The 57,671-nt window shown below is 59.0% G+C and carries 47 protein-coding genes (1 of these 47 running past the window's edge); 29 read left to right on the top strand and 18 right to left on the bottom strand.

All coding sequences use genetic code 11. The features are described 5' to 3' along the window. Nucleotides 1–498: 498 nt before the first annotated feature. From RCO31_RS11470 to RCO31_RS11485, 4 genes are all read right to left on the bottom strand, one after another. Nucleotides 499–822 carry a hypothetical protein gene (locus RCO31_RS11470; protein WP_308968460.1) on the bottom strand — a complete coding sequence of 108 codons (324 nt, stop codon included), beginning with the start codon at nucleotides 820–822 and terminating at the stop codon, nucleotides 499–501. Between the two features lie 839 nt (nucleotides 823–1,661). Then, the gene (locus RCO31_RS11475) at nucleotides 1,662–2,753 is read right to left on the bottom strand and encodes a methyltransferase (protein WP_308968461.1); all 1,092 of its coding nucleotides are present in this window, start codon (nucleotides 2,751–2,753) and stop codon (nucleotides 1,662–1,664) included. Nucleotides 2,754–2,767: 14 nt separating this feature from the next. Continuing rightward, nucleotides 2,768–3,721 carry a tripartite tricarboxylate transporter substrate binding protein gene (locus RCO31_RS11480; RefSeq protein WP_308968462.1) on the bottom strand — a complete coding sequence of 318 codons (954 nt, stop codon included), beginning with the start codon at nucleotides 3,719–3,721 and terminating at the stop codon, nucleotides 2,768–2,770. A 34-nt stretch (nucleotides 3,722–3,755) separates the two neighbouring features. Next, entirely contained in the window at nucleotides 3,756–4,265 is a 510-nt protein-coding gene (locus RCO31_RS11485; RefSeq protein WP_308968463.1) for a MarR family transcriptional regulator, read from the bottom strand. A gap of 633 nt (nucleotides 4,266–4,898) precedes the next feature. Between RCO31_RS11485 and RCO31_RS11490 the strand changes: the two genes are divergently transcribed. The 3 genes from RCO31_RS11490 to RCO31_RS11500 all read left to right on the top strand — a co-directional run bounded on the left by RCO31_RS11490 (nucleotide 4,899) and on the right by RCO31_RS11500 (nucleotide 8,533). Beyond that, on the top strand, nucleotides 4,899–6,413 hold the full coding sequence (locus RCO31_RS11490) for an NAD(P)/FAD-dependent oxidoreductase (RefSeq protein ID WP_308968464.1): 1,515 nt from the start codon (nucleotides 4,899–4,901) through the stop codon (nucleotides 6,411–6,413). A gap of 2 nt (nucleotides 6,414–6,415) precedes the next feature. Then, on the top strand, nucleotides 6,416–7,054 hold the full coding sequence (locus RCO31_RS11495; protein ID WP_308968465.1) for a TetR/AcrR family transcriptional regulator: 639 nt from the start codon (nucleotides 6,416–6,418) through the stop codon (nucleotides 7,052–7,054). A 105-nt stretch (nucleotides 7,055–7,159) separates the two neighbouring features. Then, nucleotides 7,160–8,533 (top strand): M20 family metallopeptidase, encoded by a 1,374-nt coding sequence (locus RCO31_RS11500; protein ID WP_308968466.1) that lies wholly within the window; start codon nucleotides 7,160–7,162, stop codon nucleotides 8,531–8,533. A 3-nt stretch (nucleotides 8,534–8,536) separates the two neighbouring features. Here RCO31_RS11500 and RCO31_RS11505 read toward each other — a convergent pair whose 3' ends face one another. The 4 genes from RCO31_RS11505 to RCO31_RS11520 all read right to left on the bottom strand — a co-directional run bounded on the left by RCO31_RS11505 (nucleotide 8,537) and on the right by RCO31_RS11520 (nucleotide 14,208). Further along, complete coding sequence (locus tag RCO31_RS11505; RefSeq protein WP_308968467.1) at nucleotides 8,537–9,523, bottom strand: tripartite tricarboxylate transporter substrate-binding protein; 987 nt, start codon at nucleotides 9,521–9,523, stop codon at nucleotides 8,537–8,539. Then, nucleotides 9,520–10,014 carry an NUDIX domain-containing protein gene (locus tag RCO31_RS11510; RefSeq protein WP_308968468.1) on the bottom strand — a complete coding sequence of 165 codons (495 nt, stop codon included), beginning with the start codon at nucleotides 10,012–10,014 and terminating at the stop codon, nucleotides 9,520–9,522. The genes RCO31_RS11505 and RCO31_RS11510 overlap by 4 nt, the downstream gene beginning before the upstream one ends. A gap of 85 nt (nucleotides 10,015–10,099) precedes the next feature. Continuing rightward, nucleotides 10,100–11,077: a GDP-mannose 4,6-dehydratase gene (locus RCO31_RS11515; RefSeq protein ID WP_308968469.1), complete on the bottom strand. Its 978-nt coding sequence runs from the start codon at nucleotides 11,075–11,077 to the stop codon at nucleotides 10,100–10,102. Between the two features lie 956 nt (nucleotides 11,078–12,033). Beyond that, complete coding sequence (locus RCO31_RS11520) at nucleotides 12,034–14,208, bottom strand: hypothetical protein (RefSeq protein WP_308968470.1); 2,175 nt, start codon at nucleotides 14,206–14,208, stop codon at nucleotides 12,034–12,036. Nucleotides 14,209–14,524: 316 nt separating this feature from the next. Here RCO31_RS11520 and RCO31_RS11525 point away from each other — a divergent pair, with 316 nt between their 5' ends. The 4 genes from RCO31_RS11525 to RCO31_RS11540 all read left to right on the top strand — a co-directional run bounded on the left by RCO31_RS11525 (nucleotide 14,525) and on the right by RCO31_RS11540 (nucleotide 17,692). Further along, nucleotides 14,525–14,944, top strand: coding sequence for a hypothetical protein (locus RCO31_RS11525; RefSeq protein WP_308968471.1), 420 nt, complete (start codon nucleotides 14,525–14,527; stop codon nucleotides 14,942–14,944). A 93-nt stretch (nucleotides 14,945–15,037) separates the two neighbouring features. Beyond that, nucleotides 15,038–15,304, top strand: coding sequence for a hypothetical protein (locus tag RCO31_RS11530; protein WP_308968472.1), 267 nt, complete (start codon nucleotides 15,038–15,040; stop codon nucleotides 15,302–15,304). Between the two features lie 253 nt (nucleotides 15,305–15,557). Further along, the gene (locus tag RCO31_RS11535) at nucleotides 15,558–17,189 is read left to right on the top strand and encodes a hypothetical protein (protein ID WP_308968473.1); all 1,632 of its coding nucleotides are present in this window, start codon (nucleotides 15,558–15,560) and stop codon (nucleotides 17,187–17,189) included. A gap of 176 nt (nucleotides 17,190–17,365) precedes the next feature. Continuing rightward, the gene (locus tag RCO31_RS11540; RefSeq protein WP_308968474.1) at nucleotides 17,366–17,692 is read left to right on the top strand and encodes a hypothetical protein; all 327 of its coding nucleotides are present in this window, start codon (nucleotides 17,366–17,368) and stop codon (nucleotides 17,690–17,692) included. Between the two features lie 250 nt (nucleotides 17,693–17,942). Here the strand turns inward: RCO31_RS11540 and RCO31_RS11545 are convergent, their stop codons facing one another. Then, the gene (locus tag RCO31_RS11545; RefSeq protein WP_308968475.1) at nucleotides 17,943–18,779 is read right to left on the bottom strand and encodes a hypothetical protein; all 837 of its coding nucleotides are present in this window, start codon (nucleotides 18,777–18,779) and stop codon (nucleotides 17,943–17,945) included. Between the two features lie 152 nt (nucleotides 18,780–18,931). Beyond that, nucleotides 18,932–19,906 carry a GDP-L-fucose synthase gene (locus RCO31_RS11550; protein WP_308968476.1) on the bottom strand — a complete coding sequence of 325 codons (975 nt, stop codon included), beginning with the start codon at nucleotides 19,904–19,906 and terminating at the stop codon, nucleotides 18,932–18,934. A 234-nt stretch (nucleotides 19,907–20,140) separates the two neighbouring features. On the opposite strand from RCO31_RS11550, the gene RCO31_RS11555 reads away from it, so the two are divergent. Genes RCO31_RS11555 through RCO31_RS11565 form a run of 3 tightly spaced genes read left to right on the top strand, consistent with a single transcriptional unit; the run spans nucleotide 20,141 to nucleotide 23,432 of the window. Further along, on the top strand, nucleotides 20,141–20,986 hold the full coding sequence (locus RCO31_RS11555; protein ID WP_308968477.1) for an ABC transporter permease: 846 nt from the start codon (nucleotides 20,141–20,143) through the stop codon (nucleotides 20,984–20,986). Continuing rightward, complete coding sequence (locus RCO31_RS11560) at nucleotides 20,983–22,329, top strand: ABC transporter ATP-binding protein (protein ID WP_308968478.1); 1,347 nt, start codon at nucleotides 20,983–20,985, stop codon at nucleotides 22,327–22,329. Before RCO31_RS11555 ends, RCO31_RS11560 begins: the two co-directional genes overlap by 4 nt. Nucleotides 22,330–22,352: 23 nt before the next feature. Next, nucleotides 22,353–23,432 carry a hypothetical protein gene (locus tag RCO31_RS11565; RefSeq protein WP_308968479.1) on the top strand — a complete coding sequence of 360 codons (1,080 nt, stop codon included), beginning with the start codon at nucleotides 22,353–22,355 and terminating at the stop codon, nucleotides 23,430–23,432. Nucleotides 23,433–23,445: 13 nt separating this feature from the next. Here RCO31_RS11565 and RCO31_RS11570 read toward each other — a convergent pair whose 3' ends face one another. Continuing rightward, the gene (locus tag RCO31_RS11570) at nucleotides 23,446–24,417 is read right to left on the bottom strand and encodes a class I SAM-dependent methyltransferase (RefSeq protein WP_308968480.1); all 972 of its coding nucleotides are present in this window, start codon (nucleotides 24,415–24,417) and stop codon (nucleotides 23,446–23,448) included. Nucleotides 24,418–24,671: 254 nt separating this feature from the next. Between RCO31_RS11570 and RCO31_RS11575 the strand changes: the two genes are divergently transcribed. The 4 genes from RCO31_RS11575 to RCO31_RS11590 all read left to right on the top strand — a co-directional run bounded on the left by RCO31_RS11575 (nucleotide 24,672) and on the right by RCO31_RS11590 (nucleotide 28,889). After that, the gene (locus RCO31_RS11575; RefSeq protein WP_308968482.1) at nucleotides 24,672–25,352 is read left to right on the top strand and encodes a class I SAM-dependent methyltransferase; all 681 of its coding nucleotides are present in this window, start codon (nucleotides 24,672–24,674) and stop codon (nucleotides 25,350–25,352) included. 68 nt (nucleotides 25,353–25,420) lie between these two features. After that, nucleotides 25,421–26,593 carry a methyltransferase domain-containing protein gene (locus RCO31_RS11580; protein ID WP_308968483.1) on the top strand — a complete coding sequence of 391 codons (1,173 nt, stop codon included), beginning with the start codon at nucleotides 25,421–25,423 and terminating at the stop codon, nucleotides 26,591–26,593. 48 nt (nucleotides 26,594–26,641) lie between these two features. Next, complete coding sequence (locus RCO31_RS11585) at nucleotides 26,642–27,397, top strand: class I SAM-dependent methyltransferase (protein WP_308968484.1); 756 nt, start codon at nucleotides 26,642–26,644, stop codon at nucleotides 27,395–27,397. Nucleotides 27,398–27,461: 64 nt separating this feature from the next. Then, nucleotides 27,462–28,889: a class I SAM-dependent methyltransferase gene (locus RCO31_RS11590; RefSeq protein ID WP_308968485.1), complete on the top strand. Its 1,428-nt coding sequence runs from the start codon at nucleotides 27,462–27,464 to the stop codon at nucleotides 28,887–28,889. On the opposite strand, the gene asnB is transcribed toward RCO31_RS11590, so the two are convergent. Together asnB and RCO31_RS11600 are read right to left on the bottom strand one after the other, a co-directional pair. Then, nucleotides 28,886–32,773, bottom strand: coding sequence for an asparagine synthase (glutamine-hydrolyzing) (gene asnB, locus RCO31_RS11595; RefSeq protein WP_308968486.1), 3,888 nt, complete (start codon nucleotides 32,771–32,773; stop codon nucleotides 28,886–28,888). The two genes, RCO31_RS11590 and asnB, sit on opposite strands and share 4 nt — an antisense overlap. A gap of 137 nt (nucleotides 32,774–32,910) precedes the next feature. After that, nucleotides 32,911–33,693, bottom strand: a complete 783-nt coding sequence (locus RCO31_RS11600; RefSeq protein WP_308968487.1) for a methyltransferase domain-containing protein — start codon at nucleotides 33,691–33,693, stop codon at nucleotides 32,911–32,913. 405 nt (nucleotides 33,694–34,098) lie between these two features. Here RCO31_RS11600 and RCO31_RS11605 point away from each other — a divergent pair, with 405 nt between their 5' ends. After that, complete coding sequence (locus tag RCO31_RS11605; protein WP_308968488.1) at nucleotides 34,099–35,103, top strand: glycosyltransferase family A protein; 1,005 nt, start codon at nucleotides 34,099–34,101, stop codon at nucleotides 35,101–35,103. Nucleotides 35,104–35,291: 188 nt separating this feature from the next. Beyond that, the gene (locus RCO31_RS11610) at nucleotides 35,292–38,303 is read left to right on the top strand and encodes a glycosyltransferase (protein WP_308968490.1); all 3,012 of its coding nucleotides are present in this window, start codon (nucleotides 35,292–35,294) and stop codon (nucleotides 38,301–38,303) included. Nucleotides 38,304–38,335: 32 nt separating this feature from the next. On the opposite strand, the gene gmd is transcribed toward RCO31_RS11610, so the two are convergent. Together gmd and RCO31_RS11620 are read right to left on the bottom strand one after the other, a co-directional pair. Then, nucleotides 38,336–39,412 carry a GDP-mannose 4,6-dehydratase gene (gmd, locus tag RCO31_RS11615; protein ID WP_308968492.1) on the bottom strand — a complete coding sequence of 359 codons (1,077 nt, stop codon included), beginning with the start codon at nucleotides 39,410–39,412 and terminating at the stop codon, nucleotides 38,336–38,338. Nucleotides 39,413–39,499: 87 nt separating this feature from the next. After that, nucleotides 39,500–40,882 carry a hypothetical protein gene (locus RCO31_RS11620; RefSeq protein ID WP_308968493.1) on the bottom strand — a complete coding sequence of 461 codons (1,383 nt, stop codon included), beginning with the start codon at nucleotides 40,880–40,882 and terminating at the stop codon, nucleotides 39,500–39,502. 208 nt (nucleotides 40,883–41,090) lie between these two features. Here RCO31_RS11620 and RCO31_RS11625 point away from each other — a divergent pair, with 208 nt between their 5' ends. The 9 genes from RCO31_RS11625 to RCO31_RS11665 all read left to right on the top strand — a co-directional run bounded on the left by RCO31_RS11625 (nucleotide 41,091) and on the right by RCO31_RS11665 (nucleotide 49,563). Beyond that, the gene (locus RCO31_RS11625) at nucleotides 41,091–42,554 is read left to right on the top strand and encodes a glycosyltransferase (protein ID WP_308968494.1); all 1,464 of its coding nucleotides are present in this window, start codon (nucleotides 41,091–41,093) and stop codon (nucleotides 42,552–42,554) included. Beyond that, nucleotides 42,554–43,321, top strand: coding sequence for a class I SAM-dependent methyltransferase (locus RCO31_RS11630; RefSeq protein ID WP_308968495.1), 768 nt, complete (start codon nucleotides 42,554–42,556; stop codon nucleotides 43,319–43,321). The genes RCO31_RS11625 and RCO31_RS11630 overlap by 1 nt, the downstream gene beginning before the upstream one ends. Further along, complete coding sequence (locus RCO31_RS11635) at nucleotides 43,318–44,118, top strand: FkbM family methyltransferase (protein WP_308968496.1); 801 nt, start codon at nucleotides 43,318–43,320, stop codon at nucleotides 44,116–44,118. The genes RCO31_RS11630 and RCO31_RS11635 overlap by 4 nt, the downstream gene beginning before the upstream one ends. A 52-nt stretch (nucleotides 44,119–44,170) precedes the next feature. After that, nucleotides 44,171–45,070, top strand: coding sequence for a glycosyltransferase (locus RCO31_RS11640; RefSeq protein WP_308968687.1), 900 nt, complete (start codon nucleotides 44,171–44,173; stop codon nucleotides 45,068–45,070). A 105-nt stretch (nucleotides 45,071–45,175) separates the two neighbouring features. Further along, nucleotides 45,176–46,246, top strand: coding sequence for a dTDP-glucose 4,6-dehydratase (gene rfbB, locus RCO31_RS11645; RefSeq protein ID WP_308968497.1), 1,071 nt, complete (start codon nucleotides 45,176–45,178; stop codon nucleotides 46,244–46,246). A 27-nt stretch (nucleotides 46,247–46,273) separates the two neighbouring features. Beyond that, nucleotides 46,274–46,831, top strand: coding sequence for a dTDP-4-dehydrorhamnose 3,5-epimerase (rfbC, locus tag RCO31_RS11650; protein ID WP_308968498.1), 558 nt, complete (start codon nucleotides 46,274–46,276; stop codon nucleotides 46,829–46,831). Between the two features lie 4 nt (nucleotides 46,832–46,835). Continuing rightward, nucleotides 46,836–47,732, top strand: coding sequence for a dTDP-4-dehydrorhamnose reductase (rfbD, locus tag RCO31_RS11655; protein ID WP_308968499.1), 897 nt, complete (start codon nucleotides 46,836–46,838; stop codon nucleotides 47,730–47,732). Continuing rightward, a complete protein-coding gene (gene rfbA / locus RCO31_RS11660) occupies nucleotides 47,729–48,613 on the top strand; it encodes a glucose-1-phosphate thymidylyltransferase RfbA (RefSeq protein ID WP_308968501.1) in 885 nt (294 codons plus the stop codon). The genes rfbD and rfbA overlap by 4 nt, the downstream gene beginning before the upstream one ends. Then, the gene (locus tag RCO31_RS11665) at nucleotides 48,610–49,563 is read left to right on the top strand and encodes a glycosyltransferase family 2 protein (protein ID WP_308968502.1); all 954 of its coding nucleotides are present in this window, start codon (nucleotides 48,610–48,612) and stop codon (nucleotides 49,561–49,563) included. The genes rfbA and RCO31_RS11665 overlap by 4 nt, the downstream gene beginning before the upstream one ends. Here RCO31_RS11665 and RCO31_RS11670 read toward each other — a convergent pair. The 3 genes from RCO31_RS11670 to RCO31_RS11680 all read right to left on the bottom strand — a co-directional run bounded on the left by RCO31_RS11670 (nucleotide 49,560) and on the right by RCO31_RS11680 (nucleotide 52,704). Continuing rightward, the gene (locus RCO31_RS11670) at nucleotides 49,560–50,258 is read right to left on the bottom strand and encodes a class I SAM-dependent methyltransferase (protein ID WP_308968503.1); all 699 of its coding nucleotides are present in this window, start codon (nucleotides 50,256–50,258) and stop codon (nucleotides 49,560–49,562) included. The genes RCO31_RS11665 and RCO31_RS11670 overlap by 4 nt on opposite strands. 92 nt (nucleotides 50,259–50,350) lie before the next feature. Then, the gene (locus RCO31_RS11675) at nucleotides 50,351–51,493 is read right to left on the bottom strand and encodes an AGE family epimerase/isomerase (RefSeq protein WP_308968505.1); all 1,143 of its coding nucleotides are present in this window, start codon (nucleotides 51,491–51,493) and stop codon (nucleotides 50,351–50,353) included. Nucleotides 51,494–51,693: 200 nt separating this feature from the next. Continuing rightward, complete coding sequence (locus RCO31_RS11680) at nucleotides 51,694–52,704, bottom strand: glycosyltransferase family 4 protein (protein WP_308968506.1); 1,011 nt, start codon at nucleotides 52,702–52,704, stop codon at nucleotides 51,694–51,696. 277 nt (nucleotides 52,705–52,981) lie between these two features. On the opposite strand from RCO31_RS11680, the gene RCO31_RS11685 reads away from it, so the two are divergent. From RCO31_RS11685 to RCO31_RS11700, 4 genes are all read left to right on the top strand, one after another. Then, the gene (locus RCO31_RS11685; protein ID WP_308968507.1) at nucleotides 52,982–54,466 is read left to right on the top strand and encodes a hypothetical protein; all 1,485 of its coding nucleotides are present in this window, start codon (nucleotides 52,982–52,984) and stop codon (nucleotides 54,464–54,466) included. Between the two features lie 18 nt (nucleotides 54,467–54,484). Beyond that, a complete protein-coding gene (locus RCO31_RS11690; protein ID WP_308968509.1) occupies nucleotides 54,485–55,369 on the top strand; it encodes an NAD-dependent epimerase/dehydratase family protein in 885 nt (294 codons plus the stop codon). Nucleotides 55,370–55,532: 163 nt separating this feature from the next. Then, a complete protein-coding gene (locus RCO31_RS11695) occupies nucleotides 55,533–57,476 on the top strand; it encodes a nucleoside-diphosphate sugar epimerase/dehydratase (RefSeq protein WP_308968510.1) in 1,944 nt (647 codons plus the stop codon). 169 nt (nucleotides 57,477–57,645) lie between these two features. After that, nucleotides 57,646–57,671, top strand: the beginning of a protein-coding gene (locus RCO31_RS11700) for a DegT/DnrJ/EryC1/StrS family aminotransferase (RefSeq protein WP_308968511.1). The gene runs 1,165 nt beyond the window's last position; only the first 26 of its 1,191 coding nucleotides appear in the window; its start codon is at nucleotides 57,646–57,648; its stop codon lies off the right edge, out of view.

Consider the following 57,671-nt stretch of genomic DNA (forward strand, 5'->3'; position numbering starts at 1 on the left):
CGGGCACCTTCGCATAATCCGAAGGGTCTAATCGTTGGGCCACTTTTGTGACCAATTTTGTCGGATCCTCCACGTATTTTACGAATTTTCCTATCTTCTTCATCATGCATTCTCCTGGGTTAGTCGGCGCTGGGTCAACGGCACGGGTGGCGCCGCCCGGTCAGCATCTGTCGCAGGCCATCGCGATGCATCCACCATTCGAATGATATCGGCGGGACCTCAGGTCGACGCGAAGGAACCGGTCACCAATCCATAAGCAGGAGAATGCCGCCCAGCGCGATGAATGGACACTGAGCAATAGCGCGCTATCACCGGAGCCGGTTCGCGGATCGACGTGTTTTACCGACGTCGGCCGACAGCGGCGCTGGAGCGGCGCCGACAAGGCGCGGATTGCGATCGCTCAAGGGCTACCGGTGCTAATGTTGCCGGGGATGAGAACGAACCACGGGAGCGGTCACGCGCTTTCCGCGCGTCTTGGCACTGTCGGGCATCAGGGGCTCATTCTACCGGCGGCGCAGCGCAGGTGTAAAACTCCACAAAATCCGCGAGCGGAATGGCCAGCTCCCGGTGCTCACGATCGGCTCTGCGCCGAATCTCGGCTGCGAACTCTCGCGAGACATCGCGCGACCAGCCTTCGTCTGTGTTGAACGCCACGACGCGAACGGGATCATTGTACTGCCCGCCATAGAGATCGCTAAGCGTCATTTCCCGATCTGAATGGTCGGTATCCGTCTCCGCGAAGACGCGCCCGAGATTACCGAGCTCATCCTCAACCATATAAACGGTGCGGTTAGATGCGGGGATGATCGAGGGGGCGGACACACGCAACTCCGGAACTGATCTGACTCATGCGCCCGCAGGTTCTTGGTTCCTGCCTCAATCGGCTTCGACTCTACTCAAATGACTCGCGACTTTCTCGGACAATCCTTTGTCGTGTTGCCAGGGTGCATCGTCTCTACATGACGCTCGTCCTCGGATCCGGCGCAGGCCGGAGGCTGATCTGAATCTTAATATATCGCCTATCAGCGTTTAGCCGTGATGTCGGTCGGACGGATCCAACTGCCGCGCTAGCACGATGGGTTTCACTGCCTACCGAGCCGGTTGCAATGGATAGACCAGCGCGCGAACCGGGCGGCGGCCAGTCGGCCGACGGCTGCGATCGGCGCCTGCGGCATCCGTTTGAACAGCGTGATCAAATCGTCGTTCCAATCGCCGGCGCCAGACAGCGGAGCGATGAAGATTTCCCGCGCGTCGGTTTTCGGGCGCCCGTGTCGCAAGTAATTTTGATGAGCGCCTCGCCCACCGACTCCATCAGCGACAAGAGCGAGTGCGCGCCGGTTTTGAAATGGCGGACGCGCAAGGTCTCTGCGCGTCAGTCGACGTCGTCCAGCCGCAAGCGCGTGGTCTCAACGACGCGCAGCCCGTATGTCGACAGGAGCTGCAGGATGACATAGTCCCGCAGGCCCATTGGTGACTGGTGTTTCCGCGCAGATTTCAGGACGGTCTCGATTTGATCCAAACTCAACGCGGAGGGAATGCTCTCATAGGCGTAGAGCACCGGGCGATGATTTGCGGCGCCAGATCAACGGCGGTGCGGCCCGTCCTATGAAGATGTCGCATCAGAGAGCGGAGACGCTCAGCCACATCTTTGAAGGTGGGATTCAGCCGTTCCTGCGTCGCCCAGCGGGTGGCTCTTCTGCACCACTTGCATACACCGCTGTCTGGGGAATGCTCTGTGGTTCCGCGATGACGAGGTGATACCGTCCTGCTGGCATGACGCGCGCCACGCGAAGGCCTGCGTCGGTCATCAGCTTTCGGTAAGCTTGTTCGCTTCTTTCGCGACCACCGGGTCCGCGCAGCATGTTGAGGTCGTTCAGTGCCGTTGAAGCGTGGCTGGAGGAGGCATCCTGGAACTGTTCCAACAAGCGCTCGATGACGAGGACGCGGCCCGAACGACCCAACGCGCGCCGGCAGTTGGCGAGGAGCACGGCGCAGTGCGCGTCGTCCCAATTGTGGAGCACGCTCTTGAGCAGGAAGGTGTCGAACCCCGACGGTAAACCAACAAAGAAGTCTGCCGCTAGGAAGTCCGCCCTCGGCCCCAGGCGTGCGTCGGCTATCGCTTTCCAGGCGCCAGCCTCGCAGCGCTGAAGGTCCAGCACGCAGCCGATCGTAGCGGGATAGGCGCCGAGGATAGCGATGAGTAGCGTCCCAGTGCCGCCGCCTATGTCCAAGATCCTGCCGGCGTCGCCGAAATTGTATGCAGCCAGCACATCCCGCGCGACGAGGCGCGTCATGCTCACCATCGCTGCATCAAACAACGATGCCGCTTGCGGATCGCGGCGGATTTCCTCGTATCGTCCGCCTTCCGATCCTGCGATCTCGGCAGATGTTCGGCCGGTGCGCACGGAGTCACTTAAGCCAATCCACGGGCGCACCAGCATTTTTCCTTCGAATCGGGCCCAGTCACCCAAGGAAGACTCAGAGCGTTGAGCGAGATAGGCGCCCATTTCGGTCAGCTGGTATTGACCGCCCTCAACGCATCCGCATATGCCGAGCCCCACCAGAGCTGTGAGCAATCGCTTGATCGAGGCCTCGTGCGCCGGGCAGTCGGCTGCAATGTCTGACGCAGCCCGCGGTCCAGCAGCGAGTGCGTCGATCACGCCGACCTCTACCGCTGCACAGATAGTGGCAGTTACCCGGTGTCCTCCTATGAGATCGAGCAGACGGTCCGTGACGGCCGCGCACGCTGACATGGCACGCCTCCCAACTATCGGGCCGACTTCAAGTCGATCGACCTCGAGATTTCGAGCACTCGCGCTCTTTGCTGCTCGACGAGCTCCCTGAGCGCCTCAGGACCGCCGCCAATCACCTGCTGTCCAGCTGCTTTCAGCTTCTCGGTGACGGCAGGGTCAGACAACACCGCATTGACACTGGAGACGACGCGTTCACGGATTGCGTGTGGCATGTCCCTCCACCCGAAAAGCCCGGCGCCACCCACAAAGGTGAATTCGCCATATCCGGACTCCGCTGCACTGGGCACGTCAGGCAGGATCGTCGTGCGCCGAGGCTCGGTCGTCGCAATGAAGCGTGCCTTTCCGGCAGCGACCGATGCGGCGGAGGTCGGTATCGCCGCGATGAAAGCATGAATGCGGCCTTCGCCGAGATCCATTTGTGGCTGGGAGGCGTCGCGGTAGGCGACGTAGTTCATCTCCAGGCCGCGCTGCTTGAGAAAGGTGGCAAACACGTAGCGCGGCAGCGTCGGGCTGGAGGCCCATGCCAACTGGCCCTTCCTGGCTCGAATGACGGCCTCCAGCTCGGCGAGCGTTTGCACTGCCAGGCTGGTCGTCACCGAGATAGCGACGACCACCGAAACCGTTGGTACAAGAGGGACCAGGTCCGCCTCCGGATCGAAGGGTAGCTTCTCGACTGTAAGTGGCGCGACCGACAGGGTCCCGAATGTCGTGTAGAGTAGCGTGTGCCCGTCGCGGGTGGCAGCAAACGTGCCCGCGCCGATGGTCGTTTCACTGCCGGGCTTGTTCTCAATCACCACCGGCTGTTTCCAGCGCTTGGCCAAACTATCGCTGATGATCCGCGCTGCAGCGTCAATCCCGCTCCCGGCAGGGAACGGCACGACAATACGAACGGTTTGCTGTGGCCAGTCTTGCGCAAGGCTGGACTGGCCTGCCCCGCAAAGGGCAAATACGACGAGCAATGACGCCATGAGCTTTCGAGTACCACCGAGCATGGAAGCCTCCTCAGGCAACGACTGACGATCTCTTCTTTCGACCTGTGCCGGGACGTGCGAGTTCCTCGTTCGCGCCGATCACGCGGATCAGCATTTGCATGAATGCGTCGCGCTCGGCGGCGTGGAGCGTGGAGAGTAGTTGGTCCTGGCCGCGGCGCACCAATGGCGCGAGACGCTTGTGCAGGGCATCGCCACGCGGCGTCAGCCTGAGCTGACGAACCCGCCGGTCCGTCTCGCTCACGCGGCGGGCGATCAGCCCTTTCGCTTCAAGCCGGTCAACGAGCAGGCTCGCATTGGTGCGATCAACGCCGAGGCGCGCGGCAAGTCCAATCTGATCAACATCGGGCTCGCCCCAGACATATGCCAGCACACCATATTGCAGCGGTGTGAGCTCCTCGCCTTCGAGCGACTCCGCCATAGCAGTTGTGCAGATCTGCAGGAACCGGCGGGCCAACGGCATCGGCGCAAGCCGCAGGGGAATCTTTGTGCTCTTTTCCGTAGGCGTCGGTGCTGTGGGCATCGTGCATATATCATCAAATATATGATCATCAAATATATGATGAGTTATTCGCCGTCAAGCGATGACTTGGTACGGCATGCAAGGGGGGCGGCACCGCGCTCGCCAAGTCAGTTCGGTCGCTGTTGACGCCGCCGATGGGTCCGCTTGGGGGCGACAGCGGTCATAAGGCCGCATAGGCCGACGCCTGCCCTATTGAGCAGCTGTACACTCCTTCACATTATTTCCTTGGCTTTATGGCCCTATTTCCAAGATGGTCACTTTACCGATGGTTCGTGCGGATCGGTGTTGCTGCAGAGCCGATCAATCGTGTGGCCGATGTGCTTGAGGACGAGCAGGCCGAGCACACAGGCCTGTTCGTGCCGACAGAGATCCCCAGGTGCCGAAAACCGTCGCAAACCGTTGCGCTTCGGTTTTGCCGTGCAGCGCAAGGTGGCGCGAGCGCCCGAGCTTGGCGAGCATAACAATGAAATCCTTCGCGAATCCGGCTTCGAGGCGGTCGAGATCGAGGCGCTGCGGAAAAGTGGTGCAGTCGAATAATTCCGTGTGACGGACCGCTGCGTCCACGCCAATGTTTGACTTCCGGCCCGAAATTTGCTTGCTAGCGAGCAAATATTTTCGGGGCGAGGAATAGTTATGACGACTGAGCGGTTTGACGTCATCATTATCGGCGCGGGGCTTTCCGGCATCGGTGCAGCGCGCTACCTGACGACGCGACTGCCGCATAAGTCGTTCGCGATCCTCGAGACCAAGCCACGCATGGGCGGCACCTGGGAGCTGTTCCGCTATCCGGGCATCCGCTCCGACAGCGACATGCACACCATGGGATATGCGTTCAAGCCCTGGAAGCATCCAAAGGCGATCAGCGAAGGTCCCGCGATCATCGATTACATCAAAGAGACCGCTGCGGAGAACGATATCGAGCGCCGCATCCGCTACCAGCACAAGGTGATCACGGCGAAATGGTCGTCGCGCGATTCGTTGTGGACGCTCGACGTCGAACAGGCCGACGGCCGGCGGAGCCAGTTGCAGTGCTCGTTCATCTTTTCCTGCGCGGGCTACTACGACCACCATCAGGGCTATCTGCCCGAGTGGCCGGGCTATCGCGACTACAAAGGCACGCTGGTGCATCCGCAGTTTTGGCCTGAAGACCTCGACTATGCCGGCAAGCGCATCGTCATCGTCGGCTCCGGCGCCACGGCCGTGACGCTTGCGCCATCGCTGGCCGAGAAGGCAGCGCATGTCACCCAGCTGCAGCGCTCGCCGACCTATGTTGTGAGCCGCCCGTCCGAAGATGCCTTCAATACGTTTCTGAAGCGCTTCCTGCCGGCACAGCTTGCTTATTCCGCGACGCGGTGGCGCACGATCATTACGGGGCGCCTGCGGGCGAAGCGGTTCGCCAAGGACCCGAAGGGCATGAAGAAGATGCTCGTGGATCTCGCCGTGACCCAGGCCGGACCGGATTGCGATCCAAAGCACTTCACGCCGGATTACTGGCCGGGTCAGCAGCGCATTTGTCGTGTTCCTGACGGCGATATGTTCACGGCCATCCGTTCGAAAAAGGTGACCATGGTCACCGACCAAGTCGAGCGCTTCGACGCCGCCGGCATTCAGCTCAAAAGCGGCAGGCGCCTTGATGCCGACATCATCATCACCGCGACCGGCCTCGTGCTGCAGGCGCTCGGCGGTGTCAAATATATCGTCGACGACCAGGCAATCGTGCCGGGCAAGCTGATCATGTTCAAGGGCTTCATGTACTCGAACATGCCGAACCTGATCTACTTCACGGGTTACTTCAACGCGTCATGGACACTGAAGGTGGACCTGGTCGCGGACTACGCCTGCCGCTTGCTTAAGCACATGGATGAGACCGGCGCGAGGCAGGTGACGCCGCGCGCGGACAACGCGGTATTTGCTAAACCAGGCCGCCCGAACCGTTTCATCTCCGGCTATATCAAGCGCGCGGCCGGACGTGTGCCGAGGATGGGCGCCGACTTCCCGTGGTTTACGGAGCAGAATTATTTCTGGGACCGCAGGACACTGCTCCGCGGCAAGGTCGACGACGGCACTCTGGATTTTTCCGGACCGAAGTCGGTGGTGTTGCCGCCGCTCCAACGCGCGGAAGAGATTCAGCAGGAGGCTGCCGAATAGCCATGGCGTCGGCGACGACACAGCTGGCACGTTCACGCGAGCCCTCGACACATGTCGAGCGACGCGAGGAAGCTGAGCGCAAGCTGCTGGCGGCGGCAGCGAAGATCATCGCCGTCAAGGGGCTCGAACGCTTCACTCTTGCCGAAGTCGGTGAAACGGCGGGCTATAGTCGCGGACTGCCGAGGCATTACTTCGGGGACAAGGACGAATTGACGATCCGTGTTGCTCTCTATGTTGCCGAGCATCCGATCCTGCAGGAGCGGCTGAAGGAAAAGGTCGAGCCGGGGCTTGCAACGGTCGTCAGCATCATCCGTTTCTTCTTTTCGGTCGCGCCAAAGTACCGCACCAATGTCCGCGCGTTGTCGATCGTGCTCGCGGGGGTTTTGACCAATCATTCGCTGAAGGAGCCCATCGCGAGGATGTCGCGGGCGAAGCGGGCGGCGCTGGCCGAGCACATTGCGATCGGTATCCAGCGCGGCGAAATCCGGAAGGATGTGAACCCGCAGGCGCAGGCGATTCTGATCCTGGCCCAGATGCGCGGCGTCGTCATGCAGTGGCTCAGCGAGCAGGATGCGGTCGACCTCGAAGCGGTCGAGACAGAGTTCATTGAGACCCTCCGGCGCGGCCTCGCAACGCGTTAATCGCGCTTCTGGCGCACGATCCAGGTCGTCGACAGCGGCCCGCCACTCGACGAAGCGCGAACGGGGTGTCAAACTCGTTCCAAAGCGAACAACCTCGGACCGTCAATGACCAGGCAAGACGCGATCGCACGCGCAACGCGATATTTCGATTCCGGGACACTGACAGCTGACCTGGCACGGCGCGTGGCATTTCGGACCGAGAGCAAGAACAAGGAGCGCGCTGGCGAAATCGAAGCATATCTGAGGGACGAGATCGCGCCGTTCCTCGACGGCCTCGGATTTTCGGTCGATATCGAACGGCGGGAGGGGGCGCCGCCGTTCCTGTTCGCCCAGCGGCTGGAGAATGATGCGCTGCCGACTGTCCTCGGGTACGGCCATGGCGATGTTGTCGACGGGATGGACCAGGCCTGGGAACCGGGTTTGTCGCCGTGGACCATGACCGAAATGGACGGTCGATTCTACGGCCGCGGCACCGCCGATAACAAGGGCCAGCACACGATCAACCTGGCAGCTCTGCAGGCGGTGCTGGAGACGCGAGGACGGCTCGGCTTCAACGCGAAGTTCCTGTTCGAGATGGGCGAGGAGCGGGGATCGCCGGGTTTGCGCCAGATCTGCGCGGATGAACGCGCAAGACTCGCGGCAGACCTGCTTATCGCCTCCGACGGACCGCGCTTGAAGGAGTCTCTGCCGACCATCTTTCTGGGGTCGCGCGGAAGTCTGCCGTTCGACCTCGTGCTCAAGGCGCGCGAGAGGGAATATCACTCGGGCAACTGGGGCGGCGCGTTGGCAAATCCTGCGATCCAGCTGGCCCATGCGATCGGTTCTCTGGTCGGCCCGACAGGGCAGGTTCGCGTGGACGAACTTAAGCCTCCGCATATGCCGCAATCCGTGCGTCAGGCATTGGGGGATTGCGTCCTGGAAAGCGATGACGACGGCCCTGAAATCAATGCCTGGTGGGGGGAGCCCGGACTCACACCGGCTGAGCGGGTGTTTGGCTGGAGTTCGCTGGAAGTGCTGGCATTTGAAGCGGGCAATCCTGCATCGCCTGTGAACGCTATTCCCTCACGCGCCTGGGCCCGGATGCAGCTTCGCTTCGTCGACGGCGTCGAACCGGCTCAGGTCATCCCGGCCGTTCGCGCGCATCTTCTTAAGCACGGATTTGGAATGGTTGATGTTCGGCAGGTGCAGGAGGATGTGTACAGGGCGACGCGGCTTGCACCAGACAACCCTTGGGTCGACTGGGCGGTTACCTCGATCCTGGCGACGACCGGCAAGAAGCCGACCGTATTGCCCAATTTCGGCGGCACGCTGCCGAACGATTGCTTCGCTGATATTTTGAAGATGCCGACACTCTGGATCCCACACTCCTATCCAGCCTGTGCGCAGCATGCGCCGAACGAGCATCTTCCGCGCTCGATCGCGCGCGAGGGACTGGCGATCATGGCCGGGCTTTATTGGGACCTGGGAGAGCGCAGTTAAGTCTCACTCCACGCTGATGTTTGCATCCTTGATGACCTTGGTCCAAAGACCGACGTCCTTGGCGATGATATCGTCGAACGTCTTGAGCGGTGCCGGCTTTGGCTCGCAGCCGGCCACATCGAGTTTTTTCTGCACGTCTTCGTTTGCGAGCGCTGTGCTGAGCGCCTGCGCGATCTTCTCGACCACAGGCCGCGGCGTGTTGGCAGGAACGACGATGCCGAACCACGGCGTAACCTGCGCCTCTGCAAAACCTTGCTCGGCGAGAGTGGGTGCATCGGGGAAGTATTTCGAGCGGCCGCCGTCGTTGATGGCGCCGATAATGCGGATCGCGCCGGACTGAACCTGCGCCAAGGTCTGGTTGGCCGAGAGGAATGTCGAGGTGATCAGGCCGTTGGCGAGATCCGGCACCATCTGCGGAAAACCGCGATAGCCGATGCCGGTCACATCGATGCCTGCAAGGCGTTTGAATAATTCGAAACCGAGATGCGTCGTCGAGCCTTTGCCGGGGTGGGCGTAGTTCAGCGTGCCCGGCTTCTCCTTCGCCAGCTTGACGAATTCGGCGACGTTGGTCGCGGGCACAGAGGTTGGCACCACAAAGAAGTTCGGAGCCTTGCATATCTGTCCGACGCCAACGAAGTCCTTGGCCGGATGCCAACGAAGGTTCGGATAAAGGCCTGGGCTTGCGGTGAAGAACGTCGTCGCCAACAGCCACGTGTAACCGTCGGGTTCGGCGCGGGCCACTTCTTCTGCCGCGATGGTGCCGTTGGCGCCGGATTTCGATTCCACCACAATCGTTCCACCAAGCGCCGGCGCCATCTTGTCGCCGACGATGCGAGCGAAAACATCGGTGACGCTCCCCGGCGCATAAGGAATGACGATGCGAATGGGCCGCGTGGGAAAATCGGTCTGTGCAACGCTTGTGGAGACGCTGGCTGCAAGGCTAATTGCTGCGGCGGCGGCGTGAATGATCACTCTCTTGTTGAAAGTCACTGCTGCTTCTCGTTCTGAGTTTTTCTTGGCGTTCCGGTAGCCAGATACGCAAGTGAATAGGGATGAATTCGCAAACGGTCGAACTCGCTGGGGGATGCCCAGATGAGTTCCGAGTGTTGCGTGTCGGCGGTTACGTCAATCCTTTCCGGAAGGTAAAGCTCGTAGGCTAGGCATATATAGTGTGTGCCGAACCCCGGTGCGTTCTTCCAGTTTGTCTCATAGAAGTGTTCGTAGACACCGATCAGACGCGCTTCTTTGATAGTCGATGTGAGTGATGTTTCAGTTGCCAGGATTCTTTCGAAGGCATCGGAAAGCGTTTCACCTTTCCGTATTCTGCCTCCCGGAACGAAATAAAAACCGTGAGCCGGATTATTCTTGCGAAGACCCAGCATCACGGCGCCTGCCGGGTCCCGGATCACAACGTCAATCGAGCAAAGCGGCGCACTACGCACAATCCCTTCGAATTCGTGCTCGTGCAGCTTGTCACTCACTCAACGAAGCCCCAGCGCCAGTTTCTTGGTCGATATGCCGTCAAATCGGGCCGGTTTCAAGGGCAAACGATCAAAGCACAACGGGCTAGACGTCAACGGCATGCCTTCTTTTCACCTCGGCTTCGGCCAGGCGAAGCACGATGTCCTTCATTCGAACCTTCGCGCTCCAACCAAGTTCGCGTTTGGCCCGGCGAGGATTTCCGGCGCTCCAGTCAATGTCCGTTGGCCGGCGCAAGGCGGGGTCAACCTCGACATGCTTGCGCCAATCCAGACTGAAGTATGAGAAAACTTCGCGAACGAAGGTCTCAAGCGTGTTTGTTTCACCGGTCGCGATCACAAAATCCTTTGGCTCGTCATTGCGCAGCATCAAAGCCATTGCCTCCACATACTCGGGCGCCCATCCGAAATCTCGGGCCACTGCGAGGTTTCCGAGGACGAGCCGGTCAATCTTGCGGTCGGCGATATCGGCTGCCCCAGAGACGATCTTCTGCGTGACGAAGCGGCGCGGCCGCAGCGGAGATTCATGATTGAACAGGATGCCGGAGCAGGCGAACTGACCATAAGCCTCGCGGTAGTTTGCGACAGTCCAGAACGCCGTCGCCTTGCCGACTCCGTAGGGGCTTCTCGGCTCGAATGGCGTGGTTTCATCGGCGATGTCTTTGGTATTACCGAAGCATTCGCTCGAGCATGCATTGTAGAGCTTGGTGTCAAGCTTCAGGAGCCTCATGCATTCAAGAATGTTGAGCGGGCCGAAAATCGTCGAATCCAAAGTCTCGACGGGCTGTCCAAAGGACAATCCAACCGAGGACTGCCCTGCCAGGTTGTAAATTTCCGACGGACCGACATCCGAGATCACCTGAAGAATGCTGCGAAAGTCGGTCAGGCTGGCTGAATGGAGACCAACCTGCTCGATGATTCCAAGTCTGCGGAGGTTTGCGAAGCTCGTCAGTTCCTTATCCCGGGAGGTGCCGTGCACTTCATATCCTTGAGCAAGGAGGTGTTGGGAGAGGTACGCTCCATCCTGCCCGGATATGCCAAAAATGAGTGCCTTTTTCTTCGCCATCATACGCTCCGCGCTCCAGTGCGGCAGCGAGAGGCGCCGCAATCTCCACTTTGCAGCAACCGCCCCGACGGGATTCCGCATTGTTCGGCGCCGAACCTCCAATCCCGAATTGGCATTGTTAAGGCGAGAACCGATGCGTCATTAGTTTGCGTGCTCATTCAGTCGCTGCATTCCGCGTGACTTCGACGTTTGGGATTGTGCACGGAGCAACTCCGATGCGCATTTGGATGCGTCCGGCCGCCGCATTCTTGATTCAATTGTCAAACAGCAGACACACGGCATCGCCCCCTGTTCAGTCCGGCCTGGGATCGCCGGTCTTCTTTTGCTTCCTTCGCCTTAAGAGGGCGTGCGGAACGCTTGGGCGTTTAGCTGCACCCGCAGCCCCACGTGCAGTAAGAGAAAGCACGTGAGTGGTGGTCACCACGGACGCGAGCCTCAAGCCGGCGTTCCGCACACGATGGTTCTTGCACGGTTTGCTGCATGCCCCCAGGCCTCGCCACTTTCGCTGGCTTCGCCCGGTTCGTGCGAACTGTCGCCCGGGCATGCACTTGGACCGTCCGTCCGTCGTACCGGCGTCAACTGGCTTTGGGCATCACACGGATTTCTCCGGCGCTTTCCAAGGCCCGGCATCGTAACGGCCACCGCATCCCGCTCCGCATCTCAAAGACGATCGCGACGCGCCCTCTCATTGAAGCGGGACGAGATGCATCGTATTGCGGATAGGAATGAAGGCAACAATTATTTCGGAAAAAACGAACTCCTGTGAATATCCTGTGTGTAACGCGAGCGACGGTTGCTGCGAATTTACCTGCGTAGGTGGCTAGGTCAGCCGTCTGACACGCATTTCCATGGAGCGTCCTACCAACGTTGTGCCGCGCACGCGACCATTGTCAGCTGGCGAGATGACAGCAATGCAAACGCATACCTAACGGGGTGTCTCTTTGTCTAAAGTTGGCTCATCGGATCGGAATAGCCTTTCTGACAATATGAACGTGCCCATTGCCAGCTCCGTCGACAAGCTCGAATTTCCACACTCGTACGGCTGCTGCCTTCAGAACGTCTGCAGAAACGATGTACTGGTTGATGGAGTTGGGAGCGTCGATACGCACCCCATAGACCAGCGCAACCGGAAGTCGTTCTACGATGTCCGCAATGTATGGTCCAAGGTCTTTCTCAATGCCCGTTTGACGGAAGATTGCTTCCAGCGTGCTCACGTGCATCGATGGAATGTCCTGCCGCAAGTCCGTCTGCTCCGGTTGGACGACAAATCCTGTCAGAGCGGGTGTCGGCAGCACTAGGTGAACATTGCCTTGTGAGTGCTCGTTCTGGATTGCGATTTCCTTCTCTCCCGCTCCCAAGAGGAGGCGAGCGCCGAGGGGGACAACAAGCAAGAGTATGACGATGACAGAAAGGCCGAGGGCGGCGTTTTGCCAACGCACAACTGGGCGTGGAAGGTTGGCGGAGGGCATCATCGGTGTGGATAGTCCCAGCGCAAGCATCATCGCGATGAATACGTGCGTGACGGTCAAGACGCGCCCACCATCATCTCTGAAGACGAAGGCCGAGGACAACACTACGCTGGCAAGCAATGTCAGGAGGAATGTCGTCTCGGGCAAGCGATCGCGCCGACTGAAAAAATAGAGCCAACCTGGCAATAGCATCACAAGGATAGTCTGGATAACCGACGTGGGAGGCCAGAACAGGGTTGTGTACTGGACGACAAAAAAGCGCGGGATGTTCTCGAAATACGCGACCATCGTAGAGTAGAGCGTTCCGAGGAGGACAGCGGGTTGCGCGTGAATTGCCTTCAGCGCCTCGTTCCAGAGCAATGCGTTCTGAGCAACGCGATCTCCAGAAGCCGCGGCCAGCTGTGCAGAGAACGTATTAGCGCATTCCGCCCAGTTTGTTCCCCGACTCAATCCGCAGATCGTGTAGGAAAAATTACCTCCAGTGTCGCCGGCGTTCGGCGTAAAGCTAAAGGCGAGTAAGAAGTTTATGCCCAAAACCGCAATGCCTATGATCGCCGCGACCCCCAGCAGATAGAGACGCTGCCGATTCGAATGGCCAAATCTCATGGCGATCCAGGCTGGCACTGCAAGTATCGTGAACATGCTGCCCATACGCGTCAGCAAGCCGATGCAAAGCGCAGCATACCCGAGAAAGGCGAAGTGCAGCGACGCCAATCGGAAGCAGCGCACGAAAAGCGCGAGCGCGAGCAATCCCCACATCAAGCCCAACGACTCGGTCATCATTGTCGTAAGGAAGGGGCGAGCCAACCCGAGAGCAAGACCCGTGAATGCAAGCGTGATCCAGATGCCGTACCGTTTAGCGATCGAGCGAGCGCAGAACACGATTGCAACGGTAACCAGCAGCGCTTGAACAACGAGTGACCCCGTATAAGAATAAGCACCGAGAAACAGCACCACCGAGCGTGCTGCGGCTGCAAACGGACGCTGTGCTGCTATTGCATTCCATGCTCCCTCATAGATGCCTTCGAACGGCGCGGCATAGTAAACCCGAGCGTCGGAGTAGGGCACCAGACCGCCAAGGCTCATGTAGTGCATGTCGAGCGGCGTGTACCGGCCGCTCCATCCTCCTCCAGAAAGCAGAAACAGCAGCAGGAGCAAGAGCACGGGCCAGAACGCCCACGTCCAGAACAATGAAAAGCTTTTCAGATGGCAGCTATATCGCGTGCGCGCGGCCGTCGCAGCGGATACGATCCATTCAAGGACACAACCGGCCGCGGCAAGCACGAACATGGCGTGGCTTGAGAAGAGCGCCAAGTCCCAGGCATGTGCCAAAGTCGGCCACCTCCGAATAATGGTCGCGGTCGGGAGCGCGTCGCCGCTGGCCAGTCCCCAGATGATCGTGCCTGCGTAACCCACTGCTATGAGGCAGAATCCAAGGCTTGCGATCCAGAGCACAACAAATGCGAAATCGACCACGCGCACTGACATTCGTTCGAACCGCAACCGGTCTGCGCGGCGCTCGATGATCAAAACGCCTGTGCACGCTGCGGCCGCAAGGACGACAAGGCCAAGAACGATATAAGGGTGAGCGCGGACCGAATAGGAAATCGATATCGATGTTGTGCCGTCGTTAGCGAGGTCCGACGGAAGCCAGAAATACAAATGGGTATTCCAGTGACTGAAACCCCCGGTGAACCCGGCCCGCAGCCGGTCATGAGGGACATGGGCCTCATTCCATTCTTGGCCAGCGACTGAGAGTCTCAGATCTGATGCGCGCCCACGCTCCATGGAATCGCCCGGTGCCCCGAGCAATGAACGCGGTCTCACGCTAGTGGCGACGGAAAGAACGACGAGGCGACTTTCCTTCGTTTCAGTTTGGAACGGGCCTCGATACGTCTCGGTCTTCTTCCAGACACCAAATTCAAGGGACAGGGCAGCGAGGGCAAGACCTAGGAGAATAGCAGCGAGGATGCCCCACGTGCGGCGCGACGAGCATACTTGCAGCAGCTGCCGAACGACGGGAACGATTCCTAGTTCAACGATTGGCAAGATTGAAATCTGGCGCCCCTATCATGTGCTTTTCGTCCGCGACTGCCGGCTGACAACAATCTGTCCTGCGCAACATGATAATGATGGTAGCGGGATCGCCACTGCTGCGGCGCGCGGGGTTCGACAGAAGATAGCGGTTGCCTTTCGAATTTGCATCAGAGAAATCACGTTCTACGCTCTGCGGTTGGTGTGTGCTGGTTTGTTCGAAATGTTCGCGATTGTTGCTCACGTGTTGCCGGCCTCAAGCTTCGCCTTGTTGGCTCCGATCAGGGCTTTGATGACGGGCCGGGAGCGTTCGGGCGAACTCGTCCGAAGCCATTCGATTTCTCCAGTGATGTGGATGATTTGATCTGGGCGGGGATGCCGTAGTCGCGAGCGGTAATGCATCACGGTTGCTTGCCGCGCGTCCGTCGAGTTATCTTGCCGGCGGGCAGAGGAAAATATGAACAGTCATAATCTCGCGATCCGCTTTTTGCGGAGCGCCGTCTTTCTCGTATTGCTTGCAACAACCGCCGCCGCGATTTTAGAGCGAGATGTCGAATTCCTCGTTAATCGCGACTTCTCGGACTCGCTCGAACGAGTCGTTCGCGCCGGTGCGTGGCTTGGAGTCGTCTACTGTGCGGTGCTGTTCGCGCTCGAAAGGCAGCAAGCGCGGCACGCCGTCCTGCTGATCCTATCGATTGCCCTGCTCACAGCGCTGAAGGTCTAGTCGGCGCCCGGCGGTACCAATCCACAGGCCTTAGCCCTTGGACCTCATCAATTGTGGCGATTGCGTGTCGCGTTCCCTTCGGCTAAGTTCCCTCCCGGGCAGGGAGGAAATACCTACAATGTCTTACATATTGGTGGCCGTCGCCGGCATCACGGCGATGGCCCTGCTTTTGGCTGGTGCCCTACTGGCCGGCTTTCCGCTGTTTTGAGCACGAACAAGCTGCTTTTCGCATCACCTAAAGCAGGACATAGGAATGTTTATCAGCATCGACGCAGACGCGAGGGCGCCTGCGTTTAAAGCTTGGCAGCCTTGGGCCATAGCCCTGCTGCTCATTCTCCCCTGGGGGATCTACCCGTTCATCGACTTCAATCCCTACATCTTTGAAGGCGACGTCGGAAACCTCACGACTTGGGCCTCACAGTTCAAAGAGATGCTGCTGGCGCGGCATGCGAACTTCGTTCTTGTACCACCGAACGCAGGCTATCCTCCCTACTTCGACGGCTACAGCGTCCTCTACGCCATCCTCAGTTTTCCGCTGAACGGTTTTGCGACCGACGAAGGAAGTATGGTTTTCGCGTTCCGACTTATCAATGCAGCCGTGTGGACCTGCAGCGCCCTGACACTGTTCTTTTCCGCGTGGTTTCTCTCGCGCAACGCGCTTCTGGCTTTTTCACTCGCGATCATCTATGCCGCCAGCCCGGGCCTGCTCAGCGCAACCCTGCTTCGCATGGACCACCTCATCATGCTGATGCTGAACGCGATGATTCTGCTCAGCTTGGTCATCGCATCTCGCCCGACATCAACATATCTCGCTGCGACGCTTGCAGCCGTTATGGCAATACTGATCGCAACGAAGATATCGTCCATAGCTTTGTGCGTTACCGCAGCGCCCGCCGTGATTATTGCTCTGTACCGACGCTGGTGGAGCATTCGCCACGTTCTCGTGGCGCTCTCGGTTGGCGCCGCTGTAAGCGTCCTTCTATGGATACGATACCTATTCCATCTGCCAGATTTCTTCGACATCGTGTTTGCGAAATACCTGGACCTCAAGGCCTGGGACACGCTCGTTGGCACATCGGACTGGGCTTACTATTTCTGGACTTACCCAATCAAACAATGGGGGTCGACCTTTAACGTCGCTGTCGCTCTCGCCTCAGCGGTAGTTGTCGCAGTGTCTGCCCGCAAACCTTGGCTTTTGCCTATAGCTGTCCCGCTCATCGTTCTTTCGTTGATCGGCTTGTTTCAACAGAAGTACGACCGCTTTGCGTTCTCTTTCTTTCCGCTATACTTGCTTGCTTTCGCGGCGCTCGCGCAGCTTTTGGGCAAGTGGAAAATTGTCGCCGTACTTTTCCCCCTAATAGGTCTATCTGCGGCAATACCCAACTACATCGCATCCGCAAAAGAGGCTTCGAACGCTTCAGCGTCGATACAGGCCACTCGCATCGAGCCGAAAAATTGGATCAGAGCTAACGTCAAACCAGGGAGCCGGGTTGGCTCCTACGCAAGTAGCTACGTCACCCTGCCGCCGATCTGGGATATGCCGTATAAGTTTGTGCAGACGTTCTTTAATTTCCCATATTTGGACGGTCCGAAAATGAGGGAATATCGGCCACCGTCTATGAAAGACATTGAAGATCATTACGATGTGATACTTCTAAGCGATTGCCATCTGCAGATTTACGACGGAACGTTCCGTGCTTGGGACGCACAGGCCCGCGCGCTTGAGTGGCGAGGCTTCGCAACGGAGCTGTTCAAAAGGTATAGAACTGAATACTTCGAAGCGCAGAGCAAAAATTACTGCGTTCGACGCATTTACGTCGTTGTCGTAAACCCAGACGCACTTTTAAGGGCACCCGTTCGAGTTGACTTGGAATTTCCCGAATAGCGGCAACATGCGGCACCAGTTAAGACTTCGCCCGGTTAGTGGGGCGCGAAGCGACTTCACGCCGCGCGCCACGAAGGCGTGCATGTTCTTTTGATGGCGCGCGTGTTCCAGAGTCCCGCCTCTTGCTGAATTTCCGCGTGGATGCCACCATGCTAACCGTCGGTGGGGAGAGGTAGATGGATTCGGAAGACCTTCAGGAAAGGATTTTTCTCAGTGCCATTCTGTTCCCCGATTGGCTGGCCCAGCAGCTCAAAGCCAGGGCACTCTGGACGGCGATGATTGCCTTCTCTTCTTTGACGATGCTCGATTTCTCATGGCGTCAATCGCTGGTGATCAGCGTCATGGTTTTCATTATTAGAGCGGTGCCTCTTTCGTTGCGGGCCATCGAGCATGCGGTTCTCGTCGTCTTTGCACTGGCAGTCGCGTATCAAAGTGGCATCACTTTCGGCTGGCTGGCGCAGATGCTGCGCTTGACAGTAAGTTGCTCCGGAATAAGCCCGTAGTCCGCACCGTTGCTCGTCGGAAACTGGAGAAAGCTAGGTCAGCAAGCCTATCGATGCCGCTCTTGCCGCAAGCAATAGTTCATAAGCCGGGTCCAACCCATCAGCCAGTCCGCAACGCCGACAATGATCAGCAGCATGGTACGAAGGCTCGCCATGCGGTTGAACGCGTCGACATCTGTCGCGTTCCAGACTTACCCGCTGGTAACTCGCCTGGCATGGTGACATGTGGGTTCTTTGGCAAAGTCGTCGGCTAGCGGGAAACCACGTTCCTTAGCCTGTATGCCAGCGTTCGTACTCTTGGTATGGCGAGAGCTCGCCGTAGCACCGCAATGGCGAGATGCGCGGTCCTCTGCCTGATGCCGCGAGGAGCACCTGTCACATTTCCGACGAAAGCGGTGAGTCTGAACAACCTGCGATTTGTGAGCCGGATGCGTTCTTTCTCAAGCGCGACAATATCTGCGCTTTGTCTTTCCGATAACACAGACAAGCGTTGTAGCTCGGCGTTGAGTGCGGTGATCTTTGTCTGCGTACATTGGCCATCTGTACCGGCAGGCGCACCGGATAAACCGACGTAAGGCTTCAGGTCGCTAAACGATAATTCGAGGTTAGGTGGCGGGGCACCCACACTTGCTGCCGCTCGCCGCAGAATGGCGCCCGAACTCACAATCTCGATTGAGCCGACCAAAGCGTTTACGCGATCATGCAGATTGTCAAGAACGACTTTGCCTGTGTTGAGATGCTCGGAGCTGACCGCAGGTTGCCCCGCGGGCGGCAACCGTCTGCCATTGAGCATGTCCGATAGCGTGTAAAGCAAATTCAGGAGGTCGCCGTCTTCCTTGCCGGATGCAATGTCGGCCGGCTCGATCAGCAAATAGAGGCCCTTCGGCCTCAGGCGCGGCAGCAGCGCCAGCAATACGTCGATGCGTCGATGACCAGGCGGCGGGGCGCCTGCATCGACGATCAGGTCCCAGTCGGCGCCGCCCTGGCGTGCCTTCTCAAACGAAATGCTGCCCTCGGATGGATCGGCGGCCATTGTCACGAGGTGACTGCCGGGTGCGAGTTCGCCCAGGAGGGAGGGCCAGCTCATGTCTGAGGCGCCGACAAGCAGGATCTGAGAGCTGGATCCGAAGACGGCAACCGCGTCTCTCAAGCGGGGCGGGAGAGCGCTCGGGGCTTCGGCTGCATCAGCCCGGCGCGCCGCCAATACACTGGTGTTCCTTGTGTCGACCACTGTCGCACTCATACGATTTGAGACGAGAGCACCCGTCGAGGCGCAGTATGGCTGTTATCCAGATACCATTGATAGGTTTTTACAAGGCCTTCGCGCAATCCGATGCTCGGAGTCCAGCCGTGCGATTTCAGCCGTGAGACATCGGTACATTTCAAGGGCGTACCATCCGGACGGGATGCGTCGAATTCGAGCCGTCCCTTGTAGCCGACGATTTCGCAAACCAGCGTCGCCAAATCCCGGATGGTGATGTCGACGCCGGTTCCGACGTTGATGTGCATCGCCTCGGAGTAGCGCTCGGTCAGGAAGACCACCGCGCTGGCAAGATCGTCGACGTGAAGGAACTCACGCCGAGGTGTACCCGAGCCCCAGACAGTCATCGCCGGGGCACTGGAAAGCTTGGCCTCATGCGCCTTGCGCATCAGGGCGGGAATCACATGGCTGCTCTCAAGATCGAAATTGTCGTTCGGTCCGTAGAGGTTCGTCGGCATGAGGGAGATGAAGTCCAGACCGTGCTGCTGCCGGAACGCTTCCGTCATCTTCAGGCCCGCGATCTTTGCAATGGCATACCATTCGTTGGTCGGCTCCAGCGAGCCCGTGAGCAGTGCCTCCTCGACGATCGGCTGTTCGGCAAACTTGGGGTAAATGCAACTCGAGCCGAGGAAGGTGAGTTTCTCGACACCAAACCGCGCGGCCGCGCCCATGACGGCCAGCTGAATCGCCAGGTTGTCGTAAAGGAAGTCGGCAGGATATCTTGAGTTCGCTACGATGCCGCCGACCTTGGCGGCAGCCAGGATCACGACCTGAGGGCGATACCTGCCGATCCAGGCTTCGACGTCAGCCTGGCGCCGCAGATCGAGGGCATTCCTGTCCACAGTCAGGACGTCCGCTCCAGTGCCCGCCAATGCGCGCATGACGGCGCTGCCGACCATGCCTCTGTGGCCTGCCACCCAAACACGCTTGCCGTGAAGATGGTATTTTTCCATCGGAAGTCCCTGAATCTCCTCCGATAGCGCACTGGTTCGAGCCTTGCAACCGGTGGACTGACGATGCCCGGGGATATCCATCCTGTCGCCATGATAGGCATACAGACCTACATTGCTCGGGTGGCGATTTCAGTTCATCAAGGTTGCGGCTTGGCGCAATCATTGGCGGGTGGAAATGCCGCTTGGGGGCTGTTAATGCAGCGTCACAAAAAGCCAAGCAGGTGCGGTTGATTCATGAGCGTGATTGCCCGATCCCTCAACATGCGTGGGAACGCCCTGGCGGTCGCTGAAATCGCCGGCATGCTGCGCCAGCATCCGGCGCTTATCTGGGAAATGGCCAAGCGCGAGCTGAAGGATCGCTACTCCGGCAACGCACTGGGGCTGGCCTGGGCGGTCGGAGCGCCGCTGGCAATCTTCGCTGCGAACGTTCTTGCCTTCCTGTTCATCTTTCGCATCCGGCTCAATCCTGAGGATACCGGCGGATCTTATGCCGCGTTCGTGCTGTCGGGCATGGCAGTCTGGGTTGCAATCGGCGAGGTCATGGGACGCGCTCCGACCGCGGTGCTTCAAAGCGCGAACCTCGTCAAGCAGATCGTGTTTCCGAGCGAGATCCTGCCGCTCAAGATTGTCATCGCGGGCCTGCCGACGCTGGCACTCTGCTGCGGCGTCGTCGTCGCCCTGTCTGTTGCGGTCGGCCACGCGACCCCCTTCGGCATGTTCGTGCTGCTGCCGATCTGCGTCGTCTATTTTGTGGTCATGATGACCGGACTGACCTATGTGCTCGCAGGCATTGGTGTTTTTCTTCGCGACATCAAGGATGTCGTGGCGCTTCTGCTCTCGATCGGCCTGTTCCTGCATCCCATCCTCTATGCACCGGCGTCGGTTCCGGCGTGGCTGGAGAGGGGATTCAACTTCAGCCCTTTCAGCCATTTGATTTGGTGTTTTCGTGATGCGCTATTCGAGGGCAGAATCGTGCACTATGCCTCCTGGATCATTTGCCCGGTGCTAGCCATCATCTTTCTTGTCCTTGGTTGGCGCGTCTTTCGTTCGTTGCGCCCGACTTTCGGAAATGCTCTGTGACGCAGCCTGCAATCTCCTTGCGATCGCTCAACAAGGTCTATCGCGTATGGAACCATCCGCGCGATTTGTTGCTTGAGGGGCTGACTGGACGAGCCCGTCATTACGAGTTCCAGGCGCTGACCGACATCTCGTTCGACGTGCCGAAAGGGTCCGTTGTCGGCTTGTTGGGCCGGAACGGCGCCGGCAAGAGCACTTTGCTGCGTATCGTTGCGGGGACGCTCGATGCATCCAGTGGCCACGTGCGCACCGATGGTCGCATTGCCGCGATTCTTGAACTGGGGACGGGTTTCCATCCCGATTATACGGGCCGGGAGAATGTCTTTCTCGGCGGGCTTTGCCTGGGTCTGCCGCGCCGGGAGATCGAGCGTCGGTTCGACGAGATCGTCGACTTCGCCGAGTTGCGGGACTTCATTGATCATCCGTTTCGAACATACTCCAGCGGCATGCAGGCGCGACTGACGTTCGCCGTTGCTACATGCGTCGACCCGGATATCCTGATCATTGACGAAGCGCTCGGCGTCGGCGATGCGCGTTTCCAGCTCAAGTCGTTCGACCGGATCCGGCAGTTCAAGGAACGGGGCAAATCGATTCTGCTCGTCAGTCACAACATCGCACAGATCGTAGCGATTTGTGACCGGGCGATCTTGCTAGAGCAGGGAAGAGTGCTCGAGGATGGCGACCCAAACACCGTTGGTAAAATTTACCACGAACTCTTGTTCGCGCCACCGAAGCGGCGAGAAGAGTCTGCGGCGGCGCCGTCGCTTCAATCGGAAGACGCAGTTGACGCTGTGCGCGATACAAAGGGAACTGAGCTGGACCTTGATGCCGGTTTCACGGAAGCCGCTTCATCCGAAACGCGCGTGGATAAGGCCGCGCCGTCGAGCCATCAGGACACGCGCGAGCGTCGATACGGTCTTCGCGAGATCGAGATTACCGATGTCTGGATCGAAAACAACGATAAGTGCCCTGTGAAGCTTTTGCAGTCGCTTGAAACTTACCGCCTTGTTCTCCGTCTTCGGGCAAAGCGATCTACAGTGGGAGTCAATGTCGGTTTCTTGGTGCGTGATGGTCGCGGCAATGAAGTGTTTGGGTGGGATACGGCGAGTGGGCATAGCGGACCCATACCGCCGATCGAGGCCGGACAACTACGCGAAATCCGGATCGCATTTCGCGCCAACCTCTCGTCAGGCAACTTCTTTATAACGGCGGCGGTTGCAAATCCAGACAGCACGAAGCAGGACGTTCGCTTCGACTGCATGGAGTTTGTCGTAGCTCCAACGCCGTCCATCTTCTCGAGTTCGGTCGTCAATTTGGACGTGCGGATGCTTGGCGCAGCTGTATGACGGTCTTCTGATGGAGTTGTTGCGTGGGACTTCATATCAACATCGCGGTAACGTTGCATGAGCTGTTCGAAGCGCTCGCTGCACAGGGAAGTGTTCTCACCTTAGGCGTACAGGATATCGGTTTTACCCGACGCGCGTTCAATCTGGCGGCAGGTCAGCGGTTGCAGCCAGATGATGAAGCGGCGACCCCGAACGAGTTCTTTGCCGCATGCGGCTTCTCTGCTCTGCAAAGTCTCGATGTCAGCGATTTTGAAGGCGCCGATCATGTCTTCGACCTGAACGACGATCGACTGCCGCATGACCTCATAGAGAGATACGACTGTGTGCTGAACGGCGGTACGCTCGAACATGTCTTTCATTTGCCGAATGCGCTGTCGTCAATCACACGCATGCTTCGGCCGCGAGGGTTGGTGGTGCATGTCGTCCCGGTGCACAACTGGGTCGATCACGGATTTTATCAGATCAGTCCTATTCTTCTGCACCGATACTACACGGCGGCTTGCTTCGAAATCTTGGAAAGCCGGGCATTACTGTTCTCTGCCGACCAGGGCGATAGCCGCATATGGGAAATCTTTCCCTGTCCGGTCGGCGCGTTCGCCGAAGGATTGTGCGGAACGCTGGACTCGCGAGCGATGCTTTGCGTTTTCGTGGCGCGGAAGACCGAACACTCAACAGGCGACGTAAGACCTGTGCAGCCAATGTATGACGCTCCTGATACGGTCCAGCCGGTCCGAACCAATACCCCAGCGTGGTTTCTGCCCTATCGTCTTCTTGAGGGGCAGCGGGAACGGGAGGGTATCCCCCTTCGTATTGCCATCGGGCCGTTTACGCATCAAGGCGGGAACTGTTGGTCGTGCAATCTGCCCGCCGAGGTGCCGCTTGGCGATGACGTGAATGCTCACATACGATCTCGCCTCGCTCTCTTTGAGGACGGGAAACTGCAGACACCTGCACACAGCGCCCACAGCCGCATCAAGAGCATGGGACGCGGCGCTTATTCGCATTGGCGGCGCGAACTTTATCTTTCAGCGAGTGATAATTCGGACCCAAACAGCAACGGCCGCGATTACTACGTCATCGTCCCTGCGGATCATCAAACCTGAACGGCGGGCGTCGCTAAGGGGCTACCCTTTTTTGGGAATGAACCGTCATAATGAAGCCCAGCATCAACCGGTCGAGCAAGCGGTCAAGGCGTGGCGCGAGCCAGATATCGAAATCATCGATCTTTTTCATGATGGGTCGCTCCTTGCCGGCAATGCAGCGCGAAAATTCGTGCCAGCGCTCGACGCTTCGATTCTGCGCCTGAATGTCGCCCATCGGCTCACCAGCGAGCCGCTTCACGAGGAAGTTCAGCCAGCCCCTGGTTGAGCCTCCATAAACGTCTTGTCCACATTCCCAGGATTTTGCGGTAAATCCTTCCTGCTCGAGCAACTGGCCCAGAGTTTTCGGCGTGAACATCGTGACGTGCCGTGGGACATCATCGTGGTACATGAAGCGCGCCGGCAGGCTGTTATAGTTTGGCACCAAAATAATTAGCGTGCCGCCAGGGCGAAGCAGCCGATGCGCCTGCTTCAGCACATGCCTCGGATCGTACACGTGTTCAAAAACGGCCCAGATTGTGACAACGTCAAACGACTGCTCCGCGAACGGAGCGTTGGCGATATCTCCGTAGAATATGCTCTGGCCGAAAAGGTTGGGGGGGCGACTTGAAAATTCGATCCCGTGTGCATCCCAACCAAGTTCGTTCATGTGGTAGATGAATTCGCCGCGGTAGCAACCGATGTCGAGCAGCCGTCCCTTAGGATACCTGTCCAGATGCGCGGCCATGCCAAGAATGCGATCCTTCACGCTGGCGAGCGCCTTTGCCGGGCTTTCGTCCGCGTTGTAGAATTCGTTGTTGTAGTATCGGTGAATGTCTCGCTCGTCAGGTCGAGGATTTACATAGACAAGTCCGCAGCCGGTGCATCGGACAACACTGAAGTCGCGATCGTCGACCAGAAAGCGATAGTCTTTGGTCGTGAATACTAGTTTCGTCGAACGCGAGCCGCAAAGATTGCAGGCGATTGTCTCGAGGCCTGGAGCCAGCATGTTGGTTTCTGTTGCCAAATATCGTGACGCCCGAGCGTCCGGGTGTCTCTTAGGGTGTGAGCGCGTTTCTGTCCAGCAAATGGCCAGCTTCGGTCAGTCCGGTGGCATTTCCGCTTCAGATTCAGTTGCCTGCCTTTGAAATCGCTTTCAATTCAGGTAAGCACGGTCGGTTCATTCCTATCGACGAGAGCTGAATTTTGTCCTTTCCCGCGAATCCAACGCCACACGATTACCTTGCTTATGACGTTGGTGCCTTGAAAAGGGAACCCACCATCGAAAAGGAGGAACTCGATGCCTACCTGCGCGGCATCGAACGCCACCCCTATTATGCGAAGATGCTCGCGGTCAAAAACATCTCGATGCTACACGTGGATGTTCTGATGCTGTTGCGTCTGCTGGCCAGGGCTAGCCGGCAGGCAATCCTTGAGATCGGGCCTTACATTGGCGGATCGTCCCTTGCGATAGGATCGGGTGTGCGCGATCGGGGTGGGGCGACGTATGTGAGCATCGAGCACGGCGGCGTCGAGCAGGAAATAGGGGGGACCTACCGGGAGCATCCGTTCTACCCGTCATCGAATATTGTGGCAGACCTTAACAAGAATCTCGCTGCTGAAGGCCTGCAGGCTTTCGTTTCTATTCTCGTTGGCAAGTCGGACGCGCCTGATGTCGTCGGCGAGGCGTTCAGGCTGATCGGCGAAGGCAAGATCGACCTGCTGTTCATCGACGCGGATGGCGCAGTCGATCGGGATGTGGAAACCTTTGCTCCGTTGCTCGCACCCGGATGCGTTTTGGTATTTGACGATTACGCAGCGCCCGGCGCCGAGGACAAGGAGCACCGGGTGCGCGCAGTTGTCGATGCGCAGGTCGCAGCAAAGAAGTTCGAGAGCTTTGGGGTCTATGGCTGGGGAACCTGGGTCGGCCGGTATCGAGGATAGATCAGGATCTTGATAAGATGCGCGACCGGCCGGTTCGTGGCGCGCTGGCAACGGCAGGTGATTGACAGATGTTGGGACCGTTCCTCTTGCGCCAACCGTTTCGTGGCGATGGCGGGCGCGCATACGTGGCCGATATTCCGCCCGATCTGAAGTCCCTGGTCGGACGTGATGATGTTCTGTTCCTACTTCAGGAAAACGACCAGGAACTCGGACCCGGAGACAGCGTGCATCAGCATATTCGCGACTATGGCGGAGGTCGCTTCTCCGTCTGGCAAAGCTCGGTTTACTTCTCGGCATCCGACGGATCGAATTGCGAAACGAATGGACGCAACTACAGTTTGGTTGCGCTCAACGCGTCCAAGGATGGTTCGTTGCTCAAGACGCTGCAGCAGCGCATAACGCAGGATGATGAGCTTTTGCTGAGCGCGGTTGCGGCCAATGCAGCTGCGAACAATACGGTGTTCGCTAATTTCTTCCGTTACTATCACGGCATCTCGCATTGGATACGGCGAGCCGGATTGTCCACCCCCAAGACCGTGCTTGAGATCGGCAGCGGTGCCGTGCCTTACACCGCGCTCCGCTTTCTGCTTGAGGGTGTTGAGCGCTATGTTGCCAACGAGGTAATGCCAATAAGGGAGCGCTTTCCCCGTCAGCTGATCTCAGACTTGCGCGTTTGCTGCAATCAGGTTGCGCCGGAGCTCGACTCACGTTGGGAGAAAGTGCTCCTACCCGCTGACGAAGACACATATGTTTTGCGCGGGCTCGAAATCCATCCCAGCATTCCATTTGAGGACATCCGCGCGACCGGTCCATTCGAGTTCATCACATCGACATCCGTCATGGAGCATGTGATGAAGCCTGAAGCGGTCTTCGAAAGAATGGCGCAGCTTTGCGCGAAGGGAGGATTTGTCTACCACTCCATCGACCTGCGCGACCACCGGGACTTCTCGCGCCCGCTGGACTTCCTTACAATGACGGAAGACGAATACGCTGTGCATCCGACGGAAAACCGGCTTCGCGCTTCTGATTTCGCCGCACTCTTTGAGCGGCACGGCTTTGAGTTTGTCGATGGCAACTGGTATATGCTCACGCCGGGCGGTTTGGTGTGGACAAAAGATCCATCGACAGCGACCGCCGGTGTCACGGCCGAAGGACGACGTAGCTTTGCCGGGCGCTTTGGCGACATGGACCTGCACGATTTGTCGACGCTCGCGGTTCAGTGGCTTTACCGTAAAAAATGATCCATAAACAATTGATGCTGCGGATCGACAACAAGAGATAGTCGATAGATGTCTGAAAGAATCTTACCCCCCAATCAAGAGCCGCGCGATTGGCGCGCATTCTACGAGGCGTCGGATCGCTCTGCAAAAACTGCAGATCGTAGACTCTCCCGTGTCTTCGTTAACGACTATGCGATGCATTGGAGCGACAGCCCGCACGCTACCGAGATGGGCGAGCTCAAATCTTTTTCGATGCTGCATCAGGAGACATTGTCGCTTCTTGGTTATTTCGCACGACGATCCCAGGGGGCGGTATTGGAGCTTGGTGCTTACCTGGGAGGCGCTACGATCTCGATCGCTAAGGCCCTGCAACAGTCGGGAGGAGGACCACAGATCACGGTGGAGGTGGGCGGAGCTCACCCGACGCATCCAGACTATCCCACAGACGACATTTTGCGCGATCTGAAGCGCAACATCAAGAAGTTCAACGTCGAACCAATCGTCAACCTTGTCGAAGGCTGGTCAGATGCACCCGAAGTTGTTGCGCAGGTAGAGCGCCTTCTGAACGGGCGCAAGATTGACCTGCTGTTCATAGATTCGGACGGCAGAACCAGACGCGATATGGACATATATGGAAAGTTCCTGTCCCAGGACTGCATCATCGTGCTTGATGACTTCCTGGTTGCGGTCGCTGATGCCGCCGATAAGGAGGTAGGGGTGAGGAACTGGGTTGCGTGGGCGACAGAGACAGGATTGGTCACCGATCTTGGAGTGCATCAATGGGCGACGTGGGTTGGCCAGTACAACGGTCGAGGCGATCGCTGAACCAATTGATGAGCCGGTCCGCCGCTGGGCATGAGTTCATCGAGTTTTGGGGCCAGGGAGTCTTATGACCATCGTCGAGCAACACAGAGCAGAGATCGACCAAGGGCAGCGGTTCGCGTTCGGCAAGAACTGGGCCGACTTTCTGTCGCGGCTGAACGAGGATCGCATTGCACTCGCCCAGAAGTCGCTGTCCGCTTTTCTCGAGGTTGAACGCCTCGACGGCAAGACGTTCCTGGATATCGGTAGCGGGAGCGGGTTGTTCAGCCTGGCGGCACGGCGGCTTGGCGCGAGAGTTTTTTCATTCGACTACGACACCGATTCCGTCGGTTGTACGCAAGAGCTGCGGCGCCGCTTCTTCCCGAACGATGAGAATTGGCGAGTGGAGCAGGGATCCGTGCTCGACACCGCCTATCTTGCGAAGCTCGGCACGTTCGACATTGTTTATTCATGGGGTGTCCTACATCATACCGGAAGGATGTGGGACGCCCTCGACAATGTGAAACCACTCGTCCCGATCGGCGGCAAGCTCTACATCGCGATCTACAACGATCAGGGATCGATCACGGACCGTTGGGCAGAGGTCAAGCGCCACTACAACAGTCTGCCTAAACCTCTTGCCCTGTTGTACGCGCTTTCGATCGTGGCAAAAGAGGAGCGCGCGCATCTTGCAAGTCACAGAAGAAACGGCACAACCAGTGACTGGCTGAGGACGTGGCGTGAGTACGACAAGATTTCGACGAGAGGGATGAGCCGCTGGCACGATTGGATCGACTGGATTGGAGGCTATCCCTACGAGCGGGCTACCATCGAACGGATTGTCGACCGGTATGCCTTTGACGGTTTCAGGCTAACGAAGCTTTTTGATTGCAGCGATGGCTACGGCTGCAACGAGTTCGTGTTTCATCGCGAGAGCCCCGCGGGAACGTACGTGAATACGCCAATGCCTGGCGGCAACTCGTTTGCGCGCCGCTTCGGGGTCCGTATTCCCGGACCGCTCAAGGCGAGCGGTGACAGGCTTGTCGGCCATCTGAGTGCGTTGCCGCAGCGTGCTGATCGCCAGGATTATTTCTTCCTCTCAAACGATCAGCTTGTCGACGGAACGGCACGGCATCCGGACAGCTGCGAGCTACCGCGGCGCGTGGAAAGCATAGTTTCTGCGGAATCTGCGGCAAATTATGTCGTCGCGGCAGAGAGTGTCGTCATGAATCCTCCATTCGTTCGTCGCCGGGGTCACATGTGGGAGTTTCATGTTCCGCATCTGTCGGAACTGGCCGACCATTCCGGGGGAGGCGAGCGCAGTTCACCCGTTTTCGTGTTTGAGAACGGGCGCCAGTTGCCACTTCCCCATGCTGCGCATGACAACATTGATGCCCATGGCTGCGGCCGGTTCTCGCATTGGGGGGCGTCGGTCTATTTCTCCACGACGGACAACAGCGATCCCAATACGAATGGTCGGATATACCAGCTGCTGATTGCCCGAAAGCCGACCTAAGTCAGCGCTTTTGTATACCGTTCTGCGAGCGCGGACTTCGGATAGCGCCGAACTGTTCGTTCACGGCCAGCCTTCCCCATCGCTACCGCCTTGCACCGATCAGCAAGCAGAGTGAGGCATGCCTGCGCGAGCCCCTCAAAGTCGCCGACGGGTCTGAGATACCCGGTTTGTCCATCGGCGACGATCTCCGAGGTCGCCCCAGTGCTTGTCGCGACCACGGGGATCTCCATGAGCTGCGCCTCAACGACAACGTTCGGCATTCCTTCCTTAGTCGAAGTCAGCAGCAGCAACGTCGCGATGGTCATCAGCACGTTGACGTCATCTCGACGGCCGAGGAATTTTACCTTCTCAGCAATCCCGTATTTTCGAAGGCGCTCCTCCATTTCGGTCTGAAGTGGCCCGACGCCGGTGACGAGCACTTTCGTTGTCGGGAGCTTTCGGATCACGTGATGCACCGTATCGACGAAGCCGAGCGGATCCTTCTCAGCGGATAGCCTGAAGACGCCGAGAATGATGGGATCTTCCGGTGACAGTCCAAGGGCCGCCCTCGTTTGTTCGACGGCATCCTTGGGGGGCTGAGGAAACTCGTCAGGATCAACGGCATTCGGAATTGCGATGACGCGTTGGCGATCGATTCCGATCCAGTCCGCGTAGTCGTCACCAGAGCCTGTGTGATTAGACGTGAACCGTGTAGCGCCGGATTTTGCCAGCAGGCGATAGCTCGGCAGGAACGAACTGTTGTCGATATAGGGGAAGTTCGTCGGATTGTAGTTGCGGAAGGAGAGCACGATCCGCGGTATGTTGAGAAGTCTTGCTGCGAATCCCGCCACGATGTTTGGATGATCCAACTGCGAGAAGACGACTTTCGGACTGATCATGCTGAAAGCGCTGATCACTTGGGGAAAAGCGCTTGGATCGTTGAAGGGGCAGACCTCCAGCATCTCTTCAAGAAGCGGAATATCCGGCTGACTCGCAGCCGTCTTGTGAATGGTCATGCTTGCAGCATCGACGATGGCAATTCCAGATCGCTGCAGCAGCGGCAGATAGTGACCGCTTGGACCTTCCAGTGACTCGTACGTGACGAACGTGACGTTGTATCCGGCCATCGCAAGTGATTGGGCGAGGTAAACCCATTGACGCTCCGCGCCGCCGGGCGGAAGGGCATGCGTAAACACGACGATGCGATCGCCGGTTCTCAGCCGAAAGTCTTTTCCGTCGGTGGGTAGGAAATACTCCTGAAGCCTGGTTGCCGCCTGTTCTTGTGTCTCCGCTGAGCTTTCCCTTCGAGCTGGAACAAAGTTCAGATGGGCTTCGGTCTCTTCGTTTATCGGTACGATCCAGAACGGTCGCGTCAAGCGACGCGTCCGCGTTACTGTGGAGACATGAAGTCTGTTGTTGTAGATCGAGTATCGTCCGCCACCGCGCTCGGCAATGTCGGCATGCGCATACTGAAGCGGCGGTAGCTGCCGTGTACCTTCAAACACGGCATAGCGTTCCGCCAACTCCTGATCGCGCTGCACGGGAAGCTCACTGACATAAGGGGTGGTGTGGCGAAACTTGTCTGCTTGACCCAGGGGCTCGATCCGCAGCCCGTGGCGGGCGATGCGGCCTTTTGCAAATACGGCGAGCTTGCGATGCCAGAGCCGAAGGATCCGGAGCCCAACCCTGTCCCGTCGATGCGACTGGATGATGATCTCATCGACCTTCTGCGTCGAATACGGATTCTTGACCAGGATCCGCATAACGCCGAGTGTCAGCATGCGTGCCAGCGCGTGATAGTCAATCTGATCACGCTCCGCGGCGTCGGCAAAAATGATACTTGCGCCTGCCAGAGGTCTAAGGCGAACGATATCTTCTGGGCGAAGGTCGTCCGTCCAGTTTGGAAGCGGAAGTGTCATCGACGTTGTATCGGTTCGATCGCCCTTGGCAAAAATCGCAAGAAACTGGTGGCGCATCGGGCCGGAGAGTTCATTTATCGCGTCGTCAAGAGAGCTTGCATGTCTCGAGACGATCCAGGTGCCCCTTCCGGCGGCATGGGCCAGCAGGGCATCTCTCCTGGAGGCGATAGAGCGTGTTTCCGGTCGCGTGATCGAAGGCCATGTTACGGGGTGTTTCCGGAGCCATGATTCCAGCATTGCCGCGGCCCAGACCTGGTAAGCGGAGAAGCCACCAGAGCCGCGCTGCCGCGCAAGGAAGCGGTCGATGCCGCCGCGACCGATACCTTCGGCAAGCCGGCAGTCCGCGCCTTCCAAAAGTTCAGAGGCGACGCCCAGCAGACTGTTCTTCGCCCAGTCGGACATCGGCAGCCCGAAGCCCTGCTTCGGCAGATCGATCAGTTCACGCGGCAAATACCTGTAAGCGATTTCCCGAAGGATCAGCTTCCCTTTGCCATTGCGCACCAGCATCTCGTCGGGGAGCCGCTCGGCGAAACGAGCAAGCTCGACATTGAGGAACGGCGTGCGCACTTCGAGGGAATGCTGCATGCTCATGCGGTCGACCTTCGGCAGCACCGCGCCGGGCATGTAGTTGTCGACGTCGGAGCGGCGCATGGCTGCGAGCACACCTGATCCGCCTATGCCTGCGCGAAGCTCGGCAAGATGCTGCGCGAAGCGCTCGGGAACAAAACCGAGAAGCTCCTTCACATGCGGTTCGGTGGCGACCAGAATGCGCTCGCCATAGTAGGATCGACCGGGATTTCCGCCGCGCTGCCGCGCCTCATCGAGCGTCGCAAAGTAGCGGCCGTAACCGCCGAACATCTCGTCGCCGCCATCACCGGAGATGGCGACCGTCACGTGCCGGCGGGCGAAGCGCGACAGCAGATAGGTTGGAAAGCACGAGGAGTCCGCGTTCGGCTCGTCGAGAATGCCGCCAATGTGGTGCAGGAAGTCGGCGCCCTGCGGCTCGAGCAGTTCCTCGTGATGTTCGGTGCCCAGATGTGCGGCGAACTTGCCGGCGATCTCATGCTCGCTCTCCGGCGCGCCGCGAAAGCCGATCGAATAGGTTTTGAGCGGCCGGTTGAGGCGCCGTCGTATCAGCGCGCAGGTCGTCGAGGAATCCACGCCGCCCGAGAGAAAGGCGCCGAGGGGAACGTCGGCGATCATGCGCCGGTCCAGGCTGCGCACGAGAATGTCTTCCAGTTCGTCCGCCAGATCGGTGATGGATCGGTTGGCGAACAGGTCCTGGCCGGGAGAAAACTGAAAGTAGCGTCGTGTTTCGGTGGTGCCGTCGGCGGAGAGCTTCATCCAGTGGCCGGGCTGGAGCTTGTGCACGTTCTCATAGATCGTTCGCGGCGCGCCGATGTACTGGAAGGACAGGACTTCGGCAACGGCATCGAGACTGATGCGGTTGTCGAAGCCGGGTACCTTCTCCAGCGCCTGAAGCTCGGACGCGAAGGCGATGCTGCCGGCGGGCAGGGCCATGTAGTAGAGCGGCTTCTCGCCAAAGGGGTCACGGGCGAGGATGGTTTCGCCGGTTCGGGTGTCGAACGCGGCAAACGCAAACATGCCGTCCAATCGTTCCAGCGCGCTCGCGCCCCAGAGTGCAACACTCTCGATCAACACTTCCGTGTCGGTGCGACCGCGAAGGTTGACGCCGGCTTGTGCCAGACGCGGGCGGAGCTCGTTGAAATTATAGATCTCGCCGTTGAAGGTTATCCACCAGCGGCCATCGCCGCTGACGAAGGGCTGCAGGCCTGCAGTCGATGTGTCGATGATCGCCAGGCGTTGCTGGCCAAGAACGCAGCGCCCGTCAGGATCGGACCAGAGCCCGTCGCCATCGGGCCCGCGATGACGGATCGAGCCCATCATCGTCCGCACAATTGCCTCGGCCTCCGGTGGCCCGAACGGCTTCCTTTGCGGCAACAGAAGGCCGGCAATTCCGCACATGCGCAAGTTCCAAATAAGCTATTGCGAACGTTTGTTAATTGAGAAAGAAATGCGAGGCAAGCTGGTCGGTAAACGTTTCGGCGGTAGCCATTCGGAGGTGCCCCGATTCCCAACTGTGATCGTCTAGCTATTGCTTATCAGGTCCGGCGAAGCACGGACAGCGCGTGATCCAACCGACGTACCTCATCCTTTATAAAAGGAGGCATCGCCGTCGGGGTGCCGATACTGGCAACCAGATACGAAGCGCCTTCGTTGTCTTCGCGATGAAGCCATTCGACAGACCTGTCAGCGAACCAGGCCGCCGCTTCGACCACCGCTGAGATGACTTCCAATGTATAGGTATGCCAATGAAGATCATGTCCGTTACGCCTGGCCTCGGAGAGGCTGGCTTCAACGTAGTGCTTTAGATTGCGATCCTTCGAGTAGTGAAAGCCGCCAGGCTGAAAGTGCTCCCACTGATTGATGAAGTGGGGCACGTGCAGTTTGGAATCGAAATGGTCCTCATCCCTATCAAAAACATAGTCATCCAGAACGTGCGAAAACGGTGTCGGCAGCCGCTGCGCCTCGCAGCCGTTCTTCTCATTTGGCAGAGAAAGAAACAGGTTCCCTTCGTCCCTGATCATCTCCAACCAGCCAGAAAGTGCCCGGATCGGGTTGGCGATATGCTCGATGACATGGTGCGCTACGACGAAATCGGCACTTCGAACAAAGCTCGCCAGCGCCTGCTCCACTGACAGAACCTTGTATCCGATCTTCGAGCCGAATAGCGCCTCGATTTCTGCCGGAGTCCGCTTGTCAGCGAACGTCAGATTTTTGACATTCCTATAATGGCTGGGGGCTGTTCCAGGACCAAATTCAACGCCGGAACCGGATAAGAACCGATCCCCAATCTGCTTACGTTTCTCTAAGTCCGCTGTCATCTCGCTAAGCTAACCTTGGGCCAAAAATTTGCAAAATTGTCCGCGCCAGCTAGACGACCGCGATCGGCGCTTGGCTTCAACAGTCCCGGCAACGCCGCAGCGATCAACCGCAGCAAAACTGTGGCATGAAAATCCACAGGCAATGTGCCCAGGTTGCCGATGAGTAGCAAGTGCGCTAAAATTCAACTAAGGCGGGATTTCCCTTGCGCGGGGACACACGATGAATGACGATGGGATTCTTGCATGGGGGTAGGACAGCTGCGCTGTATCGCGCCTTGCGCCCCCGTCCTTGCTATTGCACATCGCGATTTTCACCGCGGTCTATCGGGCAGGGGTTTTCCCTTCGGCCGCAAGCCGCAGGATTTCATCAGATTGGTGGACAAGGCGACGCAAGCGGCGACCTAGATGCGCATTTCGGTAGTTATCCCGCTCTTCAACGGTGCGCCATACATTGAGGCCGCAATTCGCAGTGTCGCCAATCAGCGGCGCAACGCAGACGAAATCATAGTTGTCGATGACGGTTCGGCGGACGAGGGGCCTTCGATCGTCAAGGGACTTTCGAAAGAAACTCCTCTCACCCTTCTCTCGAAGGAAAACGGCGGTCAGGGATCGGCGAGAAACGCAGGCATTCAACGTTCAACGGGAGAACTGATAGCCTTCCTGGATCAGGACGACATTTGGTATCCGCACCATCTGGAAGAACTTGAAAAGCCATTTCTGCGGTTTCACCCAACGCCTCTGGGGTACTCCTATGCTGATCTGGACCAGATTGATGACGATGGCCGCATTCAGGTTCGCAGATTTCTCTATGACCAGCGCTCTTCGAATGAACACCCGAAACGAACACTCTTGTCATGCCTGAACCAGGACATGTTTGTGTTGCCCGGAGCATCGTTGATCTCTCGAGCGGCTTTCGATGCAGTGGGAGGATTTGACGAACGTCTGACCGGCTATGAAGACGATGATCTGTTCCTGCGGATGTTTTCCGCCGGGTTCGATGCTGTGTTCATTGACAGGCCGCTGACGCAATGGCGGATCTATCCGGGCTCCACATCCTATTCGCCAAAGATGGCTCGCTCACGAATATTGTTCCTTAACAAGCTTCGTGAATCGTACCCGGATCGAGCTGACATGGCGCGTTATTTCACCCGCGACGTGTTCGTTCCTCGTTTCTGGCCCGCGATCATGAGCGATGCGCTGCGCTCCGTCTTGCATGGGACGGGCGAAGAACTGATGCCCTTATACGTTGAAACGTTAAATTCAGTTATGCCATTTGTGCGAGGACGCAAACGACGCGCTGTTGCGCGACTGCTCATTGTATTGATGTCAAGCAAACGTCTCTTGAACTTGTCGCGCAACGGTTTCGCCAGAAGCCCCCTGCAAGTCCTTGGAACGCGCCTCGGTCTGTGATTGGGCGTCGCTCACTTGCCGTATCGGACCAGAGGCCGTTGCCGTGGGGCTGCGATGACGGATCAACCTCTCAAACGCGCAAGTTCCAAACAAGCTATTGCGAACATTTGATAATTGGGAAAGAAGGGCGAGGCAAGCAGATTGATAACGTGGCACTATGACGGGTGCAGCGCGAGCGAGCGACTAGGATGCAGATCGAGACAGGTGGAATGACCGGCGATATCATCGCGCGCTATCGCGTCGAATGGTCGGACGGTTCTTGCTACTGGAGCAGCTCTCCGGTGACGTCGCTAATGGAGCTGATGCTCAATTGGCAGAACGTCCGCCGCAACCGCCCGCTGCAATTCGAGCTTGTCGCCGCGCGAGCAAGAATCGACCGGATCTCGCTCCATTGTAAGATCAGCGGCAAGCCGGGGCTTGCCGGATTGTGGTGCGAACTGCTCGATGCCTCGGGTCAGACGATCGCGCGAGGACAGGTCTCGGCTGAGGATATCCTCGCATCCGGGGGGTATCCGACCATCATCGACGGTGTCGGGCTCGAACTCGTTCCGGGCGCGAAGTACTTCGTCCGACTTTCATCTGCGGATGGAAACGGTGCCAATTGCATTTCCGTGCAGGTCATGCAGACGTCGCCTGGGCGGCACGAACTCCGTCAGGAATTTCTAGGATATTCGAATCGACGCACGTTCGTGTACCGAGAGCCGTCACCCGGATCGGACACTGCGGTCAAGATCGTCGCAATCTGCGATTCGTCACGGTTGGACGGTGCTGTCGTGGCAGCCTTGCATCGGCGCTTTCCCAGCCAGCGGCTCACATTGGTCGACCAAGGCGAGCTCACCCGCCAATGGAGCCTGGTCGCCGAGGCCGACTGCGCCCTGTTCGTCGATGTTTCTCCTGATGGCAGTGGTACCGCTGCGTACGATTCACTGTGCTTTGAGTTGCACCGCAGGGGAACACTGACGCTGTTCTTCCAGTCTCAAAAATGGCCAGATCTGTCAAACGATCCGTCACTTTCATATGCCGGGCATCTCGCCGTCCGCCAGCAATTGGCCAAGAGTCATGCTCGCAGGTGCCACTTCGTCCTGGCCGACGGTGAAGTGCCGAGCCTCACAAAGACTATCGATCAGACGGCTTGGCGTTTGGATGGTTCGGCGGAGAAATCGCATGTCAGCGAAGCCTTGATGAGGCGCATGCTGGCCGATATTCGCGGAAGGCGCATGCCGCGCGTTGCGATCGTGTCCGTGCTTTACAACAAGGCCGATGTTATCGAGACATTTCTCGATCATGCCGTGCGACAGAGCTATCCCGGCGAAATTATCATCACGCTTGTGAACGATGTCTCGCCCGGCGGAGATGCCGAGATCGCACGGAATTACGCTTCGACGTTGAGACGATCCGGTCGGAACAATCGACGAATCGAGGTCATCGACAATCCCGAGAACGCTGGGAACTGTGCCTCGCGCAACAGAGGGATTGCCGCGGTTGATGCGGACATCGTCATTGTTATGGATTGCGATTGTCTGATGAATCGCGATTTCGTCGCCGCGCATGTTTTCGAGCACTGGTTCGAGGACGTTGACGCAGTCATCGGTCCGCTCAACATCGAAACCAACGGTCGCGATGGACCGAAGCTGGTAAGTTCGCTTGAAGCGTCTCCGGGCGCGTTGAAGATCGAAGCCGAGCCGCAGGATCCGGTACAAGCCGATGGTTTCCTGAATTGCATCACGCGAAATTTCTCGGTGAAGCGGCGGCACCTTACCGAGCCACTGTTCGATGTCGATTTCTCCTATTCGTCCCGCCCCGATTCGGGCTTCGGATGGGAGGACGTCGAAATGGGATATCGGCTGTACGCCAAGGGGGCGACGATACGCTTCACCAGCCTCGCATTCGCCGTGCATTGCTCACACGAGTCGTCAATGCCAGAGCATCGCAAGATCCTCGGATCGATGCGCAACTTCGCGCGACTGTTTGAAAAACATGCTGGTCTCGATCTGACAGCGCGGCGCTGGGGGACCGAAACATATGGTCGGCTGGCAGATTGGGCAGAAAGGGCAGGTTTGACACCGAATGCCGACCGCCTGGCGCTGGACGGCTATTTTTCCGCTTCGCGCACGCGCCTTGAGCCGCTATTAGCCGGATATAGGCGCGGGGCTCGGCCCCTGCGTATTCTCACCTACCGCTGGCACGTTCCGCATCAGTACGAGCTTTACAAGCTCCCGCACGAGTTCACCCTGGCGACGGGACTTGGCAATGGAATGGTCGATGCGTGGCAACTCGACCAGAGACCGCTGCCTGCGAACGCCAGGCTGGTGCCGGCCACGGCGATCGATATTCGTCACTACGATGTCGCGATCCTGCATTTCGATGAGAATGTGTTGGCTCCGCAGCTGACCAATGGCGTGATTCCATTCGTATGGGGGGAGCCGTTCCAGTGGCTGCTCGCCCAGAACCTGCCGAAGGTGGCTGTTTGCCACGGTACGACGCAGTTCGTCGGACAGTATGGTGCCGATCCGTTCCGAAAGACCGAATTCATTGTCCATGAGGATGAGCGTATTCGGCTGGTCGAAACGCTCGCCGCGGCGCGCGTAAAGGTCATCTGCAACTCGCACCAGGCTGCGCACGAGTGGGGATTTCAGGATAGCACGGTCATCTGGCAGGGTTTCGACCCGCAGGAATTTCCGGCTGGCCCGCATGATCGGGATATTCTCGCGTTGGAGCCGGACCGGTATCGCCCGCACTACCGTGGCGCCTGGGAGCACGCGATCGTCGAGCAGCGGCTTGACCCCGGCATCCGCATTGGGAGTGCGCGGCATCCGGGCGCTGCCCTCGAGATGCGGCACACGAATGCCTTTGCGACGCGTCAGTTCCGCTCATACGTCGACAGAATTCGCCGGTTCACCTGCTACCTGAACACGACGCTGCGATCGCCGATGCCGCGCGCGCGGGGTGAGGCAATGATGACAGGCGTCATTCCTGTGTGCCTGCGCAACCATGACGTCGACATGTTCATCGAGCAGGGGGTCGACGGCTATTATGCAGACACGCCCGAGGAACTCGCGGATTTCCTCAATTATCTGTTCCGCGATCGCAGCCGGACAGTGCCAATGGCCGCTGCCGCCCGACGCAAGGCGTTGGATGTGTTCAATCACGACCGATACCTCGCATCCTGGACCAAGGTGCTGCAGGACGCGATCGGATAGGCTGCGTGCCGCTGCCGCAGTGGCAGGCCCGGTCAGTCGCGACGATTGTGGCGATGCGCTTCTCGATGCATTTCCTTCAGGTCTGCGTCGACCATCTCATCGACAAGTTGTTCGAAGGAAATGCGGTGCTTCCAACCGAGTTTCGTTCGGGCCTTTGTCGGATCGCCAATGAGCAGATCGACCTCTGTGGGCCGGAAATAGCGCGGGTCGATTCTGACCATCGTTTTGCCGGATTTCATATCTCGGCCGATCTCCTCGACGCCGGCACCAGACCAGACGATCTGCCGGTTCACGCGCGTAAACGCGCGCTCAACGAACTGGCGGACTGAATAGGTCTCGCCGGTCGCCAGCACATAGTCGTCCGCGGTCGGCTGCTGCAGGATCAGCCACATGCCTTCGACATAGTCACGGGCATGGCCCCAGTCGCGCTTGGCGTCGAGATTGCCAAGATAAAGCACATCCTGCATCCCGAGCTCGATTGCAGCGACAGCGCGCGTGATCTTGCGGGTGACGAAGGTCTCGCCACGTTGCGGGCTTTCGTGATTGAACAGGATGCCGTTCGACGCGTGCATCCCGTAGGCTTCCCTGTAATTTACCGTGATCCAATAGCCGTACAGCTTCGCCGCAGCATAAGGACTGCGCGGATAGAAGGGCGTAGTCTCACGCTGGGGAATCTCCTGCACGCGCCCATAGAGTTCCGATGTGGACGCTTGATAGAATCTCGTCTTGCCTTCGAGTCCAAGGATGCGGATAGCTTCGAGAATTCTGAGGGGGCCGAGCGCATCCGAATTCGCCGTATATTCCGGCGTCTCGAACGACACCATGACGTGGCTCTGCGCCGCGAGGTTGTAGATCTCGTCGGGCTGAACCTCCTGAATGATGCGTATCAGGTTCGTGGCGTCGGTGAGATCGCCATAGTGCATGAAGAACTTGGTGTCGGGAATGTGCGGATCCGCGTAGAGATGGTCGACCCGCCCTGTATTGAACGACGATGACCGCCGCTTGATGCCGTGAACGATGTAACCCTTGGCCAGCAGGAATTCCGCAAGATAGGCGCCGTCCTGTCCCGTGATCCCGGTAATTAGAGCGACCTTCGCTGACGCTGACATTGGTTCTCCAGACTCTCACTCGTCACAGTCGCAAGCACTAACTCGCGATACCGCTACCAGCGCATGAACTATGCCATTTTGACGGCCTCAGCTAGCCTTTTGCGTGCTTTCCGCATGCGGGGGCCGGATCTTCGGCCGCATGGCTTTCAAACTGACCGTGACGAGCGAGACGACCGCAAAGAGCGCCAGCCATAACTGAAGGGAAATCAGCGATTCGACCGCCCGTTCGATACTGATCACGAGGGAGGCCATCAGCACCGGTGCCACTGCAAGAATTGCCAGGATCAATCCGGCGCCGCGCAAGACCAGGACCGCCATGATCACGCCTACGATAGCAAGCGCACTCGTAGCTGCCGATTTATCGAGCAGTACGGAATTGAGAGCATGCGCGAGTCCGGCCGGCAATCTGCTGGTCGGAACGAACAGGCGCTCGCGCGGCACGGTCGTCAGACCGCTCGCGCCTGTTGTCGTCGCAAAGACGGCGAGCCGCCGCGCAATCAGCGCCGGCATCTCGCGCCAGTTCTCGCGGAGCCAGGCATTCGCCACGAGCTGCATCTCCTTGTTGCGCTCGGCATCGGTCCGCAGGTGAGCGACACGGCGCCGCAGCGCCGGCAGGCCGAACTCGGTAATGACGGAACCATCGCTTAAGGTCAGGCTCTGGTATGGGGTCTTGCCGATCGATGCCCCGCCGGATTCCCAGAGAAATGACTCGGCGCTGCTTGTGCCGATCAACACCAGATCGTGGGTCACGGCGTAGTTCCGCGCTACCCACGGCGTCCAGACAAGGAGCGTCCCTATTCCAAAGCAGGCGAACTGCCGTGAAAATCGCGCGATGATCGTGCGGTAGTCTTGCGATCTCCACCCTGCGCTGAGGGCATGGCTCGCGGCAAGCACGAAGCCCATAAGAAAAACCGCAGGGAAAAACTGCGGTCGGTTCAGTGCCAGGGCCAGTCCAACCACGCCGGAAAGCAATGCCGGCAGCCATCGTCCGGTGCGAACTGCGCAAAGCGCAAGCGCCGCGGTCAGCAACAGCAGCGCTTCGCTGACGGCCTCGGTGCCGAGCTTATAGCTCCAGAAGATGGAAGGTCGACAAAAGGCGACGACCAGGACCAGCGCGATACCGAGGAGCGGCTGCCGGGTGGTCTTGGCGATTTCTCGTCCGAGGAGGAGGGCGCCGGCAAATGCGACCGTCTGAACGAACAGGCGAAAGGCAAGTTCGAAGTGCCGCTCTCCGCCGAGCTCCAGCGAAGCGGCAATGAACGCGGGTGTGATGGGCGCATAGTAGGTCGGATAGTCCGCGCTCCTTCCCCAGAAAAAGTTTGTGTGGATGTTTCTGCCGACAAGCACGTAGTCGAGCAGGTCCGAGAAAGGGGCTTCATGCACCTGCGACCAATAGAGGGTGCGCAGCGACCAGAACGCCACGACCGCCACGGCGAGGGAGGCGAGGCAAACGATTCGCCTGGCGGTCAAGGGTTGTGCGGGGTTATGCATAACACGTTGATCATTATCGATGTTTTCAGGCGGACAGGTAGATGCGGGTGCAGTCAGGGGTGACGTTCTGCACCGGTTCGAGGCGGGCAAAGGCGGGTAGCATGGTAAACTCTCTTATGCTAACGAACGGCTTTCCTGGGGCGCCGGGGCCTCTGTGGCTCTACTCTAAGATCCAATCGTTTCCAACATGACTGAAACTTATGTCTCCCCCGTTCAGGTGCGAGCACAACGCCGCCGTGAAGAAATCCGCGCGCATGCCGATCGCGTCGCACCCGACCGGGACAAGTGGATCGAGCGGAACGACGCCTATTATGGTGCTGATCGCGACTTCATGAAGTTCCTGATTCCGCGTGGCTCGCGGGTTCTCGATCTGGGGTGCGGCACTGGCGATCTCCTGGCGGCTGTCGAGCCAAGCTACGGCCTGGGCATCGATCTGAGCGAGAAGATGGTCGAACTCGCCAGCAAGAAATATCCCTATCTCGAGTTCCGGGTCGGCGACATCGAGGACGATGCTTTTATCGCCGGCCTGCAAGGGCCCTTCGACTTCATTGTGCTGTCCGATACGATCGGACTGCTGGGCGATATCGAGACCACGTTGTCCCGATTGCACAGGCTTTGCACGCGCGACACTCGCATCGTCATCTCCTACTTTTCCCAGATCTGGGGCCCGCTATTGAACCTCGGGACCAGGGTTGGCATGCGCATGCCACAACCGGAGATCAACTTCCTTTCGCATGTCGACTTCGAGAACATCCTCGACCTCGCCGAATTTGAAACGATCCGTCGCGATGCAAGACAGCTGATCCCGCGTCGGCTGTTCGGTCTTGGCTCCTTGGTCAATCGATACGTCGCGCCCTTGCCGCTGCTGGACCGTTTGTGTCTGCGCACCTACGTCGTCACGCGTTCGCGGCGCGCCATGGCTGCCGAGGAGTTGTCAACCACCGTTCTCATTCCTTGCCGCAACGAGAAAGGAAACATTGAGAACGCAGTGCGGCGTCTGCCGCGATTTGGCAAACACGTCGAAATCATCTTCGTCGAAGGCAATTCAAGCGACGGAACCTACGAAGAATGTCTGCGCGTCAAGGATGCGTACGCTGCCGATTTCGACATCAAGGTTTTCAAGCAGTCTGGGAAGGGAAAGGGCGACGCCGTTCGCAAAGGCTTCGATGAGGCCTCCGGCGATATTCTGATGATCCTCGATGCCGACCTGACGGTGCCGCCAGAGTCGCTGCCAAAATTCTATGCAGCGGTCGCGTCGGGCAAGGGAGAGTTCGTCAACGGGACGCGGCTCGTCTATCCCATGGAAGGCGAAGCGATGCGACCGCTGAATTTCATCGCAAACCATTTCTTTGCCGCGGCCTTCAGCTATCTGGTCAACCAAAGATTCACCGATACGCTTTGTGGCACCAAGGTGCTAAAGCGGTCGGCCTACAAGCGGATAGCAGCAGGGCGCAGCTACTTCGGTGACTTCGATCCGTTCGGAGATTTCGATCTCATCCTCGGCGCCGCGAAGCAGAATCTCAGGATTATCGAAGTGCCGATCCATTATGCCGCGCGCACCTATGGCTCGACTCAGATTTCGCGTTTCCGCGACGGGTTGCTGCTGTTGCGAATGGTGCTGTTTGCTTTTCGCAAACTGAAAGCCGTCTGATGTTGGACGCTGCCGGAAAAGCGGAAGACCAGAAATTCGATCGCCGTCCGGTAGAATACCGGCGCATATGGGACGAAAAGCCGGTCTTGCGCCGGATTTACGCTGACTATCATCAGCGGTTGCTGCAGCGCTGCGGCACCGGTCCCATCCTGGATATCGGCGGTGGCACGGCGAACATCAAGGATATCCGGAAGGACGTGATCTCGATCGACATCCTTCCGTTTCCGGGGATCGACGTTGCGTGCGACGCTCACCAGCTGCCGTTTCGTGACGAACATTTCTCCGGGATCGTGATGCTGGACGTCCTCCATCACCTTGCAAGACCCGTCTCTTTCTTGCAGGAGGCGGCCCGCGTCCTGCAGCCGGGAGGCAGGCTGGTGATGATCGAACCGGGGATGTCGACTGTCGCCTATCCGTTCTATAAATTCGTGCACGAAGAGCCTGCGGACATGGCGGTCGATCCGTTTGCCGAGCTGCCGATCGACACTGTGCGCGATCCATTCGATTCCAACCAGGCGATTCCCACGTTGCTGTTCGATCATCCGGAGCACGTCGCCGAACTCGAACGGAAGGTCCCGCGGTTGAAGATTCGCGAGGTCGACTGGCTAAGTTTGTTCGCCTATCCGTTAAGCGGTGGCTTCAAGCGGTGGAGCCTCGTGCCCGAGGCTGCGCTGACGCCAATTCTGCGACTGGAGAGTAGTCTGCCACGTGCCTTGCGCCATTTTTTTGGGTTCCGACTCTTTGTAGAGCTGGAGAAGCGACCATGAGTATGCGGCAGGACACATTCGCCAATCTGTTGCAGCGGACTGGTCTTGGCGCGCATGCGTTGCTGGTTCGCTCCGGCGCCATGCGACTGCCGGGAATTCGCAGTATCTTCGGCCTCGCCTATGAGCGTTACAAGCTGCACCTCGAAAAGGGCGCGGTCGCAGCACTGTCTCGAATCGTCTCGCCTGGCTCGCTTGTCATCGATGTGGGCGCGAACGTCGGGTTCTTCACGACCCGCTTCGCCGACTGGGTCGGCAAGGATGGCTTTGTCATCGCCATCGAGCCGGATCTCGAAAACTTTGAGGTTTTGGAGCGACGACTGTCCGAGCGGGATCGTGTCAAGCGGATCAACGCCGTCGCCGCAGGTGAAAAAGGCGTGCTTCGCCTGAAACGCAACGAAGTTCATCCGGGCGACCATCGCATCGCGCTGGACGGCGACGGCGTCGAGGTCGCGTCGGTCAGGCTCGATGATTTGCTGCAGCTTTGCCCGGACCGGCCTCTGACGCTTGTAAAAATCGATGTCCAGGGCGCCGAGATGATCGTCTTGTCCGGAGCGTCGTCGATCCTCGCCGACAAGTCGCCTGCCTTGCTGATAGAGATCGACGAGGCACAGTTGCGCGAGTTCGGAACGTCTTCAGCCGCCTTGCTCGATCATCTGGAGAGCTTCGGCTACAAGAGTAATGAGTTGGACGCGAGCGGCGCGACAACGCCGATCGATCGCAGCGGCCTTCAGAAAAGGCTCGCGGAGAGTGGCTACCTCGACATTTTGTTCCTAAAGTCACGCGCGACCGCAGCCTAGCAGGAAGACTTCAATTACGACTTCGCCGCCATCTCTCTCCGGGCATGTCGCGATCCTCCTTGGTACCTACAACGGCGCGCGTCATCTTCGCGAGCAATTGCGGTCATTTGCGCTGCAGAGCTGGCAGGACTGGTCGCTCCATGTGTCTGACGATGGTTCGCAGGACGCGACCCTGCAACTCGTTGATCAATTCTCGAAAGAGGTCGAACAGGACGTACATGTGCGCACCGGTCCACGAAGCGGGCTGGCGCGCAATTTCATGGCGTTGGCGGCTGATAAATCGCTGAAAGCCAATTTCTTCGCGTTCAGCGATCAGGATGACGTTTGGCTCCCCCACAAGCTCGCCGAGGCGGTCGGCTGGATGGCGTCGGTGCCGAGCAACGTGCCCGCGCTTTACCTCTCGCGGACGGAACTGATCGATGACGCAGGTGCGCTGATCGGTCGCTCGCAGCTCTTTCGCCGACCTCCGAGTTTCAGGAATGCGCTGGCCCAAAGCATCGGCGGTGCCAACACGATGGTGTTCAATAGCGCCGTCAAACGCCTGTTCGAAACGGTCGGTCACAAAGAATTCTCATTCCACGACTGGAATACCTATCAAATCGTCACCGCAGTCGGCGGAACGGTTCGCTATGATCCGCATCCAAGTATCAGGTACCGTCAGCACGGCGCCAACGTGCTCGGCAGCAATCGCGGTTTGCGCTCCCGATTGGCACGGCTGCGCATGGTCTGGGACGGCAAGTTTGCGGACTGGAACGAGATCAATATCGATCTGCTGCGCACGCTCGGTCACATGATGCCGTCTGAAAATCTCCAAATTCTTGATCGGTTCGCCGAGGCGCGACGCTCGCCCTTGGGGCCTCGCTTGTGGAACATCTATCGTGCCGGAGTTTGTCGTCAGACCGTGCAGGGAAACTTCGACCTCTATCTCGCTGCGATTTTGGGCAGGATCTGACGTCAACAGCGTCGCCTGCCAACGCCCCAGCCAAATTTCGCTTGCAACATCAAAGACATTGCTTCAAGAGAGGGCAAGGTCGCGGCTGAACGGGGCGGGTCCGCAATGGCGGGAGAAGCACGCAGATTTCTGGTAACCGGGGGCGCCGGCTTCATTGGTTCGGCTGTTGTTCGTCACCTGATTAGGAAGACGGGCCACCAAGTGCTGGTGCTCGATAAGCTGACCTATGCAGGAAATCTCGATTCTCTGAAGCCCGTCTCATCTGAGCCGCGGTTTGCATTCAAGCGCACCGACATCACCGATGCGGCGGCGGTCCGCAGCGTCATGAGCGACTATTCGCCGGATGTCATCATGCACCTCGCGGCCGAAAGCCACGTCGACCGGTCGATCGATGGCCCCGGCGAATTTATCCAGACCAATGTTGTCGGAACATACGTGTTGCTCCAGGCCGCGCTAGACTTCTGGCGCGAGCTGCCGGAGCAGCGCAGGCAGTCGTTTCGCTTCCACCACATCTCGACCGACGAGGTGTATGGTTCACTTGGCCCGACGGGACTGTTCCGCGAAGATACGGCCTACAAGCCCAATTCACCGTACTCCGCCTCGAAAGCGGCCTCGGACCACCTCGTTCGCGCCTGGTATCACACCTACGGCTTGCCAACGGTGCTGAGCAACTGCTCGAACAACTATGGCCCGTATCATTTTCCGGAAAAGCTTATTCCGCTGATGATCATCAACGCGCTCGAAGGCAAGCCATTGCCGGTCTATGGCAAGGGCGACAACGTCCGCGACTGGCTTCATGTTGAGGATCATGCCGATGCGTTGCTGCACGTGGCGACCCGCGGCAGGACAGGCGAGAACTACAACATCGGCGGCAAGAATGAGCGCGCGAACATCGACGTCGTGAAAGCGATCTGCGCCTTGGTGGACGAACTCGCCCCGGATCCGCGAATTCGTGACCGCAGCTTGCTGATCAACTATGTGACCGATCGTCCAGGCCACGACGCGCGTTACGCGATCGACGCCGGCAAGATCGAGGCCGAGCTCGGCTGGCGTGCGCGTTACGATTTCGAGTCAGGGCTGCGCCAGACGGTTCGCTGGTATCTTGACAATCGCGCCTGGTGGGAGCGAGTGCGTTCGGGCGTCTACCGGGGAGAACGCCTCGGCGTCGCAGTCTAACGTTCATAGCAGCGCGCGAGAGTATCTATGCTCACCGTTGAGCCAACCGAAATTCCGGCCGTCAAGCTGGTCACGCCGAAGTCGTTCGTCGACACGCGCGGCTCGTTCTGCGAGACCTATAACGAGAAGCGCTTCCAAGAGCATGGGATACCCCTGCGCTTTGTCCAGGACAACGAATCCCTGTCGCTGCGACCGGGGACGATTCGTGGGCTTCACTTTCAGGCTCACCCGTTTGCGCAGGACAAGCTGGTGCGCGTGCTGAGCGGGCGGATCCTAGATGTCGCCGTTGATCTGCGGCGGTCGTCAGCGACGTATGGCCGATGGATCGCGCGCGAACTGTCGAGTGAAACTGGCGCCCAGCTCCTCGTTCCGATCGGTTTCGCGCATGGCTTCTGCACGCTCGAACCTGATACGCGGGTGCTCTACAAGGTGACCGGATACTATTCGCCGGCACATGACTTGGGTATCGTATGGAACGATCCTGACCTTGGTGTGAACTGGCCCGTCGCGGCGGCCGATGTCGTGCTTTCCGACAAGGATCGCGACCTGCCGCGCTTCCGCGATCTGCCAGCCTATTTCGAGTAATCCGATGAGGCTCGCTGTCACTGGCCGTAACGGCCAGATCGTCCAGTCGTTGATGGAGCGCGTGCAAGGCACCTACGACACCCTGCTGACCGTTGCACGCCCCGAGATCGATCTGCTTCATCCGGATGGAATAGCTTCCGTGCTCGATGCCCTGCGGCCTGACGTCGTGGTGAACGCAGCGGCGTATACCGCGGTCGATGCGGCGGAAGATGATCGCGAGGCCGCGTTCACCATTAACGCGGCGGGAGCAGCCGCGGTGGCCGCTGCGACGGCCCGGCTCGGCATTCCCGTCATCCAGCTGTCCACGGACTATGTCTTCGACGGACGACTCGAACGGGCCTACCGGGAGGACGATCAGACCGCGCCGCTTGGCGTCTATGGTTCGAGCAAGCTTGCGGGCGAGCAGGTCGTGGCCGCCGCCAATCCACGCCATGTGGTGCTGCGCATGGCATGGGTCTATAGTCCCTTTGGCAAGAATTTTGTCCGGACCATGTTGAACCTCGCACGACAGCGCGACGAGATCTCCGTGGTGGACGACCAGCATGGTACGCCGGGCAATGCGCTCGATCTGGCGGATGGCATTCTCGCGGTCGCGCGTAATCTCCACGCACGGCCGCACGATCAGGCGCTGTATGGCGTTTTTCACCTGGCTGCGGCGGGGCACACGACTTGGGCCCAATTTGCCGAGGCGATCTTCGCAGTCGCACGGCAGGTTGACGGGCCGGCGGCAAACGTCAGGCGAATAACCACCGCCGAGTATCCGACCCCGGCGCGCCGGCCGGCGAACTCGCGGCTGGATGGGGCCAAGCTCGCCAAGGTGCATGGTGTGGAGCTTCCGCACTGGCAACGGTCGCTGCCGGCATGCGTCGAGCGCCTTGTCATACAGGAGTTCAGCGCATGAACGGAGTGACGAAAGGAATCATCTTGGCCGGTGGCAGCGGTACCCGCCTGCATCCGATGACGCTTGCCGCATCGAAGCAACTGCTGCCGATCTATGACAAGCCGCTGATCTATTATCCCCTATCGGTTCTAATGCTTGCGGGCATTCGTGAGATACTGATCATTTCCACCCCGGACGATCTGCCTGTGTTCCGCCGGTTGCTCGGCGACGGCTCGAAGTGGGGTGTTTCGTTCAGCTACGCCGTGCAGCCAAGTCCAGACGGGCTCGCGCAGGCCTACATCATCGGCGCGGATTTCGTTGCAGGCCAGCGTTCGGCGCTGGTGCTTGGCGACAATCTTTTTTACGGGCATGACCTCGATCGGCTGCTCAAGAGTGCTTGCGCGCGCGAAAGCGGCGCGAGCATCTTTGCCTACCATGTCAGCGATCCGGAACGTTACGGTGTCGTCGACTTCAGTGATGAGGGGCGCGTCATCTCGATCGAAGAAAAGCCGAAGGAGCCGCGCTCGCACTGGGCGGTGACCGGGCTTTATTTCTATGACGAGAATGCGGTCGACTATGCTGCAAGGTTGCGGCCGTCGGCGCGCGGCGAACTGGAAATCACCGACCTGAACCGGATTTATCTCGAGAAAGAATGTTTGCACGTCGAGACGATGAAGCGCGGTTTTGCATGGCTCGACACGGGCACGCCTGACAGTCTCCTCGAGGCTGCCGAGTTCGTGCGCACACTTGAAAAGCGTCAGGGCTTCAAGATCTGCTGCCCGGAGGAGGTTGCGTTTCGTCTCGGATGGATCGGTGCAGCACAGCTGGAGAAATTGGCAGGCGACATCGCCAAGAGCACCTATGGCCAGTATCTGATGAAGCTGGTCCAAGGGCAGATATGAGCGACGTCGACGAAAAAAGCGGCCAGCGCTGCGACGACGTAACTGCAGTCATTGTCACATACAATCCACCCGCCGAAGCTTTCGCCGCAACGCTGCAGGCGATTGCCGGCCAGGTCGGGCGCATCCTTGTGGTCGACAACGCATCCGGGGCCGAAGAGAAAGCGCTGATCGAGCGGCAAGTTGCCCAGTATGCCGAGATGGCCGGGGTTGCTTTTCAAGCCGAGAATCTTGGTCTGGGTGCCGCCCACAACATCGGAATGTCCCTGGCCCGCGAAGCAGGTTCCAGATTTGCGTTGTTGCTTGATCAGGACAGTCAGGCAGGCACCGGCATGGTGGCGAAGCTTCGGGCGGCCTACGAACAGCTCGCCGCCGAGGGTGAACAGGTTGCCGGCGTCGGCCCGCGATACTTCGACCATCTGACGGGACTATACTCCGGCTTTGTGCAGGTCGGCACGTTCGATCTGATGCAGCGTCCGTGCGAGCAGGGTGCGGAGGTTGTCGAGGCCGACTTTCTCATTTCATCCGGCACGCTCGTCCCGCTCGCAGGCGTGGAGACGATCGGCCCCATCGACGAGCAGTTTTTCATCGATTACGTCGACACCGAATGGTGCTTCAGAGCGCGTGCGGCCGGCTACAAGCTGATCGGCGTGTGCGACGCGATGATGACACATTCGCTGGGTGAGCGCCGGGTGAGGTTCTGGTTTCCGTTTCGCTGGCGCAGCTTTTCCTTTCACAAGTCGTTCCGCTATTACTACATAGCGCGCAACGGCCTGCTCCTGTTGCGGCGAAGCTACATCCCGTTGCGGTGGCGCTTGATCGTGCTCAAACGCACGATCGTATTGGTGGCGATCCTGATCATCATACCCGGAGCGCGAGGCGAGCGCTTTGCAATGATTTCCCGAGGGCTCTACGACGGCGTTCGCGGAGCAACGGGACGGCTGGCAGGTTAAGCGGAACGCGTCGGCTGCGGCTCGTGCCCGGCAGCGTTCTCACCGTCCTTCTCCGCAACGAGGTTGACGTTGAGAAAGGCTTCATGCGCAACAGCCAGGGGATTTCGTTCCGACAGGATACTTGCCGGGTATTCGTACCAGCTTGCCTGGTTCTTGAAGCCGAACTCCTGAGCAAATAGCGTTTCCATCGCCTCGCGACTGAAGCGCCAATAGTCATAGGGGTGAGCATGAATCGGATAGCATTGGTGCGTCTGCACATAGACCCGTCCGCCTGGACGGAGGACCTTCCCGATCTGCTCCGCGGCAAGCCACGGACGTCTGATATGTTCGAACACGGAGCAGGCAATCACTGCGTCGATGCTGCCCGCTTCGAATGTCTTCGATAATCGCTCAGCATCGACAACGGCATCGACATCAAGTCCGGACATGTAATCGCAGGCGACGTAGCGAACGCTCGGCGCGACCCAAGTTCGTCGGACGGTTGGCGGATCACCCGCGACACGGCGGGTGCCGAGCTCCAGCACCGTGCCCGTCTGGACCGAGCCGAGCCACGCCTTGAAACTTCCCAACCCCGATGAGCTGCCTGGCTCCACTCCGCGTCCGCGGCCATTCGAGAATGTTCGCGCAAGCTGCTCCAGCGCGACGCGAGTCGCAGGCGACTTGAACACGGCTCGCTTCAGAGAACGGAGGACCATCGTGTTTCCGGAGGCGGGACGTAGGGATCTAAAATTTGCCGAGCGTTACCGGTCAGGCAACAGGTAGCATAGCACAAACGCTTCGGCGCCGCTCATGACAGAACCTGTCGTGCCTCGGATATCGCGCAAAGCACGTGGTAGAACGTCGATGCAGGAATGGTTTCGACCAGCGAGCGCCCATCAGCGTCGAACTTGTCGTACCAGCCGCCCGGTATGGGATGATCGAGATAGTGCTTCTTGAGCCTGGCAAGTGCTGCGCGCGCTTCGGGCTTTGCGCTCTCGTCGCCATCTTCAGCTTGCGCGATCCACGCCTTCGCAATTTCGGTTTGCGGCCAGCATCGTCGCGTCGCGCGCGTAATTTGACCCTGGTCATTGCCTTCGTCGACGAGAAGGCCGCCGGGGTCCCGATAGCGCAGGGCGGACGCAAGCAACGCTGTGCGGAAGCGTGCCGTCGGACAGCCTGTGATGCGTTCAAATCCCTTCAGCAGCCACGTCCATTCGGCGAGGTGGCCCGGCTCGACGACAACGGGTGGGATCTTCGACCAGTCGTCCTCGAAATACTCGCTAAGGGTCTGCGTCCGCTGATCGTAGAAGTTCCCGGCAAACAGCCCGAACATGTCACCCGCCCGATTCTGGAACACGGCCTCGCCGGTCGCATCGAACAGGGCGATCATTGCCTCGAGCATGTGCATATGCGGGTTTTGCCGCCGCGGCAGCGACGCCGGCAGCGCTTCATTGAAACCACCGTGTGGTGAACGAAGCCGCTGATCCAGGAAGATCAGTGTCTGGTCGATCTCGCTGCGGATCTGCGCGTCCGGCTTGATCTGATGAACAGTCGCCAACGCCAGCAACACGAACGCATGATCGTAGGTATCCCGGCTGGGGTCTGCCGTAGCGCCGTCTGGGCCGAGGGTGTGCACATATCCAGGCGCACCGTCTGGACTACGCGCCTTGGCGAGCAGGTAGTCGAGCCCCTTCAGGGCGATCTCCTTTGCGTCCGGGTGCCAACCGAATTGCGATGCCTTGGCGTAGCAGTAGATCTGCCGCGCCTGCACCAGCGTTCGGCGGGCTACGTCGTGATCCGGTGCACCATCTTTGCTCAGGCGTTCGAAGAACCCGCCATGCTGCTTGTCCCACCCGGTATCGGCCCAGAGCGGCAACGCCTGTTCAGTGGCCCACACCTCCAGTCCGGCAACGATGTCTTCGCCTTCGTCCGCTTCGGTCATTGCAGTCATCAACTGTCGCTCCAGCGCCCGCGGCCCCCGCCCGTCTACACAACGTGCGTTGCAGCATTGGTCTGGACGAGCCTCTGTCGGAGGTCAAGCCTCTGTAAGCCTCTCGTTGCGTTGATACTCGAGATGAAATTGCATCGTGCGGTCACGAGGCACGGCGGCGCCAAAAGCGGCGATAGTGGCGCTTTGGCGGCAACCAAGCGTCAGGTGGGCGGCCGGGCAAACCTGCGCAAGACCAGTGTAACAGCCGCAAGGCCCGCAAATGCGAGCGCGAGCTGGACCGACGTTGCAGGTACTGCGGTCGAAGCTACCGCAAGCAGCGCGAGCAGGAGATTCAGGAGAAAAACGCGCGTGACGACCTGCATAACCGACAGGCCGTTGTCGGTCGCGCGCTGATAGAAATGACTGCGATGGGCTAGCCAGAATTTTTCGCCGCGCATCATTCGCCCAAGCAGAGTCACGGTGGCATCGGCCACATAGTACATCGGCAACAGCAGCGCAGCCAAAAGCTGGCCGTGCATAGCGAGATCAAGCAAACACCAGCCGAGCAGGAGGCCGGTCGGCAGGCTTCCGACGTCGCCAAGAAAGATTTGTGCAACCGGGCGGTTGAAAGGCGCGAAGCCGACGAAGGCTCCGACCAGCGCGGCGGCAAGAATGGTCGCGGGCACGGAGAGATGACCGCTCGTCCCAAGCAGAACCAGGGTCGAGGCGACAGGAATGACCTCGGCAGCAGTCATCCAGTCCAATCCGTCCATGAAATTGACGAGGTTGACGAACCACAACGCGGCAAGCGCAAGCGCCGCCCGCTCGGCCCAGAGCGGCAGGGCGGGGGTCAACCGGGCCTCGTCCGGTAACGCCGCGAGGGCGATGACGACGGCGAGTAACTGTAGCAGCAGTCGTGGGACGATCCGGGCCGGCGCCAGATCGTCGATAGCTCCGACGACGGCAATCAATACCGTTGCGGCAATTACCAGGCCGATGTGTTCGATATCTTGTGGCGCCCAGATGCCAAGCGCGAAACTTGTGGCGGTGATGGCCGCGATCACGACCCCCACACCTGCCCCTTGTGGCGTCGGGACCTGATGCGACGACCGCGCCTGCGGCAGAGCCATCGCGTGACGCCGCAGCAGCGGAAGCATCGCGAAGATGATTGCGGCCGACAGAAACGCCGCAAGCGAAAAGGCAACGGTCGTCATGAGGGTGGGGTCGTGCATTTTAGATCGAATCCGCCGCCCCGAGGGGGCAGCGCCGGCGTCGTTCAGAGCCTGCCGCAGGAGGCTCGGCGGAGAGGAATCCAAACGATCTCTAGGTCAGGAATACTGCGCCAATCAAGTCGGGAGATGGACGGGCTTGCGCAGGCAGTCAATGGTTTGGCAAGGCTGTTGAGAACGTCATATGGCGATTGTGACAACATGCCAATCGTGCGGCCAAACTCTCATTGCATGTTACTTTATGATGCGCGAAGATCATATTGAAGGAGCCCAATAATCTATGAAGCTGTTGTCGCTTGCGGGGGCCGAAACCGACAGCCAAGTTTATGCGGTTTTGGTTTCGGCAAGCCTGGTTCTGTCGGTTTGGGGAGCCTACGCCCAGTTCGTTCCGAATCCGGACGCTGTGCATTACCTGCGCGCGGCCGAGCTGTTTGCGAACGGCCAATGGAGCGAAGGGGCAGAAGTCTATCGATGGCCATTCTATAGCGCGAGCGTTGCTTTTGTGATCGCCCTGACGGGCGCGTCGGCCCTTGCGGCAGCTCATACCGTTAATGCCTTGCTGGATGCCGCAACTGCCGTCATCTTTGTCGCGCTTGTGGGAAGGCTGGCCGGCGACAGCCGCCGAATTGTCCTTTGGGCGGCACTGTTCATTTTGATGCACCCGAAGCTCATGCAGCTGCGCCCCTTGATCATCCGTGATCATGGGTTCTTCGCGTTCTTCCTTCTCGCGCTTTATCTTCTGGTCGTCGACCGCCAGTCTCCAAGCATCATGCGGAAATTGGGCATCGCAGGTGCGATCGCTCTCGCGACGCTTTTCAGGCTGGAGGGCGCCTTCCTGTTCTTGATCGTGCCTGCCTTCTATTTCTTTGACCGGAGCTCTTCGTTCGCCGCCAAGGCGGCCGTTGTTGCCGTCGTCCTGCTTGTCTGTGGTTTGTTCGTCCCTGGCTATTCGCTCTGGACCGGCACGAATGCGTTTTCGACGAGTTCGGTAACCGGGGTCGTCGGCGGTTGGTCAGGCCAGATCGAGAATCTGTTCAAGCATATGCACGTGCTGAGCGGACAGCTTGAGAAGATGTTGCCGCCCGGACGAAACGTCGGTGCGCTTGCATACGCAGGCATCGTCTGGGCCATCACTCTTGACGTCCTGCTGCGCGCCTTGACGATGCCGATCGCAGTGCTGGCGATTTTTGCATTCCTGCCACGGCGGCTGCTGCCTGAGTTCGCTACGCGCTTCGTTGGTTGGTTCGCCTGGTGGCAGCTGCCGCTGCTGCTGACGTTCATGGCGTTCGCATTGTTCCTGGATTGGCGGTACGCAATGGCCTTCGCCCTCGTCGGGGGAATTCCGGCTGTGTTCGCGTTGGAGGCCGCCGCGCACAATGCTTCATTCGGCGGTCGCCGCGAAAAGCTTGTGCTGTATGCGGCGGTCGGAGCAATCGTCATTCCCTTCATGTTGGCTGTTCCGAAGGTTTCAAATCTGTCCTATATGCGTGATGCTGGTTACTGGATTCGGGACGAACTGCCTGTCGGCACCGGAATTCTGACCAATGAGGGGCGGCTCGCGTATTTTTCGGGCAGGGCGTACGAGCGCGAGATCAGGTTCCGCGTTACGGAAGGCTTGAAGGACAGTCTGCCGGGTGCGGATTACCTTCTGTTGCATATCCATAGCGAGGTGTCCCCGTCCATGCCGGGGATCGACCAGGCAAAGATCGTCGCGACGTTCAAGGGCGAAGGCGACGGGCGAATTGTGGCGTATCGCCTTCGCTGAAACCCTTTGCAGGGTCTGATGACAAAACCGACGCGGGTGGTGGTCACGGGTGCCAGCGGCTTTGCGGGCAGTCATCTGGTTTCGTGCCTTGCGGCGATGGATTTCAAGGTACTTGCGCTTAGTCGCGCGCCCGGCAACGCTCTTGATCGAAAGAACGTAACCACGGCGCGGATGCCCGATCTCGCTGATCCTCGCCCCGCATGGGAGGATATTCTTGGTTCCGGCGACGTCGTCGTTCATCTCGCTGGCCTCGCTCATGGCGCGGTTGATGACCCGCGACATGACGTGATCAATCATCGCGGAACTGCACGGCTTGCAGAGGCTGCCGCCACGGGCTCGGTTGAACGAATCATTCTCGTGTCTTCGATTGCCGCGCAGACAGGAAACACGGCCGCAAAGGTGCTGAGCGAAGCGGATGATCCAAGTCCGGTGAGCGCGTATGGCCGCTCGAAACTTGAAGCGGAAAGGGCGGTGCGCGACAGCGGCGTTCCCTATACGATCCTGCGGCCGGTCGTCATCTACGGGGAGGGCGCAAAGGGAAATCCGGCTGCGCTTGAAAGATTGGCTCGCATGCCGATACCGTTACCGATTTCGGGCCTCACCGCGCGCCGATCCGTTCTCTCCGTCGGCAATTTCAGCCGGGCCGTGCTGGCCGTGCTGACGAGTGAACAAGCGCGCAACGAGGTTTATCTCGTTGCCGACCCGCTTCCGCTGACCGTCAGCGAAATGGTCGTCCGCTCCCGCAAATTGTCGGGGAGGCGGCCCGGTCTGATCTATGTTCCACCCTCGCTGCTGAAAGCCCTGTTTGTAACATTCGGCCTGCGGAGCGTCTGGAGACGGATCGGCGAGCCACTGGTCGTGAGTACAGACCGCCTTCGTTCGTTGGGCTGGACGCCGCAATAGTCGTGTTCGCGACCTTCCGTCCCGCTCGCGGTGGCGAGATTGCGACGATCCTGGTCGCGCCGTTGTATTAGTTCTTTGCTTTTGTTAAGGAAATTTCTCAGCAGTGAGATCGCGTGCCGCTGGCGATCGGGGACAGGCAGCGAACAACTCGGGCCGGAGTAGGATGAAGTTTTTTCGGGGCCTGACCAAGCGCAGTCTTCTGATAGGGCTGCATGACGCGCTTGCGACCGCCGCTGCCGTGTATCTGAGCTTTCTGCTCAGATTTGGCGAAACGGACTTCCCTGAGCGTTTGCCCTTACTGCTGGTTATTCTGCCGTACTTCGTCGTTTTCAGCGTGGTGGTTTGCTACGTCTTCCGATTGACCACCACCAAGTGGCGGTTCACGTCGCTGCCCGAAATCCTCAATATCGTGAAAGTATCGAGTATTCTCAGCATAGCGCTGTTGGTACTTGATTACATTTTCGTCGCGCCGAACGTCTATGGAAGCTTCTATTTCGGCAAAACCACCATCGTCATCTACTGGCTGCTCGAGATCGCGCTGCTCAGCGGTTCGCGGTTGATTTACCGTTACTATCGGACGGCGCGAACGCGAACGCGGGCGCTGTCCGCCAACGCCACGCCGGTGCTGCTGTTGGGCAATGCGGCCGACGCGGAGCTCTTGATCCGAAGCATTGAGAGCGGCGCGGTTCGGCAAATCTGGCCGATGGCGCTGCTGTCGCCTTCGCTGGCCGATCGCGGCCAGATGATCAGAGGCTTGCCGGTCATCGGCGGCCTGGACGACATCAAGGAAGCTGTGGCCTTGCTCTCCCGGCGGGGAAAAGCCGTCGAGCGAATTGTCATGATGCCGTCATCTTTTCGCGACGAAAGCCGGCCTGAACACGTCATCCGCGAGGCGCGCAGTGCAGGTTTGATCGTCAGCCGTCTGCCGTCGCTCGAAGACAGTTACGAGCAGCCGCGTCTGACGCCGGTCGCCGTCGAAGATTTGCTGCTGCGCCCGACGGTGAAGATCGACTACGGTCGGCTCGAGGATCTTGTAAAAGGAAAATCGATCGTCGTCACAGGCGGCGGCGGATCGATCGGCGCCGAGATCTGCAATCGCATCGTGGCGTTCGGCGCGGCGCGGCTGATGATCCTGGAGCACTCCGAGCCGGCGCTGTATGCGGTGATGGAGACCCTGAGCAGCCGCCGGAACGGCGTGGCGATCGACGGCCGCATCGCCGATATCCGCGAACGTGAGCGGGTCGTTGCGCTGCTTGGTGAGTTCAAGCCCGACATCGTGTTTCACGCAGCCGCCTTGAAGCATGTGCCGATCCTCGAACGCGATTTTGGCGAGGGCGTCAAAACCAACATCTTCGGCACGATCAATGTCGCCGATGCCTCGTTGGCCGCCGGCGCCCGCGCGATGGTGATGATCTCCACCGACAAGGCGATCGAACCCGTTTCGATGCTCGGCCTCACCAAGCGCTTCGCGGAGATGTACTGTCAGGCGAGAGATCATGAGCTTGCCCGCACCGCCTCCGCGCGGCAGATGCGGTTGATCTCCGTCCGCTTCGGCAACGTGCTTGCGTCGAACGGGTCGGTGGTGCCCAAATTTAAGGCGCAGATCGAAGCGGGCGGGCCGGTGACGGTGACGCATCCTGACATGGTGCGCTACTTCATGACCATCCGCGAAGCCTGCGATCTCGTCATCACGTCGGCCAGCCACGCGCTGAGCGCAGCGACGCACGATGTCTCGGTCTATGTGCTCAACATGGGCCAGCCGGTTCGCATCGCCGATCTCGCCGAGCGGCTGATTCGGCTCTCCGGGCTCATTCCCGGAGAGGATATCGAGATCGTCTATACCGGCATCCGGCCGGGCGAGCGGCTGCACGAAATCCTGTTCACGCCGGATGAGCCGCCGACTACGATCGGAATCGAGGGGATTACTGCGGCGAAGCCTGACGAGCCCTTGATGGCGTCTGTGCAGCGATGGATTGAGGCATTACGTGATGCGGAGCGGGCTCAGGACCACGACCGCGTGCGTGCCATCCTGCAAGGTGCGATACCGGAATTTCGGCAACGAAGCGAAGCCAATCCTCCGGTCGAACCAATTCGGTCGGCTCTCTGATAGGCTGAGCGCAGTCTGGCCGAAGCGCCACGAAGCACTCTTTGTTTCAGCGGTGCAATAAACGCGCTAGTTCCCCGCAAAATCCGCATTTTGGCCGCATCCCGGATAGGCTGCGGCAATATTGATGTTTGGTCGCGGGGAGGCTAATTCTCCGGAAATCGTCGCGCCCATGTTGCAGTTGATGAGGGCAGGGCG

Origin of the sequence: Bradyrhizobium sp. LHD-71 (genome assembly GCF_031157255.1) — a bacterium.
Taxonomy (GTDB): Bacteria; Pseudomonadota; Alphaproteobacteria; order Rhizobiales; family Xanthobacteraceae; genus P52-10.

What these genes read in the sequence shown, in the direction of transcription:
- RCO31_RS11475 (WP_308968461.1), bottom strand. Translation starts at nt 2,753, where the DNA reads ATGTCAGCGTGCGCGGCCGTCACGGACCGTCTGCTCGATCTCATAGGA.
- RCO31_RS11480 (WP_308968462.1), bottom strand. Translation starts at nt 3,721, where the DNA reads ATGGCGTCATTGCTCGTCGTATTTGCCCTTTGCGGGGCAGGCCAGTCC.
- RCO31_RS11485 (WP_308968463.1), bottom strand. Translation starts at nt 4,265, where the DNA reads ATGCCCACAGCACCGACGCCTACGGAAAAGAGCACAAAGATTCCCCTG.
- RCO31_RS11490 (WP_308968464.1), top strand. Translation starts at nt 4,899, where the DNA reads ATGACGACTGAGCGGTTTGACGTCATCATTATCGGCGCGGGGCTTTCC.
- RCO31_RS11495 (WP_308968465.1), top strand. Translation starts at nt 6,416, where the DNA reads ATGGCGTCGGCGACGACACAGCTGGCACGTTCACGCGAGCCCTCGACA.
- RCO31_RS11500 (WP_308968466.1), top strand. Translation starts at nt 7,160, where the DNA reads ATGACCAGGCAAGACGCGATCGCACGCGCAACGCGATATTTCGATTCC.
- RCO31_RS11515 (WP_308968469.1), bottom strand. Translation starts at nt 11,077, where the DNA reads ATGGCGAAGAAAAAGGCACTCATTTTTGGCATATCCGGGCAGGATGGA.
- RCO31_RS11530 (WP_308968472.1), top strand. Translation starts at nt 15,038, where the DNA reads ATGAACAGTCATAATCTCGCGATCCGCTTTTTGCGGAGCGCCGTCTTT.
- RCO31_RS11535 (WP_308968473.1), top strand. Translation starts at nt 15,558, where the DNA reads ATGTTTATCAGCATCGACGCAGACGCGAGGGCGCCTGCGTTTAAAGCT.
- RCO31_RS11540 (WP_308968474.1), top strand. Translation starts at nt 17,366, where the DNA reads ATGGATTCGGAAGACCTTCAGGAAAGGATTTTTCTCAGTGCCATTCTG.
- RCO31_RS11545 (WP_308968475.1), bottom strand. Translation starts at nt 18,779, where the DNA reads ATGAGCTGGCCCTCCCTCCTGGGCGAACTCGCACCCGGCAGTCACCTC.
- RCO31_RS11550 (WP_308968476.1), bottom strand. Translation starts at nt 19,906, where the DNA reads ATGGAAAAATACCATCTTCACGGCAAGCGTGTTTGGGTGGCAGGCCAC.
- RCO31_RS11555 (WP_308968477.1), top strand. Translation starts at nt 20,141, where the DNA reads ATGAGCGTGATTGCCCGATCCCTCAACATGCGTGGGAACGCCCTGGCG.
- RCO31_RS11570 (WP_308968480.1), bottom strand. Translation starts at nt 24,417, where the DNA reads ATGCTGGCTCCAGGCCTCGAGACAATCGCCTGCAATCTTTGCGGCTCG.
- RCO31_RS11580 (WP_308968483.1), top strand. Translation starts at nt 25,421, where the DNA reads ATGTTGGGACCGTTCCTCTTGCGCCAACCGTTTCGTGGCGATGGCGGG.
- RCO31_RS11585 (WP_308968484.1), top strand. Translation starts at nt 26,642, where the DNA reads ATGTCTGAAAGAATCTTACCCCCCAATCAAGAGCCGCGCGATTGGCGC.
- RCO31_RS11590 (WP_308968485.1), top strand. Translation starts at nt 27,462, where the DNA reads ATGACCATCGTCGAGCAACACAGAGCAGAGATCGACCAAGGGCAGCGG.
- asnB (WP_308968486.1), bottom strand. Translation starts at nt 32,773, where the DNA reads ATGTGCGGAATTGCCGGCCTTCTGTTGCCGCAAAGGAAGCCGTTCGGG.
- RCO31_RS11600 (WP_308968487.1), bottom strand. Translation starts at nt 33,693, where the DNA reads ATGACAGCGGACTTAGAGAAACGTAAGCAGATTGGGGATCGGTTCTTA.
- RCO31_RS11605 (WP_308968488.1), top strand. Translation starts at nt 34,099, where the DNA reads ATGCGCATTTCGGTAGTTATCCCGCTCTTCAACGGTGCGCCATACATT.
- RCO31_RS11610 (WP_308968490.1), top strand. Translation starts at nt 35,292, where the DNA reads ATGCAGATCGAGACAGGTGGAATGACCGGCGATATCATCGCGCGCTAT.
- gmd (WP_308968492.1), bottom strand. Translation starts at nt 39,412, where the DNA reads ATGTCAGCGTCAGCGAAGGTCGCTCTAATTACCGGGATCACGGGACAG.
- RCO31_RS11625 (WP_308968494.1), top strand. Translation starts at nt 41,091, where the DNA reads ATGACTGAAACTTATGTCTCCCCCGTTCAGGTGCGAGCACAACGCCGC.
- RCO31_RS11630 (WP_308968495.1), top strand. Translation starts at nt 42,554, where the DNA reads ATGTTGGACGCTGCCGGAAAAGCGGAAGACCAGAAATTCGATCGCCGT.
- RCO31_RS11635 (WP_308968496.1), top strand. Translation starts at nt 43,318, where the DNA reads ATGAGTATGCGGCAGGACACATTCGCCAATCTGTTGCAGCGGACTGGT.
- rfbB (WP_308968497.1), top strand. Translation starts at nt 45,176, where the DNA reads ATGGCGGGAGAAGCACGCAGATTTCTGGTAACCGGGGGCGCCGGCTTC.
- rfbC (WP_308968498.1), top strand. Translation starts at nt 46,274, where the DNA reads ATGCTCACCGTTGAGCCAACCGAAATTCCGGCCGTCAAGCTGGTCACG.
- rfbD (WP_308968499.1), top strand. Translation starts at nt 46,836, where the DNA reads ATGAGGCTCGCTGTCACTGGCCGTAACGGCCAGATCGTCCAGTCGTTG.
- rfbA (WP_308968501.1), top strand. Translation starts at nt 47,729, where the DNA reads ATGAACGGAGTGACGAAAGGAATCATCTTGGCCGGTGGCAGCGGTACC.
- RCO31_RS11665 (WP_308968502.1), top strand. Translation starts at nt 48,610, where the DNA reads ATGAGCGACGTCGACGAAAAAAGCGGCCAGCGCTGCGACGACGTAACT.
- RCO31_RS11670 (WP_308968503.1), bottom strand. Translation starts at nt 50,258, where the DNA reads ATGGTCCTCCGTTCTCTGAAGCGAGCCGTGTTCAAGTCGCCTGCGACT.
- RCO31_RS11675 (WP_308968505.1), bottom strand. Translation starts at nt 51,493, where the DNA reads ATGACTGCAATGACCGAAGCGGACGAAGGCGAAGACATCGTTGCCGGA.
- RCO31_RS11680 (WP_308968506.1), bottom strand. Translation starts at nt 52,704, where the DNA reads ATGCACGACCCCACCCTCATGACGACCGTTGCCTTTTCGCTTGCGGCG.
- RCO31_RS11685 (WP_308968507.1), top strand. Translation starts at nt 52,982, where the DNA reads ATGAAGCTGTTGTCGCTTGCGGGGGCCGAAACCGACAGCCAAGTTTAT.
- RCO31_RS11690 (WP_308968509.1), top strand. Translation starts at nt 54,485, where the DNA reads ATGACAAAACCGACGCGGGTGGTGGTCACGGGTGCCAGCGGCTTTGCG.
- RCO31_RS11695 (WP_308968510.1), top strand. Translation starts at nt 55,533, where the DNA reads ATGAAGTTTTTTCGGGGCCTGACCAAGCGCAGTCTTCTGATAGGGCTG.